We start from the raw sequence: 44,393 nt of genomic DNA, 5'->3' as shown, positions 1-44,393 counted from the left end.
GAATAGTCCCTTATAGGGACAGAGCAAGCCACCCGCTAAGCGGGTGGTCTTGACTGGAGATTTTTTTCAATTAGAGAGTTTTTTCGCTCATTTCTTCCAGCAGAGCTTTTTTCATGTCATAAAGCGGCTGGGAAAGATCTACATATACTTTCTGCGGATTTACAAAACGTCTGGACTCATCCCACAGTGTGTTCTGCTCCTGTTTGCAATAGTCGCGGAGTTCCATGACAGACGGAGACTTGTAAACGCTCTTGCCACCTTTGATTACCGGAACAAGAAGCTCGCGGAGTTCGTAGGTTCCGCCCAGAACTTTTGTCTTTTTCCAGGTGTCAACCGGATCGAAGATCACCATGGTCTCTTCCGGATCAAATTTCTCATCTGCAAGGCAGATCAGGTCTGCTTTGATCTTGCCGGTCTTCTTACTGTAGATACGGTATACAGTCTTGTTGCCAGGGTTGGTAACTTTTTCTGTGTTTTCGGAAAGTTTGATCTTCGGCTGGAAGGTGTCGCTGTCAGCGTCTTTTACAGCGGCAAGTTTGTATACGCCGCCGAATGCCGGGTTGTCATCGGCTGTGATCAGCTTAGTTCCAACACCCCAGGAATTGATCTTGGCATCTTGGGCTTTCAGGCTCTCGATAAGATATTCATCAAGGTCGCTGGATGCGGAGATGGTAGCATCATCAAAACCGGCAGCAGCCAGCATCTTGTAGGCTTTTTTGGAAAGGTATGCAAGGTCACCGCTGTCGATACGGATTCCGTAGTTTTTCAGCTGGATACCCTCTTCACGCATTTCTTCGAATACACGGATTGCATTGGGAACACCGGATTTCAGGACATCGTAGGTGTCAACCAGAAGAGTGCAGGAATTCGGGTAAAGTTTCGCATAAGTCTTAAATGCGGTGTACTCGTCCGGGAAGCTCATGATCCAGGAATGTGCATGAGTTCCAAGAACCGGAACGTCAAACATCTGGCCGGTCAGCACGTTGGAAGTACCTGCACATCCGCCGATCACTGCAGCTCTGGCTCCGAAGATTCCGGCATCCGGACCCTGGGCACGGCGAAGACCGAATTCCATGATCGGATCACCCTTGGCTGCGTGGCATACGCGGGCTGCCTTGGTAGCGATGAGGCTCTGATGGTTCATGATGTTCAGGATTGCGGTTTCTACAAGCTGAGCCTCCATGATCGGTGCTATAACTTTGACCATTGGTTCTCTCGGGAAGATTACGGTTCCTTCCGGGATCGCGTAGATATCACCGGTGAATTTGAAGTTGCTTAAGTACTCAAGGAAATCTTCCTCAAAGATGCCAAGACTTCTCAGATAGGTAATGTCTTCTTCGGCGAAACGGAGATTTTCGATGTATTCGATCATCTGCTCCAGTCCGGCACAGATAGCAAAACCGCCGCCACATGGATTGTTGCGGTAGAACATATCAAAGATAACAGTCTGGTTGGTCGGGTTTTTAAAATAGCCCTGCATCATGGTAAGCTCATAGAGGTCCGTGAGCAGAGTAAGGTTATTTGCTCGCATAAAGTTCTCCTTTAAGTGCCTCCGGATATTGTGACCGGAGGGAAATACACGGTAGTTTCCGTTCTTTTTATTATAAGGTTTATTATAACACAAAGGAGTGGATTGTAAAATTTTTTTTACAGAAGGGTCAGATTTTTAATATGCATAAAATGGATAATTTTTATACTTTTTTATTAGAAAAAGGTTACATAAAATTGACACTGGAAAATGAATGGATTATTATAAATGTATAGAAAATTTAAACAGGAGACGGGTATGGGTGAGAATATTTTTCTGAAAGAAATGAAAGAGCTCCAGTTTGAGGATTATTTTAAATATGATGCCAAATGCAGAGGCAATCTGGGAGATGAGCTTCCGGTAATGGTATATCGGATGCTGGAGTATTCCCTGAAAGACGAACTGAAAAACCGGTTTGGAAAAGAGGTTCAGATTGAGGTATTCCGGAGTGCAGGACGTAAAGCCAGAGAATATTTTGCAAAAAACATGCTGGATCTGGATGTGCCGCTGGATCAGTTTGTCAATGAACTTCAGAAAAAAATGCAAGAGCTGAAAATCGGAGTTCTCCGCATTGAGGATGTAAATGAAGAAACCGGAAAAATTATCCTGACCGTTGCGGAAGATGCAGACTGTTCAGGGCTTCCTGTTCTCGGGGAAACAGTATGTAATTATGATGAAGGCTTTATAGCGGGAATTCTTTCTCTGTATTCCGGAAAGCCGTATACAGCAATAGAAGTTGACTGCTGGGCAACAGGAGACAGAGTTTGCCGTTTCCATGCAGATGTAGAGGAACGATCAGAATAGAGGTTTGATGAATGGAAAACAGAAACTGCGAACTGTTATTTGAATATCTGAGATCAATTTTATACGACTCTGAGGTAAAGCCTTTGGAGATAGACAGTCTGGATGAGCCTTTTCAGAAACTCGGAATGGGTTTGCAGTATCTGGAAACTGCAGTAAAAGAAATGAAACAGTGTTCCGCTGCTCTATCCAAAGGAGATCTTTCCAGCTTTAAGCCAGCCAGAGAAAATTTTCTCTGCGAAAATCTGAAAAATATCCATGCGAACCTGAATCATCTGACCTGGCAGGCCAAGCAGGTAGCCAAGGGGGATTATTCCCAGACAGTTTCTTATCTGGGGGAATTTTCGGAAGCTTTTAATACCATGACAGAGCAGCTCCGGGAAAGAGAAAAGTCCCTGAAGCTTATTGCCGAGCAGGAGAAGAAACATGCAGAGATGGCGGAGAGCTACAGCCAGCTTCTGATGGAACTGATCGCGAGAAGTGAAAAGGAGATCCTGGTGATTAGTCTGGACGGAAAGAGCCTTCTGTACAGCAACCGGAGAACGGAAGAAGAAGTACAGAACTGGGATGTTTATAAACAGTGGATCAGTCAGATCGGGCAGAAGAAGCAGCAGGAGGACAGACGGAAAGAACGTTACGAATGGAAGTGGGAGGCAGAAGATTCCACCCACAGATTCTATGCCATTACTACCGGTAAGATGAAATGGCAGGGTGAATGGGCGTATGTGAATATTGTTCAGGAAGTTACGGAAGCAAGAGTCAAGGAAGAACAGCTGAGAGCGGAAGCGTATCAGGATATGCTCACCAGGATTGGAAATCGTTTTTATCTGAAAGAAAAAGCAGAAGAGATTTTGAAGACAGGGGAGCCGGTTTCGGTCTGCTACTGTGACCTGGATCACCTGAAATATATTAATGATACGTTTGGCCATCAGGAAGGCGATGCATATATCCGGTTTTTTGTCAGGATCGTAAATGAAAATATCCGTGAAGAGGATATTTTTGCCCGGATTGGTGGAGATGAATTTTGCATTCTGATGCGGGACTGTGCAGGAGAGGATGCAAAGAAGCGACTGGCAGATATCCAGAAACAGTTTGTCCTGAGAGAAAAAACCAATTATGCCCGCAGCTTCAGCTGTGGAATTGTAGGAGTTCCCCGGAATCATGATAAGGTAGACCTGGATACATTGCTTCATGAGGCTGATGAAGTGATGTATGATCAGAAGAGGGAACATAAAAAAGAATATCAGAGTGAACTTGGAATATAAATATTTGTTTTACTGTATAACTGAAAAATGCCGGGAAGCCGCATAAAATAAGGCTTCCCGGCACTTTGGAAAAGTTTTTTAGAAAAAAATAAAAAAATTTAAAAAAAGGGGTTGCAATTTTAAAAAAGCTGTTATATAATATCATTCGTCGCAAGCGATAAGGCAAGCGAAACAAAAACACATAGGGCTATCGCCAAACGGTAAGGCAACGGACTCTGACTCCGTCAGTTCAAGGTTCGAATCCTTGTAGCCCTGCTTCTTGAGCACCTCGATGAGAGGTGCTTTTTTGTTCTATGAAATAAGAGAAAAAACAAGTGTGTTTCTTTAGAACAAGTGATACAATAAATTTGCAGACAGTATAACAGGAGGCACATTATGAGCTACAGTTTTGAAAGTCGCGTAAGATTCAGCGAGATCGGAGAGAAGGGCTGCCTGACGCTGCCGGGAGTTCTGGATTATTTTCAGGACTGCTGTACCTTTGAATCTGAACAGACAGGTCTCGGAATGGAAGTATTAAAGGCACAGAAAAGAGCCTGGGTACTTTCCGCATGGCAGGTAATTGTGAAGAGATATCCGAAGCTTGGTGAAAATATAAAAGTAACGACCATTCCTTATGGATTCCGTGGTTTCATCGGAATGCGTAATTTTATTCTTGAGACAGCGGATGGCGAGAGACTGGCCTGGGCGAATTCTTACTGGTCTTTTATTAATACAGAGACAGGGCTTCCGGAGAAACTGACACCGGCAGATACCGATCCTTATGACCTGGGCGAGAAGATGGAAATGGATTATGCACCGAGAAAGATCGCACTTCCGAAAGAACGGAAGCCGCAGGAATCTTTTGCCGTACAGAAACATCATCTGGATACGAACCACCACGTAAACAACTGCCAGTATATCCGAATGGCAGCTGATTTTCTGCCGGAGGATTTTGCGGTCCATCAGCTTCGTGTGGAGTACAAGAGACAGGCTGTCCTTGGAAATGTAATGATTCCGGAAGTATATATGGAAGCAAATAAGGCAACGGTAGTTCTCAATGCGGAAGATCAGGAACCCTACGCTGTGGTGGAATTTACAAAGTAATCAGAGCTGTTTTAAACAGCATGGATATATTACGAAGTGGATTGTAAAGACACTTTATAAAAGGGAGGAAACGCAATGCTGGAAAAATTAAAAGAAGAAGTTTACAGAGCAAACATGGATCTGCCGAAATATGGCCTGGTTACGTTTACCTGGGGAAACGTCAGCGGTATCGACAGAGAGAAGGGACTTTTTGTCATCAAACCAAGTGGTGTGGATTATGATAAACTGACGCCGGAAGATATGGTTGTAGTCGATCTTGAAGGAAATAAAGTCGAGGGCAAATACAATCCGTCTTCTGATACTGCCACACATGTGGTGCTTTACAATGCGTTTCCGAAGATTGGAGGTATTGTGCATACCCATTCATCCTGGGCTACAAGCTGGGCACAGGCAGGAAGATCCATTCCATGTTATGGAACAACACATGCGGATTATATTTACGGAGAGGTTCCATGCGTGCGTAACCTGACAAAAGATGAGATCGAGGAAGCCTATGAGAAAAATACCGGTATTCTCATTGCCGACTATTTCAAAGATAAAGATTACGAAGCAGTTCCGGCAGTCCTCTGCAAAAACCACGGACCGTTTACCTGGGGAAAAGATGCACATGAGGCTGTTCACAACGCAGTTGTCCTGGAAGAAGTTGCCAAGATGGCTTCCCGCTGCGAGCTGATCAATCCGGATGTAAAACCGGCGCCGCAGGAGCTTCAGGATAAACATTACTACAGAAAACATGGCGCAAATGCCTACTATGGACAGGGAAATAAATAAGAAAAAAAAGAAGCAGAAGAATGTCACATGGAAAAGTGTGGCATTCTTTTTTTGTGGAATATAAATTGTGGAGAGGTGCCGTTTACGGGCGGGCAGTAATTCAGAATGGAATAACTGTTTTACTGATACAATAGTGTCCTGTAAAAGATACTATCCAGGGTAAAACAATGAAGAAATGTTCATTTTTTGTCGAAAAAAACCAGATTTGCTGACCTTTAACACAGGTGCCACCAAAATATGTGCTAATGTCAAGAAAAATGCAGAACATTAACACATTTTGGAAAACAGGTGGCAGGATGAAAATTTACACTTATCAGGGAAGAAAGAACGTTTCCGGAGAAAAAATACGTCAGATGAGAAATATAAAACGGATGTCACAGTCAGATCTGGCGGCAAAAATGCAGGTGGAAGGTGTGATGCTGGAACGTGACAGTATCAGCAGGATCGAAGGCGGAGAACGTTTTGTGGCAGATTATGAACTGAGAGTGTTTGCAAAAGTGCTGGGTGTGGATGTGAAGTGGTTGCTGAACGAAGAGTGCTCCTGAGATCAGCAGCATGATAATTGGTATGACTGATATTTATACAGCAAACTACTTGATATTTATGTCGGAAACTGCTACAGTATAAAGAAAAAAGGCGACCGGGAAACCTTGCGGGGGTAAACGGTCACGGATAAAGAGATAGAGGCGCGGATTTTATCAGTATTTATGGACGAGAGGCCCTGGCAGGCTGTCCATAAAGAAAGGAAAATCTGCCGAAGTGCTCTGAAAGGCCAGATGACAGGGTACTGGGATAACGCAGAATATGCGTTGTACTGTCACGGATGTGGAGCGCTATCGTAAGTTGAATAAAGAAGATTATTTAACCGGAGGTGTTCTTAAGAAGGGACAGCCTCCGTTTTTTTGTCCCCGAAAAGGGAGGAGAAAAATGAGTAAAAAAGCAGGAACAGCATTGTCTGTTATGGCAATGGTATTCATGGGCGCACTGGCAAGTCCCCTGACTGTGCTGGCTGCGGATGCGGAGGAGACTTATCAGCCTGCTCTGTATGCAACAATCTGGGCACTGCTTCCACCTCTTGTAGCGATCATCCTTGCGCTGATCACAAAAGAAGTATACAGTTCTCTGTTTGTGGGAATTGTAGTAGGAGCACTGCTTTATTCCGGATTCAAATTCGAAGGAACCGTAACACAGATTTTTGAGGGAGGAATCATCAAGGTTCTTTCTGACAGCTATAACGTAGGAATCCTGATCTTCCTGGTTATCCTGGGATCTGTGGTATGTATGATGAACAAGGCCGGCGGCTCCGCCGCATTCGGACGATGGGCCAGCAAAAAGATCCACACACGTGTAGGTGCGGAACTTGCCGCAATTGTGCTTGGTATTCTGATCTTTATTGATGATTATTTCAACTGTCTGACAGTAGGAAGCGTTATGCGTCCGGTAACAGACAGACATCATGTATCCAGAGCAAAATTTGCATACCTGATCGATGCGACAGCTGCTCCGGTATGTATCATCGCACCGATCTCATCCTGGGCAGCAGCAGTCAGCGGATTCGTAGAAGGACAGGATGGACTTGCAATCTTTGTAAGAACCATTCCGTATAACTTTTATGCGATCCTTACGATTGTGATGATGGTTGGCATGGTACTGATGAAAACCGAGTTTGGTGCCATGAGAACACATGAGATCAATGCTCTGAACGGAGATCTTTATACAACATCTGCAAGACCGTATGAGAATGCAACGGATGATGAGACACCGAATCCGAGAGGAAGGGTGATCGATCTTGTGATCCCCATCGTTGTGCTTGTTATCTGCTGTGTCATCAGTATGATCTATACAGGCGGATTTTTCAGCGGAACAGATTTTGTTACTGCATTTTCACAGAGTGATGCCTCTACAGGCCTTGCAATGGGAAGTGCCTTTGGTCTGGTATTTGCCATTATCTTCTATATGATCCGACGTGTGATCAATTTCAGAGATTGTATGGGATGCATCCCGGAAGGCTTCAAGGCCATGGTACCGGCGATCATGATCCTGACCTTTGCATGGACACTGAAGGCTATGACAGACTCACTTGGTGCTGCGGTATTCGTAGAAGAAGCAATGCGCTCCGTTGCCGGTGGTATTGAAGTTATCCTTCCGGCCATTATTTTCCTGGTTGGATGCGGACTTGCATTTGCTACCGGTACTTCCTGGGGAACCTTTGGTATCCTGATCCCGATCGTTGTTGCGGTATTTGAGAAATCCAGTCCTGAGATGATGATCATTTCCATGTCTGCCTGCATGGCAGGTGCGGTTTGCGGAGATCACTGTTCACCGATCTCTGATACAACGATCATGGCTTCCGCAGGAGCACAGTGTGATCATGTGACTCACGTTTCCACACAGCTCCCGTATGCGATCCTGGCTGCGGCAGTATCCTTTGTAACTTATATTGTTGCAGGCTTTGTAAAAACAGCATGGATCGCTCTTCCGGTGGGAATCGTGCTGATGCTGATTGTACTTTTTGTCATCAAGATGAAAAACCCGATGCCGATTGAGAAACCGACAGAATAAATTAATAAAAAAACAGATGGACCGGATGCGGATCACAGATATCCGCATAACCGACCGATAAAAGGCAGTGACGGAAAGAAATTTCCAAAGCTGCCTTTTTTGTGCTTTCTATAATAATTCTCTTATGTTATAATGCAGGACAGACAGCAAACAGTAAATGAACATATATATTTTTTAGGAACAGGAGTAAGAATGATAGAATTAGGTAAAAAACAGAAATTACTGGTTGTAAAAACCGTAGATTTCGGAATATATCTTGGAGAGGACCGAAATGCACCGCAGAACGAGCGTGTGCTTCTTCCATCCAAACAGGTACCGGAAGGAACCAAAGTAGGTGATGAGATCGAGGTATTCATCTACAAAGATTCTCAGGACAGACTGATCGCGACTACCCGTGAGCCGATGCTCCAGGTGGGACAGACAGCAGTCCTCAAGGTTAAACAGGTCACCAGAATAGGAGCTTTTCTTGACTGGGGACTGGAGAAAGATCTTCTTCTTCCGTATCATGAGCAGACCAACAGAGTCCGTGAGGGGGAAGAATGTCTGGTAGCTCTTTATGTAGATAAGAGCAGCAGACTCTGTGCAACCATGAAAGTATATCATTATCTTTCAACCAGAACTCCTTATGTACCGGGAGATATGGTGAAGGGCCGTGTCTATGAGATCAGCGGAAACTTCGGTGTATTTGTTGCAGTAGATGATAAATATTCCGCACTGATCCCTGCAAGAGAGGCAACCGGCAAATACAGACCGGGAGCTATTCTTGATCTTCGTGTCACTGAGGTAAAAGAGGATGGAAAGATGAATGTCAGCGACCGTCAGAAAGCTTACATCCAGATCAATGAAGATGCAGAGAGCGTACTCAGCGTGATCGAGGAATTTGCAGGCGTGCTGCCATTTGATGATCATGCTTCACCGGAAGTCATCAAGAGAGAGTTTGGTCTCAGCAAGAACGCATTCAAGCGTGCGGTCGGCCATCTGATGAAAGAAGGAAAAGTAGAGATCCGTGACAGAAGGATCTACATTAAAAAATAACAAGGTGTTGACCGGCTCCGGATCAGACACGCTCCGGCACGTTCAGAGAAAAGTGCAGAGCGGGGAGGATCCGGAGCCCTGTTTTTACAATAAGGAGAGAAAAATTTGGAGTTTACACATTTACATGTCCATACAGAATACAGTCTTCTGGATGGCTCCAATAAGATCAAAGAATATGTGGCCAGAGTAAAAGAACTGGGTATGGACAGCGCGGCGATCACCGATCATGGTGTTATGTACGGTGTGATCGATTTTTACAGGGCTGCCAGAGAAGCCGGGATCAATCCCATCCTGGGATGCGAGGTTTATGTGGCTCCGGGTTCCCGTTTTGACCGGGAAGTGGGAAGTGGCGATGACCGTTATTACCATCTGGTTCTGCTGGCCGAGAATAATCAGGGATACAGCAATCTGATGAAGATCGTATCCAAGGCATTTGTGGAAGGCTTTTATTACAAGCCACGTGTGGATCTGGAACTTCTGGAAAAATATCACGAGGGGGTTATTGCCTTAAGTGCCTGCCTGGCAGGAGAGGTCGCAAGGTATCTTGCCCGTGGAATGTATGAGGATGCAAAAATCGCAGCCTTGCGTTATCAGGATATTTTTGGAAAAGGAAATTTCTTCCTGGAGCTTCAGGATCATGGAATTCCGGAGCAGCAGACGGTAAACCAGCAGCTTCTCCGCATGCACAGAGAGACAGGAATCGACCTGGTTGCTACCAATGATGTGCATTATACCATGGCTGAGGATGCGGAGCCCCATGACGTGCTCCTCTGTCTGCAGACCCAGAAAAAACTCAGCGATGAGAACAGAATGCGCTATGAGGGCGGCCAGTATTATGTGAAATCTCCAGAAGAGATGGCGAGACTTTTTCCATATGCTCTGGAAGCTCTGGAAAATACCCACAAGATCGCGCAGCGCTGCCACGTGGAGATCGAATTCGGCGTGACCAAGCTGCCGAAATATGATGTGCCCGACGGACTGACCTCCTGGGAGTATCTGAACAAGCTTTGCCATGAAGGGCTGGAACAGCGTTATCATCCGGTAACCGATGCGCTGAAAAAACGCCTGGATTATGAGCTGTCCACCATCAAAAACATGGGATATGTAGATTACTTCCTCATTGTGTGGGACTTCATCAAATATGCCAGAGACAATGATATCATGGTCGGCCCGGGACGAGGTTCCGCCGCAGGAAGCCTGGTTGCCTATACACTTGGGATCACCCAGCTGGATCCGATCCGGTATGATCTTCTCTTTGAGCGTTTCCTGAATCCGGAACGAGTATCCATGCCGGATATTGATGTGGACTTCTGCTTTGAACGAAGACAGGAGGTTATCGATTATGTACGGCGGAAATATGGCGATGACTGCGTGGTTCAGATCGTTACCTTCGGTACTTTGGCAGCCCGCGGTGTGATCCGTGATGTAGGCCGTGTTCTGGACATGCCTTATGCCCAGGTAGACACCATCGCCAAGATGGTTCCACAGGAGCCAAATATCACCATTGATAAGGCACTGGGAATGAATCCGGAGTTCCGGAAAGCCTATGAGGAACAGGAAGATATCCACCGCCTGATCGACCTTGCCAAGCGTCTGGAGGGTCTGCCAAGACATACTTCCATGCATGCAGCAGGTGTTGTGATCAGCCAGAAAGACGTATCGGAATACGTACCTCTTTCCAGAGCCCAGGACGGTTCCATTGTCACGCAGTTTACCATGACAACACTGGAAGAGCTGGGACTTCTGAAAATGGATTTCCTGGGGTTACGTACCCTGACCGTTATCCAGAATGCAGTAAAAATGATAGAACAGAGTACAGGCGTTCTCCTGGATATGCAGAAAATTGATTACAACGACAAAAAAGTACTGGATTCTCTCGGAACAGGACGTACTGACGGCGTGTTCCAGCTCGAGAGTGCCGGAATGAAAAACTTCATGAAGGAACTGAAGCCTCAGAGCCTTGAGGATGTCATCGCGGGAATTTCCCTTTACCGTCCGGGTCCCATGGATTTCATTCCGCAGTACATCCGCGGAAAAAACCGTCCGGATACCATCCGTTATGACTGCCCGCAGATGGAGCCCATCCTGAAGCCGACCTATGGCTGTATCGTATACCAGGAGCAGGTTATGCAGATCGTCCGTGATCTTGCAGGCTATACTCTTGGACGAAGCGACCTGGTGCGCCGTGCCATGTCCAAGAAGAAAGCTTCTGTTATGGCAAAAGAGCGCCAGAATTTCGTTTACGGAAATGTGGAAGAGGGGGTTCCGGGCTGTATCGCCAACGGCATTTCCGAGGAGATCGCAAACAAGATCTACGATGAGATGACAGACTTTGCGAAGTATGCTTTCAATAAGTCTCACGCTGCCGCTTATGCGGTGGTTTCCTATCAGACCGCATATCTGAAATACTACTATCCGGTAGAATTCATGGCTGCGCTGATGACGTCCGTTGTGGAAATGCCAAACAAGGTAGCGGAGTATATTTCCGTATGCCGTCAGATGGGAATCCAGATCCTTCCGCCGGATATCAATCATGGCATGTATGGTTTTTCTGTTGACAACGGTGCCATCCGCTATGCACTTTCTGCTATCAAGAGTATCGGCCGCCCGGTTATTGAGGGGATTGTGCGGGAACGAGAGGAGCACGGGGAATATACTTCCCTGAAAACTTTTGTGGAGCGAAATATTGATCAGATCAACAAACGTGTTGTGGAAAATCTGATCAAGGCCGGAGCACTGGACTGTCTGGAAGGAAACCGGAAACAGAAGATGACCATATATACGCAGATCATCGACAGTATCAACCAGGACAAAAAGCACACCATGGCCGGACAGTTGAGCCTTTTTGATATTGCTTCTGAGGAAGATAAAAAGGAATTTGAGATCCGTATGCCGCAGGTTGAGGAATATCCGAAAGAGATCATCCTGACCTTCGAAAAAGAAGTTCTTGGCATTTATCTCAGCGGCCATCCACTGGAGCGCTACCGGAATATGATGGAAAAAATGATCTCTGCAAAAACGTCGGATTTCCAGCCGGATGATGAAACCGGAATTCCGGAAGTCTACGATAACCAGAAAGTGATCGTAGGCGGAATGATTACGGATAAAACCATAAAATATACAAAGAATAATAAGGTAATGGCGTTCCTTACCGTAGAAGATCTGGTAGGCACCGTGGAAGTTGTGGTATTTCCGCGTGATTACGAAAAATGCCAGATGTTCCTGAACGAAGATGCCAGACTTTTCATCCAGGGAAGAGTATCTGCGGAAGACGACAAAGCCAGCAAACTGATCCTGGAAAAAGTCCGTACCTTCGATGATATGCCAAAAGAACTGTGGATCCAGTTCGAAAGCCGGGAAGACTACGCAAAAGCCGAGACCGGTCTGGTAGATGATCTGATGTCATCCAGAGGAAACAGCAGTGTGGTTATTTATCTCAAAGATGTCAAGGCAATGAAGAAACTTCCGCCTGCCTATCAGGTCCATATCGAGGATTCCTGGCTGGAACACATGTGTGAAAAATATGGAAGTTCCAATGTTAAAATTGTGGACAGAGTATTGAAAAACTTATAAAAATGCTATAAACTATATCCGAATATGTGTATTACAATAGGTTGTTTCATAAGATGGAGGATAACAATATGGCAGAGAACAAAATCAAAACGATCGGCGTTTTGACCAGTGGCGGTGACGCACCTGGAATGAATGCTGCAATCCGTGCTGTTGTCAGAAGAGGATTAAGCAGCGGACTGAACGTAAAGGGAATCTATAAAGGATACAGCGGTCTCTTAAATGAAGAGATCAGAGACATGACAGCAAGAGATGTTTCCGATACGATTGAGCGAGGCGGAACAATTCTTTATACTGCCAGATGTGCAGAGATGAGAACAGAGGAAGGACAGCAGCAGGCTGCAGAGATCTGCAGAAAGCATGGAATCGACGGCCTTGTTGTTATCGGTGGAGACGGTTCCTTCGCAGGTGCTCAGAAACTTGCGAACCTTGGAATCAATACCATTGGCCTGCCGGGAACCATTGACCTTGATATCGCATGTACCGAGTACACCATCGGTTTCGATACAGCTGTAAACACAGCGATGGAAGCCATCGATAAGGTACGTGATACATCCACATCCCATGAGAGATGCAGTATCATCGAGGTTATGGGACGTAACGCCGGATACCTTGCAGTATGGTGCGGTATCGCAAACGGTGCTGAGGATATCCTGATCCCGGAGAAATATGATTACGACGAGCAGAAGCTTATTGACAATATCGTAGAGAGCCGTAAGAAAGGCAAGAAACACCATATCATCGTAAATGCTGAGGGTATCGGCCATTCAGAGGCTATGGCAAAACGTATCGAGGCTGCAACAGGCATCGAGACACGTGCAACTATCCTTGGTCACATGCAGCGTGGTGGAAGCCCTACATGTAAGGACCGTGTATATGCGTCCATGATGGGTGCTCTTGCAGTAGACCTTCTTGTTGCCGGTAAACGCAGCCGTGTTGTTGGATATCGCCACGGTGAGTTCGTTGATTTTGACATCAATGAGGCTCTTGCAATGCAGAAGAATGTAGATTCCTACATGTGGGAGGTTTGCAATTCTCTTTCTCACAACTACAATAAATAAAAAATATGAACTTGAAAAAAGTTTCAGACGGATTGCATAAACTGAATACGTCACAAATAATTGCCCTCGGCTTTGCGGGGGTGATTTTTGTAGGCGGATTTATTTTGTGGCTGCCGTTCTGCAGTGCACCCGGGCAGGCTGTTACCTTCCCGGATGCTGTTTTTACAGCGGCAACCAGCGTATGTGTGACGGGACTTTCCACAGTCGTTATGGCAGTCCAGTGGAGCCCCATTGGAAAAGTGGTTATCCTGTGCCTGATACAGATCGGCGGGATCGGACTGATCGCACTGGCGAATATGATATTCATCAGCCTCCGGCGGAAAATTTCCCTGAAAAACCGGCGGATCATCAAGGAATCCTATAACCTGGATGAAATGGGTGGAGTCGTGGCTGTAGTCCGCAGTGTGGTGAAATGCGTGTTTCTTGCAGAAGGAATCGGTGCGGTCCTGTATGCGTTTTGCTTTGTACCGGAATTTGGAATAAAAAAAGGTCTGGTGCATGCCATATTTCTGGCGGTATCTGCATTCTGCAACGCAGGGATCGATCTTTTCGGGGAAACAAGCCTTTCGGTATATGTGAGCAATCCGCTGGTCAATATCACTACGATTGGCCTGATCATTGTGTCAGGTCTTGGATTTATCGTCTGGTGGGATCTGTGGGATAAATTCCGCAAGGTTCTGAGAAAAGAGCTCTCCCCATCCAGAATTTTTCGTGTACTGCGGCTTCAGAGCAAGCTGGTCCTTACGATGACCGGGATCCTGGTATTTTCAGGAGCATTTCTGGTATTTATCTTTGAATCCGGAAACCCTTCCACGCTAAAGGGGGCACCACTGGGAACAAAGCTCATGGCATCCTTTTTCCAGTCAGTGACAACACGTACGGCGGGATTTTATACCATGGATCAGTCGCTTTTGTCCACACCTACCGTGATCATTTCCCTACTGTGGATGTTTATCGGAGGATCACCCATGGGCACTGCCGGTGGTGTGAAGACTACTACCATTGCGGTTCTGATCCTTTCTATTGCAGCATATCTTCAGGGAAAAAAGGATGTAGAGGTATACGGCCGCAGGATCCGTGAGAGCTATCTCCGTTCTGCCATGGTTGTTGCAGGAACCAGTGTGTTGATCCTTTTTACCATGACGGTGCTTTTGTCCGCAGTAATGCCGGGAGTGGATCTGGCAGATGTTTTATATGAGATCACTTCTGCGGGGGCTACAGTAGGACTTTCCAGAGGACTGACACCTCAGCTGAATGTGGCAGGCAAGTGGATCGTGATCCTTACCATGTATCTGGGACGTATCGGACCACTGACACTGGGAACTGCAGTTGTGGTGCGTGTGCGTAACAGGCCGGGAAGCACGACTCATCTCGGGGAAGAAGATATCATGATCGGTTAAACAGGAGAATAAAATGAAAAATAAATCTTTTGCTGTGATCGGGCTTGGACAGTTTGGAATGACTCTGGCGGTGACGCTGGCAGAGTCCGACTGTGATGTCCTTGCCATTGACGACAAAGAAGAAAATATCGAAGAGATTTCCGAAAAAGTAACCTACGCGGTGAAAGCAGATGTCCGTGAACCTGGAATCCTGAAAGCACTGGGAGTTCAGAATGTGGATGTGGCCATTATCGCAGTTGCCGAAAATCTGGAAGCCAGCATTTCCGCAACCATGCAGGCCAAGGATCTGGGAGTTCCCTTTGTAGTTGCAAAAAGCATGAATTCTCTTCATGGACGTATTCTTGACAAAATCGGTGCAGATAAAATCATTTATCCGGAACAGGCCATGGGACTCCGTGTTGCCAGAAATCTCCTGTCCGGCGGATATCTGGATGTATTTGAACTTTCGGCGGAATTCAGTATGGCGGAGTTTTCCATTCCGGAGTCATGGGTTGGAAAAAGCCTGATAGATCTGAATGTACGTGAGCGTTTTCACATCAATATCATTGGTATTAAACAGGGCGAAAATGTCACAGTAGATCTGAAACCGTCCGAGCCGCTTCCGGACCGCTGTTCCATAATCGCCATTGGAAAAAATAAGGATCTTAATGCGGAACCGGCGTTTATGAAGTGATTTTTCGAAGATTCCGTAAACAGGATAAGTGCAAGGAGTAAGAGAAAAAGTATGATAACCAGCGTATCAAATGCAAAAATAAAAAATGTCATGCAACTGAACCAGAAGGCAAAAGCCAGAAGAGAACAGGGACTTTTTGTGGCAGAAGGCCGGAAGATGTTCCTGGAAGCACCGGAAAACTGGGTTTTTCAGGTGTTTGTCTCTGAGACTTTTTCCCAGGATGGGGAACTGATGGCTCAGGTAGAGAAATATCCTTATGAGATCGTGAAAGATTCCGTATTCCGTCAGATGTGTGATACCAAGACTCCCCAGGGAATCCTTACCGTTCTGAAACTGCCTTCCTGGAGCGAGGAAGAAGTACTGGCAGGAGAAAATCCTCTGGTCATGGTCCTTGAAGATCTTCAGGATCCGGGAAATGCGGGAACCATTCTTAGGACCGGTGAGGGTGCCGGCGTGAGCGGCGTTTTTCTTACAAAAACCTGTGTGGATATCACAAATCCCAAGGTGATCCGTTCTACCATGGGCTCCATTTACAGAATGCCTTTTCTATATGTGGAAGATGTGGTATCATTAGAAAAGAAGCTGAAAGAAAAAGGAATCCGCAGTTTTGCAGCTCATCTGAAAGGTGAGAATTCCTACGATCATGAATCCTATAAAGGTGGTACCGCATTTTTTATCGGAAACGAGGGAAAAGGTCTTACAGACCAGGCTGCGGACGCAGCAGACTGCCTGATACGCATCCCGATGTGCGGAAAAGTAGAATCGCTGAATGCTGCTATGGCATCGGGGATTTTGATGTATGAAGCTGCAAGACAGAGAAGAGAATAAGAGAGGAGGGGTTTTATGACACCTTTGGCCTGGCTTGGAATACTGGCAATTTTACTGGTAATTGAAGCGATCACGGTAGGACTTACCACTGTCTGGTTTGCAGGCGGTGCTCTTGTGGCGTGCATTGTCTCGTGGCTCGGCGGGGGAATTGTTGTACAGCTCCTTTTATTTTTCGGAGTTTCCGTGGTGCTTCTGATCTTTACCAGACCTCTGGCGGTTCGCTACATGAACAAGGGCGTGGAGAAGACCAATGCAGAGAGCCTTCTGGGAAAAAGGGCCGTAGTGATACAGCCAATCAACAACCTGGCTCAGACCGGGCAGGTGCGGATCAATGATATCGAATGGACGGCACGTTCAGCCGACGAATCGGTTGAAATACCGGCCGGTGCAGTAGTTGAGATCAAAGAGATCCGCGGAGTGAAGCTGATCGTAAAAGAAGATAATAAGGAGGGCTAAAATTATGGGTGGAGTTATTGTTTTGCTTGTAGTCATCGTTCTTGTATTGTGGGTACTTGCATCCTGCATCCGCATTGTGCCGCAGGCTTATGCTGTGGTACTGGAACGTCTTGGCGCTTACAAAGCTACCTGGAGCACAGGTATTCATTTCAAGGTTCCGTTCATTGAGCGTGTTGCAAGAAGAGTAAACTTAAAAGAGCAGGTTGTGGATTTTCCACCGCAGCCGGTGATCACGAAAGATAACGTAACCATGCAGATCGATACCGTTGTATTTTTCCAGATCACAGATCCGAAGCTTTATGCATATGGCGTTGAGAATCCGATCATGGCTATCGAGAATCTTTCTGCTACAACACTTCGTAATATCATCGGTGATATGGAACTGGATGAGACACTGACATCCCGTGAAGTCATCAACACCAGGATGAGAGCTTCCCTTGATGAAGCTACAGATCCATGGGGAATCAAGGTGAACCGTGTAGAGCTTAAGAACATCATTCCTCCGGCAGCCATCCAGGATGCCATGGAGAAACAGATGAAAGCCGAGCGTGAGAGACGAGAAGCCATCCTGAAAGCAGAAGGAGAGAAACGTTCTACCATCCTTGTCGCAGAAGGTAAAAAACAGTCCGCGATCCTTGACGCGGAGGCTGAGAAACAGGCAGCGATCCTTCATGCGGAAGCACAGAAAGAGCGTATGATCAAAGAAGCAGAAGGACAGGCACAGGCAGTCCTTAAAGTACAGCAGGCAACTGCAGAAGGACTTCGTATGATCAAGGAAGCAGGAGCAGATGAATCTGTTCTTACTCTGAAGAGCCTGGAGGCTCTTACAAAGGTTGCTGACGGCAAGGCAACGAAGATCATCATTCCGTCCGAGATACAGGGCATTGCAGGGCTGGCAACATCCCTGAAGGAAATCATGACAGATAAACCGGCAGAGCAGAAATAAATCTGCAGCCGTGAGGAGGATATATTATGAATCTTAAAGGAAGAAATTTCCTGACACTGAAAGACTTTACACCGGAAGAGATCACTTACATGATCGATCTTGCAGCGGACCTGAAAGCAAAGAAAAAAGCCGGAGAGCTTCATGAGTATTACAGAGGCAAGAACATTGCCCTGATCTTTGAAAAAACAAGTACAAGAACACGCTGTTCCTTCGAAGTAGCTGCTCATGATCTGGGAATGGGTTCCACTTATCTTGATCCGACAGGTTCCCAGATCGGAAAGAAAGAGAGCATCGCAGATACAGCAAGAGTTCTTGGAAGAATGTATGAAGGAATTGAGTACCGCGGATTTGGCCAGGATATTGTTGAGGAGCTTGCAAAACATGCAGGTGTTCCGGTATGGAATGGTCTGACAAACGAGTATCATCCGACACAGATGCTTGCAGATATGCTGACAGTACGTGAGCATTTCGGCAAACTGAAAGGCCTGAAACTTGTATACATGGGTGATGCCCGTTACAACATGGGTAACTCCCTCATGGTTGTATGCTCCAAACTTGGTCTCGATTTCGTAGCCTGCACCAATAAAAAATATTTCCCGAATGATGAACTGGTAGCACAGTGCCAGCAGTGGGCAAAAGAGGCAGGTTCCACCATCACTCTCACAGAGGATGTAGAGGCAGGAACCAAAGATGCAGACATTATCTACACAGATGTATGGGTATCCATGGGCGAGCCTGACGAAGTATGGACAGAGCGTATCCATGACCTGACACCATACAAAGTTACGAAACATGTAATGGAGAACGCCGGTGAGAAGGCAATCTTCCTTCACTGCCTGCCTGCATTCCATGATCTTAAGACAAAGATTGGAAAAGAGATGGGCGAGCGTTTCAACCTTACAGACATGGAGGTTACAGACGAGGTATTCGAGTCTCCGCAGTCCAAGGTATTTGACGAAGCAGAGAACCGTATGCATACCATCAAGGCTGTGATCGTTGCTACATTAGGAGAGCCGGAGAAATAATGGCAGAGTTATTTAATGAAGAAATAATTTCACAGGCAACACATACAAAATGGGCGGGCAAAACCGTCCATTTTGCAAGAGAAATTGATTCCACCAACCTCTGGGGCAAACGCGCCTGGAGGGAAGAGGGGGCGCAGCACGGAGAGCTTTTTGTGGCGGAGTATCAGTCTGCAGGCCGCGGACGTTTCACAAGACGGTGGAGTGCACCGCCGGAAAGCGCCATCACCATGAGCCTTCTGATCTGCCCGGAATTTGCACCTCAGAAGGCCCCGATGATGACACTGGTCATGGGCCTTTCTGTTGCTCAGGCAGTTGAGGATCTTGGTCTTGATGTGGGAATCAAATGGCCCAACGATGTAGTAGTTTCCCGCAAAAAAATCTGCGGCATCCTTACTGAGATGACCATGAAACAGGATAAGATTGGCTGTGCGGTTATTGGAGTCGGAATCAATGTAAATATGGACAGCTTCCCGGAAGAAATGGCGGACAAAGCCACTTCTCTGTATCTGGAAAGCGGACATCCTTTTGACCGGGCAGAAGTAACCGGGCTTGTGATGAAACACTTTGAGGAAAATTATGAGAAGTTTGTAGAGACGGAAGACTTAAGCGGCCTGAAACCGGATTACGAGAAACTTCTGGCTAATCTGAACCAGCCGGTACGTGTGCTGGATCAGAACAATCCGTACGAAGGAATTGCAAGGGGAATCAACCCCGGCGGGGAACTTCTGGTGGAACGTGCAGATGGAACTGTTGAGGAAGTAAATTCCGGAGAGGTTTCTGTGCGCGGTCTGTACAGCTATGTGTAAATAAAGGAGAGTTTATGTATCAGGATAACATTGTGCTCTGCGGAGCGAGCTCATATGAGCAGAAATATTATTTTAACCAGGATTTTGCGTCCCTTCCGGAAGCAGTAAAGCAGGAACTGCAGATCATGTGCGTGCTTTTCACAGAGGATGTAGGCGGAATCCTGACACTGGAATTTGACGAGGACGGAAGCCTGCAGTTCAAGACAGAAGCACTGGAGGCAGATGCCCGTTTTGATGAGATTGGAAGTGCACTGAAGATCAAAGAGCTCCAGCGGGACAAAAGAGAGCTTCTGGAATCTCTGGAAATGTACTACAAAGTATTTTTCCTGGGAGATATCCCGGATGAGGAACTTAAGAAAAAAGCAGATGCAGTTGAGGACTGATCCATGAAGATGCAGTGGAAGATCGGAAATGTGGAGATCCCGAATCCTTTTGTGCTTGCACCTATGGCAGGAGTTACGGATCTTGCATTTCGAAGACTTTGCAAGGAGCAGGGAGCAGGACTGATCTGTATGGAGATGGTCAGCGCCAAGGCAATTTCTTTTCATAATAAGAATACAGAGGCACTGATGGAGATCGACCCCGGGGAGCATCCGGTATCCATGCAGCTTTTTGGCAGTGAGCCGGATCTGATGGCAGAGGTGGCAAAAAGTATCGAGGAGAGGCCTTTCGATATTCTCGATATCAATATGGGATGTCCGGTCCCCAAGGTGGTAAATAACGGGGAAGGATCTGCACTTCTGAAAAATCCGAAACTGATCGAAGAGATTGTACGCAGCGTTTCCGGTGCCATTTCCAAACCGGTGACTGTGAAAGTGCGTATTGGTTTTGATGACAATACACCGGTGGATGTGGTTGAGATTGCAAAACGTGTGGAAGATGCCGGGGCAGCAGCTGTTGCTGTACATGGAAGAACCAGACAGCAGTATTATTCCGGCCAGGCAGACTGGGATGCCATCCGCAGGGTGAAGGAAGCCGTGACGATTCCCGTGATCGGAAATGGAGATATCGTTTCTCCGGAAACTGCGGAAGCCATGTTTAAAGAGACGGACTGTGATGCCGTGATGATCGGCCGGGCAGTACGTGGAAACCCGTGGATCTTCCGGGAGCTGAACAACTATTTCCTCACCGGAGAAAAACTGCCGAAACCATCCGTGGAGGAAGTCTGCGAAATGATTTTGCGCCATGCCAGAAACCAGATCGAGATTAAGGGTGAATATATCGGAATCCGTGAAATGCGGAAACATGTAGCCTGGTATACGGCCGGCATGAGGCACAGTGCCGGAATCCGGAGAGAATCCAACAATATCGCAAGTTATGAGGAACTGAAAAAGCTTACAGATATGCTTCTTCAGCGATAAAAGGGAAGAAACAGCCAGGGCTATTGACAAGGAACAGAACGCGTGCTACAGTCAGTGGGTCGGTCAAAAAACATAAGAGTTTTACAGGAGAAAAAAAGTACAGATGCCAGATAAAATAGCAGTTTTGATACCTTGCTATAACGAAAGCAAGACTGTAGCCAAGGTTATCCGTGACATGCGAAAAGCACTTCCGGAGGCTGTGATCTACGTATATGATAACAATTCCACAGATGGTACAGATGAAATCGCGAGGAAAGAGGGAGCCATTGTCCGTTACGAGCTTCAGCAGGGCAAAGGCAATGTAATCCGCAGTATGTTCCGTGATATTGACGCACAGTGTTATCTGATGGTTGACGGGGACGATACATATCCGGCGGAATTTGCGGCACAGATGTGTGAGAAAGTTCTGAAGAACGGAACAGACATGGTAGTCGGAGATCGCCTTTCCTCTACATATTTTACCGAGAATAAACGTCCTTTCCACAATTTTGGAAACAGCATTGTCCGTGGTTCCATCAACCGCCTTTTCAAAAGTGATATCAAGGACATTATGACCGGATACCGTGCCATGAGTTACCGCTTTGTAAAAACATTTCCGGTTCTTTCCAGAAATTTTGAGATTGAGACAGAGATGACCATTCATGCCATAGATAAGAACATGCAGGTTGAGAATGTAATTATTGAGTACCGTGACCGCCCGGAGGGAAGCGAATCCAAACTGAACACTTACGCAGATGGATTTAAAGTACTGAAGACGATCATGAGAATGTTTAAAAATTACAAACCTCTGGAATTCTTTTCTATTATAGCAGCGGTGTTGTTTGTAATCGGGATGATATTTTTTATTCCGGTACTGATTCACTTTCTGGAAGTGGGAACTGTCAACAAGCTGCCTACACTGATCGTAAGCGGATTTGTGATTATGACAGCGATTGTCTGTTGGTTTTCCGGAATTATTTTGTCCACGCTGGTCAATCAGCACAAGCAGGATTTTGAGTTCCAGACACAGATGGTAATCAACCGGTATAAAGATCTTTTCCCGGAAGAAAAACAGGAAACAGAATAAGAGAAAATACTACAGAAAAACCGTGTGGAAATTTGAATTTTCCTGCGGTTTTTTCTGCGTTTTCGGAGCTCTTTTTTCGACGTGGAATGCTTGACAATACAGGGGCTTTTCGGTATAATACAGGAATTGTGAATATCCTGAGATTTTTACGCCCTTTTTTGGAAAAAGAACTCTTGGGAATGGTAGCAACAGAAATATCCGAAGCTGTATTTTTACAGAAAAAACAGCACGGTTTTGAAAGGAAGTAAGGCAAAATGGAAGAAGCAAAGAAGAACTTACTCACATACGCAGGACTTAGAAAACTGGAAGACGAGCTGCACGATCTGAAAGTTGTTAAAAGAAAAGAAGTTGCAGGAAAGATCAAAGAGGCCAGAGAGCAGGGAGACCTTTCTGAGAACGCTGAGTACGATGCAGCAAAAGATGAGCAGAGAGATATCGAGGCACGTATCGAGGAGATCGAAAAGATCCTCAAAAATGCCGAGGTTGTAGTAGAGGACGAAGTAGATCTTGACAGAATCAGCGTAGGCTGCAAGGTTAAGGTTCATGATTTTGAGTTTGAGGAAGACATGGAGCTGAAGATCGTAGGTTCCACAGAGGCTAACAGCCTTGAGGGCAAAATCTCCAACGAGTCTCCGGTAGGTAAGGCACTGATCGGTGCACATACCAACGATATCGTTGAGGTTGAGATGCCGTCCGGAATCATGAAATATAAGGTTCTTGAGATCCAGAGAAACGTATAAAGCAGACAACGGAGCGGATCGCACAGATCCGCTTGAACGACAGATAGATTAAGGAGGCCAACAAGTGGCAGAGCAGAAGAAGCAGGATGTAAACCAGTTGCTTAAGGTACGTCGTGATAAACTGGCAGACCTTCAGGCAAATGGCAGGGACCCGTTTCAGATCACAAAATTTGATCAGACACATCATTCCCTTGAGGTAAAGAATCTCTATGAAGCACATGAGGCAGAGCTTCTCAAAGATCGCAAGGAACTTGATGTAACAGGTCTTGATGAAGAGCAGGCAAAAGAGGCTCAGAAGAAGGATTATGAAGAAAGAAGAAGCATCATGGACGCAAGCCCGATCCACGTATCGATCGCAGGACGTATGATGTTCAAGCGTGTAATGGGAAAAGCTTCTTTCTGCAATATCCAGGATTTACAGGGTAACATTCAGGTTTATGTGGCAAGAGACGCCATTGGAACCGATTCCTATGCAGATTTTAAGAAATCTGATATCGGTGATATTTTTGGTCTGGAGGGATTTGCTTTCAGAACAAGAACAGGTGAGATTTCCATTCATGCAGAGAAGATGACTCTTCTTTCCAAGAGCTTACAGATCCTTCCTGAGAAATTCCACGGACTGACAGATACAGATACCCGTTATCGTCAGAGATATGTGGATCTTATCATGAACCAGGACAGCAAGAAGGTATTCATCAAACGTTCCCAGATCCTGAAGGAGATCCGTAACTTTCTTGCAGGACGTGACTTCATGGAAGTTGAGACACCAATGCTGGTTTCCAACGCAGGCGGTGCAGCTGCAAGACCATTTGAGACACATTACAACGCACTGAACGAAGACGTTAAGCTTCGTATTTCCCTGGAGCTTTATCTTAAGAGACTGATCGTAGGCGGACTTGAGAGAGTTTACGAGATCGGCCGTGTATTCCGTAACGAGGGTGTTGACACCCGTCACAATCCGGAGTTCACTCTGATGGAGCTTTATCAGGCATATACTGATTATGAGGGAATGATGGAGCTGACAGAGTCCATGTTCCGTTATCTTGCAGAGAAGGTCTGCGGTTCCACAAAGATCTCCTACAATGGTATTGAGATCGATCTTGGAAAGCCGTTCGCACGTCTGACCATGAACGATGCTATCAAGAAATATGCAGGAATTGATTTTGACGAAGTAGCAGATGATGAAGCAGCTAAGAAACTTGCTGACGAGCATCATATTGAGTATGAGGACCGTCATAAGAAAGGTGATATCATCAACCTCTTCTTCGAGGAGTACTGTGAGAAAGAGCTGATCCAGCCGACATTTATCATGGATCATCCGATCGAGATCTCTCCTCTTACCAAGAAGAAACCTTCTGATCCGAACAAGGTAGAGCGTTTCGAGCTCTTTATCAATACATGGGAAATGTGTAACGCATATTCCGAGCTCAATGACCCGATCGACCAGAGAGAGCGTTTCAAAGCACAGGATGCCCTTGCAGACGCAGGTGATGAGGAAGCCAACCATACAGACGAAGACTTCCTGAACGCATTGGAGATCGGTATGCCGCCAACAGGTGGTATTGGATACGGAATCGACCGTCTCGTTATGCTCCTGACAGACAGCCAGGCTATTCGTGACGTACTTCTGTTCCCGACAATGAAATCACAAGGTTCTGCAAAAAATGAAGCAAATAATGTAGCTCAGACAGCTGCAGCTGCTCCAGCAGAGACAGCAAAAGTTGACTTCTCCAACGTAAAGGTTGAGCCTTTATTTGAAGAAGAGGTTGATTTCGATACATTCAGCAAATCTGATTTCCGTGCCGTAAAGGTTAAAGAGTGTGTAGCAGTTCCGAAGAGTAAGAAGCTCCTTCAGTTCACACTGGATGACGGAACAGGTACAGACCGCACGATCTTAAGCGGAATCCACTCTTACTATGAGCCGGAAGAATTAGTTGGTAAGACACTGATCGCAATCACCAACCTTCCGCCAAGAAAGATGATGGGAATCGAGTCTTGCGGTATGCTGCTTTCAGCAGTGAATAACCTGAAGGATTCAGAGGATGAAGAACTGCATCTTCTGATGGTTGATAACCATATTCCGGCAGGTGCTAAGCTGTACTAATCCAGAAAAAAGAGTTCGGTTTGGTAGTCATAGACGTCCAATCAGGAAAAGTGGTTCCACGGATTGACATGGAGCTACATGAAACGGCTTGGAGCTGTATAGATTGAAATAATGATGTATGGATTATAAGGAAACAGAATAAGGAGCTCTATGGATTCTTAACTGTTTGACTTATTTGTTTACAAGTAAAATATTGATTATTTTTGAGGAGCATTTTTCAAAAATAAGGTGTATAAAGGGACACTTCTCTTTTGGTAGAAATACCAATGGAAGGTGTCCTTTTTTTGTTGTCAGGCATAGCAATTGTTCATTTTGATGATATGCAGAAAACATATCCTTTCACGTACCTGCCAAATAAATTTCTGGAAACAAGGAGGAAGCCATGAAAAAACGAAAAACACCTGACTTGGAAAAATATCTGGAAGGAAAGAAACGCAGATTTGTAAATTACACACAAGGAGCAAAGATTTATAAGATGTCCTACTGGCCTTTTGTCAGACTGGCGAAAAAAGCAGAAGCCAATTATCCGATTCGAAAGACAGCCATTGTGGATCTGAATATTCTGGATGATTTTTTAGAAGGCAATCCTGAGGTTGTATCAGAATTAAAGAAGAGAAGGAGGAAGCGTTATGGGAAATAACCGAAGCAAGGTTCCGGATTTGGAAAAGCTTGTCAAAGGAGGACGCAAGAAATTTGTCCGTTATGAGGAAGGGGCAATGCTTTATTCCATGGGAGTCCATACATTTCAACAGTTAGCAAAAGATGCCAGAGCAGTATACCATGTCAAAAGAATCGTGTTAGTTAATTTGGATCTTATTGATGAATATCTGGAAGCATTCCGTGATGAAGAATTTTGATGAAAGAATACAGGAGGAACAACATATGTGTAAAGTGATATCCATTACAAACCAGAAAGGCGGAGTCGGAAAGACCACCACAACCGTAAATTTAGGAATTGGCCTGGCAAGAGAAGGAAAAAAAGTATTATTGATCGATGCAGATCCACAGGGAAGCCTGACAGCAAGTCTTGGATATGTAGAGCCGGATGAACTGGGAGTTACTTTGGCAACCATCATGACGAAAGTGATTAATGAAGATGAAATATCAGAGGAAGACGGTATTCTGCATCATCAGGAAAATGTAGATCTGCTTCCGGCAAATATTGAATTGTCAACTTTGGAAGTGACGATGGGAAATGTAATGAGTCGGGAAATGATCATGAAGGAATACATCGATACGATACGATCCCGATACGATTATATCTTGATCGATTGCTTACCTAGCCTTGGAATGATGACGATCAATGCCTTGGTGTCTTCGGATTCTGTTTTAATTCCGGTCCAGGCAGCCTATCTTCCGGTGAAGGGATTACAGCAGCTGATCAAAACAATCTCTATGGTAAAGAAAAGACTGAACCGGAAATTGACGGTAGAAGGAATCCTTTTGACTATGGTAGATTTCAGAACCAATTATGCGAAGGATATTGTGGCACTTGTACAGAAAACTTATGGAAGCCAGATTGCAATCTTTAAAAATGTAATTCCAATGTCAGTAAAAGCGGCAGAGACAAGTGCAGAAGGAATTAGTATCTACACGCATTGTCCGAAAGGTAAAGTATCTATGGCATATATGAATCTGACACAGGAGGTTATGAGTGATGAAAAATAGACCGGGTGAAAAAATTAAACTGGCAAGTCTTGATGAATTATTAGGTGTTGTTAATGAAGAATCAGCAATGGAAATCGAGATCAACAAGATTCATGCATTCAAGAATCATCCATTTAAGGTTCTTGATGATGAGAAGATGCAGGATCTGATTGAAAGCGTAAAGCTTAGTGGTGTGCTGACACCGGTATTGCTTCGAGTGGACAACAATGATGAATATGAAATGATCTCCGGTCACCGAAGATTACATGCAGCAAAGATGGCAGGACTTACTACCATCCCAGCTATCGTAAGAGAATTATCGGATGATGACGCGGTAATAGCGATGGTAGATGCCAACATTCAAAGGGAGGAGTTATTGCCGAGTGAGAAGGCATTTGCGTATCGGATGAAGTTGGAGGCAATGAAAAGGCAGGCAGGAAGACCTAAAAATAATTCTGGTCAAAATGACCAGAATTTAATGGGAACAGTTTCCAGAGATGTATTGGCAAAACAAGTAGGAGAAAGTTCCAAACAGGTTCAACGATATATCCGTCTGACAGAGTTAATTCCAGAACTTCTTGATATGGTAGATAACAAAAAGCTGACTTTCACAGTTGGTGTAGATATTTCCTACATCGATAAAGAAATTCAGGAATGGATCTACGAGTATATTAAAGACACTGGCTTCATTAAACCACAGCAGATCACGGCTCTCAGAAATCAGTTGAATGAAGGAGCGGTTAATCAGGTGGGAATGCTGACAATCTTTAATAAATGTATGATGGTGAAGACACCATCAAGATCTATTACGTTTTCAGAAAAGAAGTTGACGAAGTATTTTCCAGAGAGCTACAGTGCTGATGATATGGAACGGGTGATAGAATCCTTGCTGGAAAAATGGTCTCAAGAACAAAATGATAAGTAAGAAACAGAAGAAGAAAAGAGACACAGAAGTTTAGAAAGAGGACTTCTGTATAGAAAACGAAAGGAGGAAGTTATGGATAAAAAGATGAAATTCAAATATTTTTACGGAGCGGAAGCTGATCAGTTCAGCTTCTACCGTATACCAAAAGCATTATTTACAGATAGTTACTTTAAAGATTTATCAAGCGATGCTAAAATTTTATATGGATTGATGCTGGATCGTATGTCCCTGTCCATTAAAAATCAATGGTTTGATGAAAATAACAGAGCATATATTTACTTTTCGATAGAAGATATCATGGAATTACTGAATTGCGGTCGAAATAAAGCAATAAAATCTATGCAGGAATTGGATGATGAAACAGGAATTGGTTTGATTGAGAAACGCAGACAGGGATTTGGAAAGGTGAACATTATCTACGTGAAAACTTTTATGCCGGAAAAAATGGAAGAAAAATCATCGGAGGATGAATTGAAGAAGTTTAAAAAACAAACTTCTGAGGAAAATGAGGAATCTACAGAAGTTTACAATTCAAACTTCATGAAGTCCCAAAATCAAACTTCTAGAAGTCCCGAAAATAAACTTCAAGAAGTTTACATTTCAAACCCTAATTATACTAATCTTAGTGATACTGAAATGAATTATAATAAATCTAATCAAATCGTATCTGCAGATGAGAATCGATCCGATGGCGATAATCCTACTGAGGAATATCAGGCTTATGAAAATCTGGTTAAAGAGACCGTTGATTATGAGTCACTGGAAGTAACCCATCATGACGATATGCGACAGGTTGATGAAATCGTGAACCTGATCGTAGAGACAGTGATGTGTAAAAACGACAAGATTTTGATTGCTAGCAACTGGTATCCGACAGCACTGGTGAAGAAAAAGTTTTTGATGCTGACTTATTCACACATAGAGTATGTCTTGCACTGTATGAGCGGGAATACAAGCAAAGTGAAGAACATCAAGAAATATTTACTGGCAGCTCTGTTTAATGCACCGTCCACGATGAACGGGTATTATCAGGCAGAGGTGAACCATGATATGCAGGACTGGTAAGATAGGAGGTACACATGTTTATTTTAAAACTTGCTGGGAAGATATTATTACTGCCGGTATGGCTGATCCTTTTTGTGATCGGCCTGGCAGTGAAGATGACAGTACAGACTTATGCGGTTGTCAGAGGAATCCTTGGGTTTATATTCACTTTGTTGATTATAGCGACTGCATACTGTTACCATGACTGGGTACAGGTTGCATTCCTGTTTATGCTGAGTGCAATTCTGTATCTGATCCTGTTTGCTGGAGTGTTTGTGGATACTGTCCTGGACATGACAAGAGAATGTATTATTGACTTTATTTTATCTTGAGGAGGATATGAAAATGATCGAAAACAATGATTTTATTCAGTTACCACCAATCAAAAAAGACACACCATCCGAAGTGGTGTCAATGATTTGGCAATATTTGAAATTACCTGAGGAATCCAGAAAGAGAGTTAAGGCAGATTTAATTGATGTACATGAGAATTGTGGGAAAGAAGATTTCCAGATTCCCGACCTTTATGACATTGTTCCTAAAGAGGAAATCGCAGAATTTGAGGACATCATGCGTAAGATCATAACGGGAATTATCTCTGAGGCCAGTGGTATAGCCACCTGGGTGTACGTGCAGAAATATGAGAAACACAAAACTCTGGATGAAATGCTGCAAGAGTGGAAAGGGGCAAGCCAGTTTATTATTGTCATGGATACCTGGTTCGAAAGATTGATGGCAGAATAATAGATGCTGTGATAGAATGAAGAAAACGATTTGAAGTGCAAATCGTAATTTATATATAAAGGAGAATATTGATGAAACTGTTTTTATGTTCGCACTTTTCAAGTGTAGGAAGTCTGATAAAGGAAGAAATTGAAAATAAAAAAGTCGCATTTATTCCAACAGCTTCGCTGCGTGAAGGCTACACCGGTTATGTCGGCTCGGCTCGAAAATTATTCAAAAAGTTGGGAGCAATCGTAACTGAAATTGATATTTCAACGGAGGCTTATTCAACGATACAGTCTGTTTTTGAAGATGCGGATGTGATATATTTTACCGGCGGAAATTCTTTTTTCCTTATAGACCAGCTCCGTAAAACGGGAACGGATGAGCTGTTGAAGAAAGAATTGGCAAAGGGAAAACTGATGATTGGCGAATCGGCAGGTGCGATTATATGCGCTCCAAGCATCCAATATATCGAGCAAATGGATGAAAAGCCGGAGGACTACTCACAAGAAGATGATGCAGGGCTTGATTTGATTGATTTCTATGTTCTTCCGCATTATCTTACAGCACCATTTAAGAAAGTTACCGAGAAAATAATGACTGAGTTTTCGGATTTGAATCTATGCCCAATTAACAACCGTCAGGGAATTGTAATTGATGGTGAAGGTTCAAAGGTTATTTGCAAAGACTAATTTGAAAATTCTAGTTTGCAGAACTGACAGTTTATGATTATATCAAAGTAAGATTATTACAATCAATAACACCGGTGCGGGATTTTGATATCCAGTACCGGTGTTGTTGATTCCACAGGGGCTTGGGGGTGTAGCCACCAAATATATTATTAATTTTCTTCTTCAGAAAGTTTGTTAAGGATCCATTCCCTGTTGATAACAATATCCTCATCATCGCGGAGATCTTTGAAATCACTGCAGTGTGAAGAAGCAAATTCATACATATTGTCGATATTAACTGCAGCAGTGATTTCACCCTTATTAATGATTACAAGAATATTTGTTCCGTCGTCGTCGACAGCAAAGCGCAGTTCATCAAATTCTATATCAGGATCATTTTTGAGAATAGAATCTGTCGCAAGTAATTTAACAAGTTCCATTACCCTGTCATCTTTACCTGCATCAAAGATCTGGATCTTTTCAACGAGCTGATTTGCTGATGTCACAATCCGGTTTAAGTACTTTTCAGTACGATAATCAGCCAAAGCATTTTTTTCATAAAATATTTCATATGTCTTCTTTACTTCTGATTCAGGAACCAGATAAATCATGACAAGATCTTCCATCTGGTGATAGAGTATAGGATAGTTTAAACGAAAGGTCTCTCCACAGTTCGGGCAGGTATAAAGGAAAATAGACTGATTAAGTACCTTCTCTTTCATTTCAGGATCCAGTACAGTATTAATGCTGTCCCAGACTTCAAAATCTCCCTCATGATGGCAGGAAGGGCAGGTGACCTTTTCGATATGATGTTTTGACATAAATAATCCCCCTTTCAGTGAGATAAGTCTATAGTTTTCTTATTGTAGAATACGCTTATCCTTTATTATTTTGCCAGGAAATTACTCTGAATCTCCATCGGCATATGATAAGCCTGGCCTCGTTTTGTCAGGCTGTATAATTTAAAGCTCATTAGTTCCGGGGTCGCATTCAATGAACTGCAGAGTACGAAATAATCCAGGTCTTCGTTCTGAACCATCTCTTCAATGTCTTCATCTTCAATCAGTAGATCTGCAGCAAACAGATTGGCCTGGTATTCTGTATTATCCGTCATATTGTAGAGTGTATCATCTTGCATCGGAGCCATTTTCAGCTGGGAACGATGCAGGATGATATGCCCTAATTCATGGGCGGCGACGATCATCTTTTCTTCTTCTGAAAGGAAACTGCTGATCATGACATAGATCGTCTTGCAGCTCATAAAACAATATCCTTTCAGTGCCTTATATCTGGAAGTTTCCCCGACAACAATGTTCATCTGATCCATGATCTCAAATGGATCTCGGGTTCCATATTTCTTGATTAATTTCTTTGTTTCTGTATATATGTAAGTGTTTCTCAAATAAATCACCTCAAAAGTAAAAAATAAAAGGGCAGAAATATCCTTGTAACTATAAGGTAACAGATTAGGTGTACAATAATCCCGCCTTCTATTATTTTTCCTCTTGGTTTTTCAGATATTTTTTCGGTGTAAATTTCTTTGCACGTCTTTTGGAATCCAGATAAAGGCTCTGGATCTCATCCATAAAAGCTATTTTATCTTCGTCTGTCAGTGATCCACCGGCAAACATAGCTGCAGCCTGTTCCAGAATCTGCTGAGCCTGTCTGGCACCACGGTTACCAAACTGTTCGGATGCTTCTGTGATAAAAGCTTCATTCTCACTCATGAGATAAGAAACGTCACACTGTAATGCATCTGCCAGTTTCTGATACAGAACATTTTGTTTTGGAAAACGTCCTTCTACTTCCCAGGATCGAATGGTCCTATATGAAACACCAACCATACTGGCCAGTTCCTGCTGACTCATCTTTTTTTCTTTTCTTAATGATCTTACTTTTTCACCGAATGTCATAAACATACCTCTTTCTAAGCCTTGTCTTATAAATCTCATTACCGCCTCAAGGCAAAATGGGAAATGTGTCTCCTAAAAATCAAAAATTAATCTTGACAAAGGGAAATATCTCTCCTATAATGTGAATCACAGATAAGGGAAATATCTTTCCTATAAGATACACAATATTTCCTCTTTTGTCAATGAATATGTGGAATGAATTTCCTATATTTTAAAGAAAACAGGAAGGATGCACAGTCAAAATGGGATACATGTTACAAAAAGAGGAAAGACGTATGGGAGGTGACAATGTGAGTCAGGATCAGACTTCTATTATCTGTATTGATCTAAAGTCCTTTTATGCTTCTGTGGAATGCGTAGAACGTGGGCTGGATCCATTTAAAGCAAACCTGGTGGTTGCAGATCCGACCAGATCAAAGTCTACAATCTGTTTGGCAATCACTCCGGCTATGAAGGCTCTTGGAATCAAGAACCGGTGCCGGATCCATGAGATACCGGATTGTGTGAAGTACATTACAGCTATGCCGAGGATGCAGCTGTACATGGATTATTCCGCAAAGATTTATGGAATCTATCTGCGGTATGTATCAAAAGAAGATATCCATGTGTACAGTGTCGATGAATGTTTTATTGACATAACCAATTATCTACAGCTTTATCATCTCACTGCAAAAGAAATGGCGGTAAAGCTTATGCAGGCGGTCATGGAGGAAACTGGCATCACTGCAACTGCAGGTGTGGGAACCAATCTGTATCTTGCTAAGATCGCAATGGATATCGTAGCAAAGCATGTGGATGACCATATCGGAATCCTGGATGAATTCTCTTACAGAGAGCAGCTATGGGATCATAAACCATTAAGTGATTTCTGGAGGATTGGATCCCGGACAGAAAAGAAACTGACTGGTTACGGGATTCATACAATGGGAGATATCGCAATGGTTTCTTTAAGATCCGAGGACTGGCTGTATAAGATGTTTGGGATTGATGCAGAGCTGTTGATCGATCATGCATGGGGTTATGAAACATGCCGGATGAGTGATATCAAGAACTATCATTCTGAGGAACACAGCCTATCGAATGGCCAGGTGCTGATGCGAAATTATTCTTTTGACGAAGCACTTGTGATCGTAAGGGAAATGACAGACAACCTGGTCCTGGATCTGTTTGAAAAAGGACTGGTAACAAACTCTCTCGCTTTATGGATCGCCTATGACCACAGGTATGAGCATGAGGCATCCAAAGGAACTGTAAAACTCGAAAGAGAAAGTAACAGTTCCAAAAAGATCATAGATGCAGTGGAAGATTTATATCTCAGGATTGCGGACAGATATACCGGAATCCGAAGAATCGAGGTGTGTGCGAACAGGGTTGCTCCTGAAAGTTATGTGCAGTACAGCCTGTTTGATGATCCCAAACAGACCGATAAAGAACGGCATTTACAGGAAGCAGTATTGAATGTAAAGCAACGTTATGGAAAGAATGCAATCATGCGTGGATCTAACCTGCTAGAGTGTTCTACGTATCGAGAACGCAATGAACAGATTGGCGGTCACCGTGCTTAGAGGAGGTGCAAAAAGTGCTGGCAAGTGCATATCAACCGTATTTATATTTACCAAGACCGGTTTCCAGGAGACATCCCATGGATGTAGGACGCAGGGCAAAACAGTTTGCTCCATTTGCGGCACTTCGTGGACTGGATGAAACGATCCGGCAACAGGAAATCATTTACGAACCGAAAAGAGATTTATCTGAGGAAAAGAAAAATGAGCTGGATATGAAATTAAGGATACTGACATATGGAATGAAGATACAGGCAACTTATTTTCAAAAGTCATGGAAGAATCCATCCGTTGGTCAGTACCATACATTATCTGGAACCGTAGAATTTTTTGATCCATCAGTCTTCTTACGGATTGATGATACCGAGATTCAGATCCAGGACATCTGTGATCTGACTGGTGATGTATTTGAAACTATTGAAATATCATGTTAATGAATCACAGCGGAATTTTTTATACCGGAAAGAGTGTGTGGTAGCTGGCGGAAGGATAAAAAAGGATGCACAGATCGACAAAGCAGATCTGATCAGAATAAAAATCGTGCTGTTCGTGCAGCTTTGGCACTTACGGAATGGATGGCATGATGCTCATAAGGCGGATTTGATTTCCCTTTGGTCCGTTGAGTAATAAATGGAGAAATAACTTATTGCTTAAAGGAGGAAGCCTATATGGGATCAGGTGCTATTAAATGGCATGTACACTGCTCTGTATGTGGAGCATTTATTGAAAAGAGCGCACAAAGCGATTCAGAAGTGGAGTGCAAAAAATGTCGCAGTACATTGGAGATATTTGTAAAGGATGATATGGTGTCGGTTCGTCCGATCCACATTCGTGATGAACAATTAAAGTCCAGGATGCGGACGTATTCCCGAAAGATGATGAATCAGGGATCATAACAGAATAGAATGAGCTGTCTGTAGTAAGCGTTGGATTTGGCAGGAACCATCAAGAACGCACCAGACAGCAAGAGTTTGTCAAGGAGCTGAACCTGACTGGAATCACTAAGAGCCCGGCAAAACATTTACGGATACACTGCAAGATCAGAAGTATTTTCTGGTTTTGGAGATCGTTGAAGTATTTGTTTTGTCGGGTTTTTTTATGTTTTTAAATTTTTTATGTTTTAGACACTGTATTTTAGCCTCCCATCTTTTGTATATGTGAGGAGGAAAAAATAAATGATCTTGGAGTCACGGACTCCCGTTCAAAAAAAAACGGGTGAGTTCGTGGCTCATTGGAATGCTCATTTTTAATGCTTTGTTCATGGACTGCCCGTAGCCGAAAGGCAGAAAGGCGGTCCATATGTTGACATTAAAAGAATTAAAGAAAGTAGTAAAAGTAGCAGATATGAAGGCAGATACTCCATCAGCAAAAGCGTTAAAAGAATCTGGAGCAGAGATTGTTGTAAAAGAAGTACTTGAGACAGATGCATCCATTGCTGTCTATGAAAATGGCTATGTACTTTATCAGGAAGGAACAAAGACCACAGTATTTCCATTGCACAAATGTAGTGGCTATGAATATGAAAATGCCGATGGAACAAGAAAAAGAGTGAAACGAGAGTTCTTTGATAATGAAAACTGGTATGTGCTTCCATTATTAGTTGCATCTGATCGAATGATAACCAATCAAATCAAGATCGGCGATTATCACGGAATTATATCTTATTCTGTAGTCGTGGAAGACCGGAAATATCTGATCGATCCAAGAAGGAACTGTCTGGACGATATGATTGAAAAAGAGTTGATCAAAGAACTGTTGCAAACATTAACAGAAAGACAAAAAGAGATTATTTACCTGTATTTTTGGGAGCAGATGAATCAGATGGATATTGCGAAAAGTCTTGGAATCAGTCAGCAGACAGTAGCCGGAACTATAAAACGATCGATTGAAATCATGAAAAAACATGCCAATCAATAAAAAATTAAAAAAATTTCATTTTGGAACCTGTAAAAAGGCCGTTCATCTTTTGTATATGTGAGGGAGTTAAAAATGCTTCCTCCTGAACCTTGAAAAATGAATAGCCTGCCCGGAGTGATATTCGGTTTGAACATGCATAGAGCGAAAAGCAGCGTGTCTGTCAGAAGAAAACGTATCAGAGATGGAAACTGATATAGGAACGGATCCGGGAAAGAAAACAGGAAAACGCTTAAATCTTAAATCAAAATAAAATGTCTGAATCTGAAAAGAGGATGACAGTAGAAATCATGTGGCGGTATTTGTGACAAACAGGTACCGCCACATATTTGTGCTGTTATCTCAGCTTGTGCTGACTGTCCCAAATAGCGCAAATTTCAGGAAAGGAGGCGATCATTTTCGTATAAAAGATAATATGCAGAAACTAACAGATAACCATACACAAAAGAATCAGAAAGGAAGGATTTAAGAGAATGAACGTGAAAAAGAACGCACGCAGGGTGATGTCTGGTTTACTGACAGCAGTAACGGTTCTATCGACGGTACTCTCTCCCGCTGTTGCCTATGCTTCTGAGGATGCAGGATCTGTAAAAAAGATTCCGTATTATGAGGAGATCAAGGATCAGCTGGATGAAGATGAAGTGGTAACTGCAAAGGATTATGAGATCAAGGTTGGAGACAATTTCGATGTAAAGAGTGATTATACCGGTCTTACGATCCAGGATGACAGCAAAGTAAAAGTTACATTTCAGGAAGCAAAAGATACGGATGGGAATGACTTTTCTACCGATTATGCCAATTCCTATAAGGCAGTCTATTATGTAGAACCACAGACAACGGATCACCCAACCTACCAGATCAATCGAAAGATCGTGGTAAAAGAAGCGGATCAGCAGAAAGATTCGCAGTCAGAAAGTTCTTCTGATCAGGATGCTGGTTCTTCCGATAAGACAGAAACAGAGGATTCTGAGGCTGACTCGTCTACAGAGGAAACTGGTGCTGCTGAAACGGAGAGCAAAACAGAACTGACAGAAAAAGAATTTGATGCAGAAATCGAAGCAACGGAGGATCAGGAGACCGTTGATCCGGAAACAGGGATCACACTCTCAGAGGTTATGCAGGAAGCTGTTGACCAGGAAGTTGCTCTTGCAGATCTTGAAGCAGGCGAAAGTATTACTTTTGATATGCCAATGATGCTTGCTTCCGGTGAAACAGGAACAAAATCAGTCACAGTTACAGCCGGCTCCTGGTACTATTACGCAGACTATGGATTAGGTTCTTATCTGACTTGTCCATATTATGTGAAATGGGGAAGCATCAATGCGACAGCATACTGTGTTGAACCATCGAAAAAAGGACCGGGAAATGGAACTTATACGATCCAGAAGCTTGCCGATGGAAAGACACTTGCAAAGGTTTGCTATTACGGAACAAAAGCAAGTGATGAGAATGGTTTTTTCGATGAGAAACATCCGGATTTTCCGGCAGGAAAGAGATTCATCATTACGCATCTTGCAGCGGCTTATGCAAATGGATCCAGTGACTGGGCATCCGGAACCAATGCGACAGGAAAGAACCTGGCAATGGAACTTTATAACTATTGTGTAAATATGCCGGACATTCCGTCTGTAGATATGAGCTTTTCCGAATCTAATGTAAAGGCTTATGTGGAAGGAAACAGCCAGCGAACAAGTGTGATCACATTCAAAGCGGATAAACTGCAGACGATCACTTTCAAGTTGCCGAAAGGTGTAAAACTTGTAAATGTGACAACCGGAAAAACAAGTGCTGCAGGGGCTAATGTGGAGATTTCCGGTGGTACAAAGTTCTATCTGACAGCACCACTTAATCAGGCTGAAAATGTCAGTGCTACTTTTTCTTCTAAGATGAAAGGAAGTATTGATAAGGAATATTCAGCTTATAAGATCACAACAGGATCCGGAACACAGGACCTGGCTCTTGTTTTCGGTGAAGGTGTGGGAAATGAGAAATATGTGGATTTTAAAGTAACCTGGACAAAAGAATGCAAAGTATCCATTGTAAAGAAAGATCAGGATACAGGAAATGCACTGGCTGGTGCAGTGTACGGAATCTATTCCGATGCTGCATATACAAAGCTGATCGCAGAGATGCCTGCAACTGATCAGAATGGTGCTTCACAGCTCACAATGGAGAAAACACAGGAAGTTGTTTATCTGAAAGAAATCTCTGTTCCAACAGGGTATCAGATCGATACAAAGTCTTATAATGTGACTCTTGCTATCGGAAAGACAACGACCAAAAATGTAACAGACAAACGTGTAAATGCAAAGATCAACATTGCAAAACAGGATGCTGAGACAGGGAATGCAGCACAGGGTGATGCAACGCTGGAAGGTGCAGTATATGGCCTTTATGCAAGGGAGGATATTGTTCATCCGGATGGAAGAACCGGAACAATCTATAAGAAAGACACCCTGATCACATCCCTGACAACGGATAAGAATGGCGAAGCTTCTGTATCGGATCTCTATCTTGGAAAGTATTATCTGAAAGAGATTAGTGCTCCGGTGGGATACGTACTGGATCCGACAGAACATGATGTGGACTGTACTTACGAAGGTGCTACTGTTCCGACAGTAGAAAGAACTTCTGTATGTAAGGAAACAGTCATTAAGCAGCCGTTCCAGATCATTAAAGCCGCAAACAATGGAAAGACCGATGCAGATCTTCTACAGGGAGTTGGTTTTTCAGCATGGCTTGTCAGTGATCTGAAAGTAAAAGCAGATGGAAGTTATGATTTTGACTCAGCCAGACCAGTTGTACTGACTGCAGATGGCCAGGCAGAAATGTTTACCGATGAAAAAGGATATGCAAGATCGATTCCGCTTCCATATGGAACTTATGTGGTAAGAGAGACCACAAGCAAACACAACTATGCACCGGTCGATGATTTTGTAGTGAAGATCACAGAGAATCATCCGGATACACCGCAGACATGGCGGGTGCTTCTGGATAAAGAATTCAAAGCAAAATTAAAGATCATCAAAAAGGATGCAGAAACACAGAAATCTGTACTCCTGGCAAATACTGAGTTCAAGGTATACGACCTGGATAACCAGAAATATGTGGAACAGACAACATCCTATCCGAAGCCAACAGTACACAAATCTTATTTCACAAACGAGGAAGGATACCTGATACTGCCGAGAAATCTGAAACCTGGTAACTACCGGATTGAGGAAGTGACGGCACCCGATGGGTACACAATATCCAAAAACTATGTGACAGTTGCAGTTGATACAGATACTGCTTATCTGACCGATCCTGTCACAGGAGATGCAGTCATTGATGTGGAATATACCAATGCCCCGGTCAAAGGTCAGTTAAAGATCTATAAACAGGGTGAAGTGTTAAAGGGATTTGATAAGGACTTCCAGTATGAAATGGCTGGACTTGCAGGTGCTGAATTTGAAGTCTATGCGGCAGAGGATATTTATACTGCCGATCATCAGGTAGATGCAGATGGACAGAGAACTCTGTATTTTGCAAAGGATGCACTGGTAGCAACCGTCACAACGGATGCAGATGGTTATGCAACCGTAAAGAATCTTCCACTTGGCAGGTACTATGTTAAAGAGAAGAATGCACCGGACACTTATGTGTTAAATACCGTGCCGGAAAATGTCGAATTTGCTTATGCGGATCAGGATACTGCAGTGATCGAGAAAGAAATCTCTGTCACAGATGAACGACAGAAAGTGTCGATTACTGTCGAAAAACAGGATGCTGAGACAGGCAATACAGTAGCCGGAGCAGTGTTCGGTATTTACAATGCAAAAGACATTCAGACGAAAGATGGAAAAGTGATCGTCAAAGCAGATACTCTTTTACAGGAAATGACTTCTGATGAAAAAGGTCAGGCAGCATGTACACTGGATCTTCCACTTGGAAGCTATTATGTAAAAGAACTGAAAGCACCGGACGGATTCGTATCTTCGGATGAAGTACTGAGATTTGATGCTTCTTATCAGGGTCAGGATGTACAGACAGTAACATTAAAATCCGTAAAGAAGAACCAGCCGACAACTGTTGAGATCACAAAATCAGATGCAACAACCGGTGTGGAACTGGATGGAGCTTATCTGAAAGTAACGGATAAAGATGGAAATGTAGTAGATAGCTGGACATCTTCCAAAGATGCACCGCATGTGATCAAATATCTGAAAGTGGGTGAGACTTATACCCTACATGAAGAGTTTGCACCGCATGGTTATCTGGTAGCCAATGATGTGACATTCACAGTCAAAGATACCGGAGAGGTTCAGAAAGTGGAAATGAAGGACGAGGTACCGGTTGGTGAACTCATCATCAACAAAAAGGGAGAATTTCTGGATTCTGTTACACTGGCCGATAAGGTCAAAGGTGTGGTGGAACACATTTTCAACTATGTAACCGGAAAACTGACAGATGTTACGTTTGAAGTCTATGCTGAGGAAGACATTAAGGCTGCCGATGGCGTCAGTGACGATTACTATAAAAAGGATGAACTGATTGCAACGATCAAGACAGATGAAACCGGTATTGCAAAACTGGAAAATCTTCCACTTGGTAAATACTATGTGAAAGAAACAGGAACTGCTTACGGTCATGTACTAGATGGTGAGATCCGTCATGTAGATCTGACTTACGTGGATCAGAATACACCAGTTGTAGTCTATGACAAAGACTGGCAGAACAACCGCCAGAGAGTAGAAGTCAGTGTACTTAAGAAAGAAAAAGATTCTGACCGTACATTGGAAGGCGCTATCTTTGGATTATTTGCCAAAGAAGACATTAAGTCTGAGACAACTGGTAAAGTCCTGATCGAAGCCAATGAGATCATTGAACTGAAATCTACGGATGAAGAAGGAAAGATCACATTTGTTGCAGATCTTCCAATAGGAGCCACTTACTATGTAAAAGAACTCTATGCACCGGATGGATTCGTAACCAACGATGAAGGAAAGGAATTTACCATTGAGTATGCAGGTGAGAATCAGCCGACTGTAACCTATGATTTTACCTTTGAGAATCAGCCAACCGTTGTAGAATTTACCAAATCCAGTCTGACAACCGGAAAAGAACTTCCAGGATGTAAGCTGAAAGTGGTAGATGCCGATGGAAATATCGTGGATGAATGGACTTCCGGTAAAGAAGCACATGTGATCCGTGAGCTGACTGTCGGAAAAGAATACGCACTGGTTGAAACAAAACCGGCCGATGGTTATGTGACAGCTGAAAGCGTGAAGTTCACCATCAAAGATACTGCCGATGTGCAGAAAGTTGAGATGAAGGATGATGTGACGAAGGTGAAAATCTCCAAACAGGATATCGCCGGAAAAGAACTTCCGGGAGCAAAACTCACGATCCTTGATCAGGATGGAAAAGTTGTCGAAAGCTGGACCAGTACAGAGAAAGCACATTACATCGAAATACTTCCAATCGGAAAATACACTCTCCGTGAAGAAACAGCACCGGATGGCTATCTGGTTGCAAAAGATGTGGAATTCGAAGTAAAGGATACTAGTGAAGTACAGCATGTAACCATGGTAGATGAGGAAAAACCGGCAGAAAAGACACCGGAAGAAAAGACACCGGAAGGTGGAAAACCTGTCAGTGATTCACCAAAGACTGGGGATAACACCAATCTGTGGCTGTGGTTTATGCTTCTCGGCATTGGTGCGACTGGTACAGGAGCCCTTGCATTTATGAGAAAAAAGAAACACTAATCAAATAAGAATGAGCGTTCATGGAAACCGAAAGGAATCTGTGGACGCTTTTTTAGATGGGAGAAACCATGAGAAATATCATTATTTTTGTTGCTCTTCTGGGAGCAGCGGCAATATTTACAGTTTTGTATTGTCTCATTGCTGCCGGAAGTCAGGCAGAGAAAAAACTGACAGAAATCATGAGAAAAGAGGAAGAACAGAATGAAGACAAATAAAGATCTGATCATAGAACCAAATGCAGCTATAGAAGGAAGAAAGTACAGCGAAGAAAAGCCATGGTCCTGTAAGTACTGTTACTGGTGGGGAGGCAAAAAGAAAGGCTGTAACTTGAAGCAGTGCCATTATCTGCTTCCTGAAAAGAAAAAAGCGGTAAAAACAACACCATGTGGTGGCTGTCCGTATGGAAAACATGTTCCATGCATCGGATATTGTATTGCCCGTCTTCATTCTGAAATGAAAGGAAAGAAAGGACGTGGGTAATTGCAGGAAGAAGTAAATCAGAAAGTGATTAGCCTGAGCATCCAGGGAGTCAAGATCACTGCCAGTGTGCTAAAAGCAGCCCTTCGGAAGTTCCTGGAAATGGACAACCGGAGGAAACAGAAAGCAACGCAGGTGAAAATGGCTGAAAAGACCGGACGGGCTCAGGAGAAAGGAAGGGAAAAAGCCCGAAAAAAGATTGAAAAGAAAAAGCCACATGGAAAGCAGACCATCAAGCAGCTGAATGCACAGGGAGTACAGCTTTCCAACATAAAGATCACAGATGAAAATATCAAATCCTTTGACCGTGTGGCAAGAAAGTACGGGATGGATTACAGCCTGAAAAAAGAAGTCGGTGCTGATCCACCAAAATATCTGGTCTTCTTTAAGGCTAAAGATGTGGATGTGATGACAGCGGCTTTCCGGGAATATGCTGGAGTAGAACTGAAAAAGAAACAGGTGAAGAAACCATCTGTCAGAAAGAAACTGCAGAAATCTGTAGAAAGAAAAGCAAAGCACCGCCAGCGTGTGAAGCAGAGACAAAAATCCAGAGGTCAGGAACGATGATGCGGGAGAAATTACAGAAGGTCCAGATCAAACGGCTGGTAATCTTAAATCTGCCATATTTCTTTATCTTCTATGTAGCAGATAAAGGATCCTGGCTGTACCGGCATTGTCTGGGAGAAAGCATGGTCCAGAGACTTGGCGTGATGTTAGTCAATTTCCGACTGGCATTTTTAAGCTGGCTGCCAAGTATCGCTTTGCAGGATCTTGCAGTAGGTGTTCTGGTTGCAAGTGTATTAAAGTTGGTGGTCTACTATCGTTCTAAAAATGCAAAGAAGTTCCGGCAGGGTGTGGAGTATGGCTCTGCAAGATGGGGAAACAGAAAAGATATCGAACCCTTCATGGATCCGGTTTTTGAAAACAATGTCATCCTCACAGAAACAGAACGTCTGACCATGAACAGCCGACCAAAAGCACCAAAGTATGCCAGAAATAAGAATGTGATTGTTATCGGTGGTTCCGGATCCGGTAAGACAAGATTCTATGTGAAACCCAATCTTATGCAGATGACGGACCACGTATCCTATGTGGTCACTGATCCAAAGGGTACGATCATCGTTGAATGCGGGAAGATGCTGGTAAATGGAGGATACCGGATCAAGGTATTAAATACGATCAACTTTAAAAAGTCCATGCATTACAATCCGTTCCATTATATCCGGAGTGAAAAAGACATCTTAAAGCTGGTCAATACCATTATCGCAAATACCAAGGGTGAGGGCGAAAAATCAACTGAAGATTTCTGGGTCAAGGCCGAGCGTCTTTTGTATTCTGCACTGATCGGATACATCTGGTATGAGGCACCAGAGGAAGAACAGAACTTTTCTACTTTGCTGGAATTTATCAATGCCAGTGAGACCAGGGAGGATGATGAAGAATTTAAAAATGCAGTGGATGAATTGTTTGAAGAACTGGAAGCAGAAAATCCGGAACACTTTGCAGTAAGGCAATATCGCAAGTACAAGCTTGCTGCCGGCAAAACTGCAAAATCGATTTTGATTTCCTGTGGTGCCAGACTCGCACCATTTGATATTCAGGAACTAAGAGAAATCATGTCGTATGACGAAATGGAACTGGATATGATCGGTGATCAGAGAACAGCTATGTTTGTCATCATCAGTGATACCGATGACACATTCAACTTTGTGGTAGCGATTATGTACACCCAGCTCTTTAACCTGCTTTGTGATAAAGCGGATGATGAGCATGGAGGCAGACTTCCCTATCATGTACGGCTGCTTCTTGATGAGTTCAGCAATATCGGACAGATTCCAAAATTCGACAAATTGATTGCTACGATCCGAAGCAGGGAAATCTCCGCTTCTATCATTCTGCAGTCACAATCTCAGCTGAAAACCATCTATAAGGATGCTGCAGAGACGATCACAGGTAACTGTGACACTGTTCTTTTCCTTGGTGGAAAGGAAAGTTCCACACTGAAAGAAATATCAGAAACCCTGGGAAAGGAAACCATTGATCTTTACAACACATCAGACACCAGAGGCAGCAACCGGTCCTATGGGCTGAACTATCAAAAGACAGGAAAAGAACTGATGAGTAGAGATGAGCTGGCGGTCATGGATGGAGAAAAATGTATCTTACAGCTTCGAGGAGTCCGGCCGTTTTTAAGCAACAAATATGACATCACAAAGCACAAACGGTACAAAGAGCTTGCCGATTTCAATAAGAATAATGCGTTTGATGTCAAAAAATATCTGGAACACCGACTGGTGATGTCGGAAGATACAGAATTTGAAATGTATGAAGTAACCGTATCACAAGAAGATATATCAGCGATTGAAGCTGAGGAAGGTGAGGATTGATATGAAAGAAAAAATTCGAGCACCCTGCTATTTCAGGTAAGGATACAAAAAAGGTCTGAATAAAAGGGAAAGGAGTAGAGCCAAACGCTTACAGACCATAAGAAAAAGCGTTTGTTCACATATGATTATGGCTTTTTTTAGCAGTGCAATCAATATCCTTCAGACACTGGTCGTTGCAATCGGTGCCGGTCTTGGTGTCTGGGGCGTAATCAACCTGATGGAAGGTTATGGAAACGACAACCGTGCGACACGTTCGTAAGTGAAAAGCTTACGCACAAAGTCGAAGGGCAATTGTA

General features: G+C 43.8%; 42 protein-coding genes, 1 tRNA gene, 1 pseudogene and 1 riboswitch. Of the genes and pseudogenes, 40 read left to right on the top strand and 4 right to left on the bottom strand.

Going from position 1 to position 44,393, the window contains the following annotated elements; genetic code table 11:
- Window positions 1-70 precede the first annotated feature (70 nt).
- Window positions 71-1,531: a nicotinate phosphoribosyltransferase gene (locus tag G5B06_RS13545; RefSeq protein ID WP_173762859.1), complete on the bottom strand. Its 1,461-nt coding sequence runs from the start codon at window positions 1,529-1,531 to the stop codon at window positions 71-73.
- A 255-nt stretch (window positions 1,532-1,786) separates the two neighbouring features.
- On the opposite strand from G5B06_RS13545, the gene G5B06_RS13540 reads away from it, so the two are divergent.
- The 30 genes from G5B06_RS13540 to G5B06_RS13395 all read left to right on the top strand — a co-directional run bounded on the left by G5B06_RS13540 (window position 1,787) and on the right by G5B06_RS13395 (window position 30,115).
- A complete protein-coding gene (locus tag G5B06_RS13540; RefSeq protein ID WP_173762858.1) occupies window positions 1,787-2,332 on the top strand; it encodes a V4R domain-containing protein in 546 nt (181 codons plus the stop codon).
- Between the two features lie 11 nt (window positions 2,333-2,343).
- Window positions 2,344-3,594, top strand: a complete 1,251-nt coding sequence (locus G5B06_RS13535) for a GGDEF domain-containing protein (protein WP_173762857.1) — start codon at window positions 2,344-2,346, stop codon at window positions 3,592-3,594.
- Between the two features lie 183 nt (window positions 3,595-3,777).
- A tRNA-Gln gene (locus G5B06_RS13530) sits at window positions 3,778-3,849 on the top strand.
- Window positions 3,850-3,969: 120 nt separating this feature from the next.
- Window positions 3,970-4,677 (top strand): acyl-[acyl-carrier-protein] thioesterase, encoded by a 708-nt coding sequence (locus G5B06_RS13525; RefSeq protein ID WP_173762856.1) that lies wholly within the window; start codon window positions 3,970-3,972, stop codon window positions 4,675-4,677.
- A 75-nt stretch (window positions 4,678-4,752) separates the two neighbouring features.
- Window positions 4,753-5,448, top strand: coding sequence for an L-ribulose-5-phosphate 4-epimerase (locus G5B06_RS13520; protein ID WP_021975958.1), 696 nt, complete (start codon window positions 4,753-4,755; stop codon window positions 5,446-5,448).
- 296 nt (window positions 5,449-5,744) lie between these two features.
- Window positions 5,745-5,993: a helix-turn-helix domain-containing protein gene (locus G5B06_RS13515; protein WP_021975957.1), complete on the top strand. Its 249-nt coding sequence runs from the start codon at window positions 5,745-5,747 to the stop codon at window positions 5,991-5,993.
- A gap of 128 nt (window positions 5,994-6,121) precedes the next feature.
- Window positions 6,122-6,292: riboswitch (Lysine riboswitch) on the top strand.
- Window positions 6,293-6,423: 131 nt separating this feature from the next.
- Window positions 6,424-8,010, top strand: a complete 1,587-nt coding sequence (locus G5B06_RS13510) for a Na+/H+ antiporter NhaC family protein (protein WP_420314386.1) — start codon at window positions 6,424-6,426, stop codon at window positions 8,008-8,010.
- A gap of 192 nt (window positions 8,011-8,202) precedes the next feature.
- On the top strand, window positions 8,203-9,045 hold the full coding sequence (locus G5B06_RS13505) for a S1 RNA-binding domain-containing protein (RefSeq protein ID WP_148448280.1): 843 nt from the start codon (window positions 8,203-8,205) through the stop codon (window positions 9,043-9,045).
- A 105-nt stretch (window positions 9,046-9,150) separates the two neighbouring features.
- On the top strand, window positions 9,151-12,618 hold the full coding sequence (locus G5B06_RS13500) for a DNA polymerase III subunit alpha (RefSeq protein WP_173762854.1): 3,468 nt from the start codon (window positions 9,151-9,153) through the stop codon (window positions 12,616-12,618).
- Between the two features lie 68 nt (window positions 12,619-12,686).
- Window positions 12,687-13,676: a 6-phosphofructokinase gene (gene pfkA / locus G5B06_RS13495; protein ID WP_021975953.1), complete on the top strand. Its 990-nt coding sequence runs from the start codon at window positions 12,687-12,689 to the stop codon at window positions 13,674-13,676.
- A gap of 11 nt (window positions 13,677-13,687) precedes the next feature.
- A complete protein-coding gene (locus tag G5B06_RS13490; protein ID WP_330606537.1) occupies window positions 13,688-15,076 on the top strand; it encodes a potassium transporter TrkG in 1,389 nt (462 codons plus the stop codon).
- Window positions 15,077-15,089: 13 nt separating this feature from the next.
- Window positions 15,090-15,749 (top strand): potassium channel family protein, encoded by a 660-nt coding sequence (locus tag G5B06_RS13485; protein WP_021975951.1) that lies wholly within the window; start codon window positions 15,090-15,092, stop codon window positions 15,747-15,749.
- Window positions 15,750-15,800: 51 nt separating this feature from the next.
- On the top strand, window positions 15,801-16,577 hold the full coding sequence (locus tag G5B06_RS13480; RefSeq protein ID WP_021975950.1) for a TrmH family RNA methyltransferase: 777 nt from the start codon (window positions 15,801-15,803) through the stop codon (window positions 16,575-16,577).
- Between the two features lie 15 nt (window positions 16,578-16,592).
- On the top strand, window positions 16,593-17,033 hold the full coding sequence (locus tag G5B06_RS13475; RefSeq protein ID WP_021975949.1) for an NfeD family protein: 441 nt from the start codon (window positions 16,593-16,595) through the stop codon (window positions 17,031-17,033).
- 4 nt (window positions 17,034-17,037) lie between these two features.
- Window positions 17,038-17,979 carry an SPFH domain-containing protein gene (locus tag G5B06_RS13470; RefSeq protein ID WP_173762853.1) on the top strand — a complete coding sequence of 314 codons (942 nt, stop codon included), beginning with the start codon at window positions 17,038-17,040 and terminating at the stop codon, window positions 17,977-17,979.
- A 26-nt stretch (window positions 17,980-18,005) separates the two neighbouring features.
- Window positions 18,006-19,004: an ornithine carbamoyltransferase gene (gene argF / locus G5B06_RS13465; protein WP_021975947.1), complete on the top strand. Its 999-nt coding sequence runs from the start codon at window positions 18,006-18,008 to the stop codon at window positions 19,002-19,004.
- Window positions 19,004-19,810 (top strand): biotin--[acetyl-CoA-carboxylase] ligase, encoded by an 807-nt coding sequence (locus tag G5B06_RS13460; protein WP_173762852.1) that lies wholly within the window; start codon window positions 19,004-19,006, stop codon window positions 19,808-19,810. Before argF ends, G5B06_RS13460 begins: the two co-directional genes overlap by 1 nt.
- A 14-nt stretch (window positions 19,811-19,824) precedes the next feature.
- Complete coding sequence (locus G5B06_RS13455) at window positions 19,825-20,193, top strand: DUF6145 family protein (RefSeq protein WP_148448286.1); 369 nt, start codon at window positions 19,825-19,827, stop codon at window positions 20,191-20,193.
- A 9-nt stretch (window positions 20,194-20,202) separates the two neighbouring features.
- The gene (gene dusB, locus G5B06_RS13450) at window positions 20,203-21,171 is read left to right on the top strand and encodes a tRNA dihydrouridine synthase DusB (protein WP_334297589.1); all 969 of its coding nucleotides are present in this window, start codon (window positions 20,203-20,205) and stop codon (window positions 21,169-21,171) included.
- Window positions 21,172-21,274: 103 nt separating this feature from the next.
- A complete protein-coding gene (locus G5B06_RS13445; RefSeq protein ID WP_148448288.1) occupies window positions 21,275-22,237 on the top strand; it encodes a glycosyltransferase family 2 protein in 963 nt (320 codons plus the stop codon).
- Window positions 22,238-22,491: 254 nt separating this feature from the next.
- Entirely contained in the window at window positions 22,492-22,977 is a 486-nt protein-coding gene (gene greA / locus G5B06_RS13440; protein ID WP_148448290.1) for a transcription elongation factor GreA, read from the top strand.
- Between the two features lie 325 nt (window positions 22,978-23,302).
- Entirely contained in the window at window positions 23,303-25,081 is a 1,779-nt protein-coding gene (gene lysS / locus G5B06_RS13435; RefSeq protein WP_244094574.1) for a lysine--tRNA ligase, read from the top strand.
- 382 nt (window positions 25,082-25,463) lie between these two features.
- On the top strand, window positions 25,464-25,721 hold the full coding sequence (locus G5B06_RS13430; RefSeq protein ID WP_009245610.1) for a DUF6462 family protein: 258 nt from the start codon (window positions 25,464-25,466) through the stop codon (window positions 25,719-25,721).
- Window positions 25,711-25,938 carry a DUF6462 family protein gene (locus tag G5B06_RS13425; protein WP_004843802.1) on the top strand — a complete coding sequence of 76 codons (228 nt, stop codon included), beginning with the start codon at window positions 25,711-25,713 and terminating at the stop codon, window positions 25,936-25,938. The genes G5B06_RS13430 and G5B06_RS13425 overlap by 11 nt, the downstream gene beginning before the upstream one ends.
- A 25-nt stretch (window positions 25,939-25,963) precedes the next feature.
- Window positions 25,964-26,749 (top strand): ParA family protein, encoded by a 786-nt coding sequence (locus G5B06_RS13420; protein ID WP_173690238.1) that lies wholly within the window; start codon window positions 25,964-25,966, stop codon window positions 26,747-26,749.
- The gene (locus G5B06_RS13415; RefSeq protein ID WP_173690237.1) at window positions 26,739-27,653 is read left to right on the top strand and encodes a ParB/RepB/Spo0J family partition protein; all 915 of its coding nucleotides are present in this window, start codon (window positions 26,739-26,741) and stop codon (window positions 27,651-27,653) included. The genes G5B06_RS13420 and G5B06_RS13415 overlap by 11 nt, the downstream gene beginning before the upstream one ends.
- A gap of 72 nt (window positions 27,654-27,725) precedes the next feature.
- The gene (locus tag G5B06_RS13410; RefSeq protein ID WP_173690236.1) at window positions 27,726-28,718 is read left to right on the top strand and encodes a DUF6017 domain-containing protein; all 993 of its coding nucleotides are present in this window, start codon (window positions 27,726-27,728) and stop codon (window positions 28,716-28,718) included.
- A 14-nt stretch (window positions 28,719-28,732) separates the two neighbouring features.
- Window positions 28,733-29,029 carry a hypothetical protein gene (locus G5B06_RS13405; RefSeq protein WP_173690235.1) on the top strand — a complete coding sequence of 99 codons (297 nt, stop codon included), beginning with the start codon at window positions 28,733-28,735 and terminating at the stop codon, window positions 29,027-29,029.
- Between the two features lie 7 nt (window positions 29,030-29,036).
- Complete coding sequence (locus G5B06_RS13400; RefSeq protein ID WP_055169807.1) at window positions 29,037-29,441, top strand: hypothetical protein; 405 nt, start codon at window positions 29,037-29,039, stop codon at window positions 29,439-29,441.
- A gap of 71 nt (window positions 29,442-29,512) precedes the next feature.
- Window positions 29,513-30,115, top strand: a complete 603-nt coding sequence (locus G5B06_RS13395) for a Type 1 glutamine amidotransferase-like domain-containing protein (RefSeq protein ID WP_015563755.1) — start codon at window positions 29,513-29,515, stop codon at window positions 30,113-30,115.
- 149 nt (window positions 30,116-30,264) lie between these two features.
- Here the strand turns inward: G5B06_RS13395 and G5B06_RS13390 are convergent, their stop codons facing one another.
- The 3 genes from G5B06_RS13390 to G5B06_RS13380 all read right to left on the bottom strand — a co-directional run bounded on the left by G5B06_RS13390 (window position 30,265) and on the right by G5B06_RS13380 (window position 32,046).
- Entirely contained in the window at window positions 30,265-30,915 is a 651-nt protein-coding gene (locus G5B06_RS13390) for a CpXC domain-containing protein (protein WP_173690234.1), read from the bottom strand.
- Window positions 30,916-30,980: 65 nt separating this feature from the next.
- On the bottom strand, window positions 30,981-31,505 hold the full coding sequence (locus G5B06_RS13385; protein ID WP_330583614.1) for an ImmA/IrrE family metallo-endopeptidase: 525 nt from the start codon (window positions 31,503-31,505) through the stop codon (window positions 30,981-30,983).
- A gap of 82 nt (window positions 31,506-31,587) precedes the next feature.
- Window positions 31,588-32,046: a helix-turn-helix domain-containing protein gene (locus G5B06_RS13380; RefSeq protein WP_173690233.1), complete on the bottom strand. Its 459-nt coding sequence runs from the start codon at window positions 32,044-32,046 to the stop codon at window positions 31,588-31,590.
- Between the two features lie 203 nt (window positions 32,047-32,249).
- Here G5B06_RS13380 and G5B06_RS13375 point away from each other — a divergent pair, with 203 nt between their 5' ends.
- The 10 genes and pseudogenes from G5B06_RS13375 to G5B06_RS13330 form a co-directional block, all read left to right on the top strand.
- The gene (locus G5B06_RS13375; protein WP_173690232.1) at window positions 32,250-33,572 is read left to right on the top strand and encodes a DNA repair protein; all 1,323 of its coding nucleotides are present in this window, start codon (window positions 32,250-32,252) and stop codon (window positions 33,570-33,572) included.
- 14 nt (window positions 33,573-33,586) lie between these two features.
- A complete protein-coding gene (locus tag G5B06_RS13370) occupies window positions 33,587-34,003 on the top strand; it encodes a hypothetical protein (protein WP_330606727.1) in 417 nt (138 codons plus the stop codon).
- 234 nt (window positions 34,004-34,237) lie between these two features.
- The gene (locus G5B06_RS13365) at window positions 34,238-34,465 is read left to right on the top strand and encodes a hypothetical protein (protein WP_005334838.1); all 228 of its coding nucleotides are present in this window, start codon (window positions 34,238-34,240) and stop codon (window positions 34,463-34,465) included.
- Window positions 34,466-34,868: 403 nt separating this feature from the next.
- Entirely contained in the window at window positions 34,869-35,486 is a 618-nt protein-coding gene (locus tag G5B06_RS13360; protein ID WP_173690230.1) for a sigma-70 family RNA polymerase sigma factor, read from the top strand.
- 470 nt (window positions 35,487-35,956) lie between these two features.
- Window positions 35,957-41,233, top strand: a complete 5,277-nt coding sequence (locus G5B06_RS13355; protein WP_173690229.1) for a SpaA isopeptide-forming pilin-related protein — start codon at window positions 35,957-35,959, stop codon at window positions 41,231-41,233.
- Window positions 41,234-41,301: 68 nt separating this feature from the next.
- Complete coding sequence (locus tag G5B06_RS13350) at window positions 41,302-41,448, top strand: hypothetical protein (RefSeq protein ID WP_162290843.1); 147 nt, start codon at window positions 41,302-41,304, stop codon at window positions 41,446-41,448.
- Window positions 41,435-41,713 (top strand): hypothetical protein, encoded by a 279-nt coding sequence (locus tag G5B06_RS13345; RefSeq protein ID WP_055297478.1) that lies wholly within the window; start codon window positions 41,435-41,437, stop codon window positions 41,711-41,713. The genes G5B06_RS13350 and G5B06_RS13345 overlap by 14 nt, the downstream gene beginning before the upstream one ends.
- On the top strand, window positions 41,714-42,277 hold the full coding sequence (locus tag G5B06_RS13340) for a PcfB family protein (protein WP_029471602.1): 564 nt from the start codon (window positions 41,714-41,716) through the stop codon (window positions 42,275-42,277). It abuts the gene before it with no gap.
- Window positions 42,274-44,097, top strand: a complete 1,824-nt coding sequence (locus G5B06_RS13335) for a VirD4-like conjugal transfer protein, CD1115 family (RefSeq protein ID WP_173690228.1) — start codon at window positions 42,274-42,276, stop codon at window positions 44,095-44,097. The genes G5B06_RS13340 and G5B06_RS13335 overlap by 4 nt, the downstream gene beginning before the upstream one ends.
- 127 nt (window positions 44,098-44,224) lie before the next feature.
- A pseudogene (locus G5B06_RS13330) lies at window positions 44,225-44,353 on the top strand (Maff2 family mobile element protein); the annotation flags it as partial.
- Window positions 44,354-44,393: the final 40 nt, after the last annotated feature.

Source organism: Blautia luti (assembly GCF_013304735.1).
GTDB lineage: Bacteria > Bacillota > Clostridia > Lachnospirales > Lachnospiraceae > Blautia_A.
The sequence above is the reverse complement of the archived record's forward strand: the minus strand, read 5'-3'. Positions and strand labels throughout refer to the sequence as shown.

What these genes read in the sequence shown, in the direction of transcription:
- G5B06_RS13405 (WP_173690235.1), top strand. Translation starts at nt 28,733, where the DNA reads ATGTTTATTTTAAAACTTGCTGGGAAGATATTATTACTGCCGGTATGG.
- G5B06_RS13470 (WP_173762853.1), top strand. Translation starts at nt 17,038, where the DNA reads ATGGGTGGAGTTATTGTTTTGCTTGTAGTCATCGTTCTTGTATTGTGG.
- G5B06_RS13485 (WP_021975951.1), top strand. Translation starts at nt 15,090, where the DNA reads ATGAAAAATAAATCTTTTGCTGTGATCGGGCTTGGACAGTTTGGAATG.
- G5B06_RS13520 (WP_021975958.1), top strand. Translation starts at nt 4,753, where the DNA reads ATGCTGGAAAAATTAAAAGAAGAAGTTTACAGAGCAAACATGGATCTG.
- G5B06_RS13535 (WP_173762857.1), top strand. Translation starts at nt 2,344, where the DNA reads ATGGAAAACAGAAACTGCGAACTGTTATTTGAATATCTGAGATCAATT.
- G5B06_RS13445 (WP_148448288.1), top strand. Translation starts at nt 21,275, where the DNA reads ATGCCAGATAAAATAGCAGTTTTGATACCTTGCTATAACGAAAGCAAG.
- G5B06_RS13365 (WP_005334838.1), top strand. Translation starts at nt 34,238, where the DNA reads ATGGGATCAGGTGCTATTAAATGGCATGTACACTGCTCTGTATGTGGA.
- G5B06_RS13380 (WP_173690233.1), bottom strand. Translation starts at nt 32,046, where the DNA reads ATGAGATTTATAAGACAAGGCTTAGAAAGAGGTATGTTTATGACATTC.
- G5B06_RS13335 (WP_173690228.1), top strand. Translation starts at nt 42,274, where the DNA reads ATGATGCGGGAGAAATTACAGAAGGTCCAGATCAAACGGCTGGTAATC.
- dusB (WP_334297589.1), top strand. Translation starts at nt 20,203, where the DNA reads ATGCAGTGGAAGATCGGAAATGTGGAGATCCCGAATCCTTTTGTGCTT.
- G5B06_RS13515 (WP_021975957.1), top strand. Translation starts at nt 5,745, where the DNA reads ATGAAAATTTACACTTATCAGGGAAGAAAGAACGTTTCCGGAGAAAAA.
- G5B06_RS13415 (WP_173690237.1), top strand. Translation starts at nt 26,739, where the DNA reads ATGAAAAATAGACCGGGTGAAAAAATTAAACTGGCAAGTCTTGATGAA.
- G5B06_RS13460 (WP_173762852.1), top strand. Translation starts at nt 19,004, where the DNA reads ATGGCAGAGTTATTTAATGAAGAAATAATTTCACAGGCAACACATACA.
- G5B06_RS13375 (WP_173690232.1), top strand. Translation starts at nt 32,250, where the DNA reads ATGGGATACATGTTACAAAAAGAGGAAAGACGTATGGGAGGTGACAAT.
- G5B06_RS13510 (WP_420314386.1), top strand. Translation starts at nt 6,424, where the DNA reads ATGGGCGCACTGGCAAGTCCCCTGACTGTGCTGGCTGCGGATGCGGAG.
- G5B06_RS13345 (WP_055297478.1), top strand. Translation starts at nt 41,435, where the DNA reads ATGAAGACAAATAAAGATCTGATCATAGAACCAAATGCAGCTATAGAA.
- G5B06_RS13525 (WP_173762856.1), top strand. Translation starts at nt 3,970, where the DNA reads ATGAGCTACAGTTTTGAAAGTCGCGTAAGATTCAGCGAGATCGGAGAG.
- G5B06_RS13395 (WP_015563755.1), top strand. Translation starts at nt 29,513, where the DNA reads ATGAAACTGTTTTTATGTTCGCACTTTTCAAGTGTAGGAAGTCTGATA.
- G5B06_RS13475 (WP_021975949.1), top strand. Translation starts at nt 16,593, where the DNA reads ATGACACCTTTGGCCTGGCTTGGAATACTGGCAATTTTACTGGTAATT.
- G5B06_RS13540 (WP_173762858.1), top strand. Translation starts at nt 1,787, where the DNA reads ATGGGTGAGAATATTTTTCTGAAAGAAATGAAAGAGCTCCAGTTTGAG.
- G5B06_RS13360 (WP_173690230.1), top strand. Translation starts at nt 34,869, where the DNA reads ATGTTGACATTAAAAGAATTAAAGAAAGTAGTAAAAGTAGCAGATATG.
- G5B06_RS13430 (WP_009245610.1), top strand. Translation starts at nt 25,464, where the DNA reads ATGAAAAAACGAAAAACACCTGACTTGGAAAAATATCTGGAAGGAAAG.
- argF (WP_021975947.1), top strand. Translation starts at nt 18,006, where the DNA reads ATGAATCTTAAAGGAAGAAATTTCCTGACACTGAAAGACTTTACACCG.
- G5B06_RS13425 (WP_004843802.1), top strand. Translation starts at nt 25,711, where the DNA reads ATGGGAAATAACCGAAGCAAGGTTCCGGATTTGGAAAAGCTTGTCAAA.
- G5B06_RS13350 (WP_162290843.1), top strand. Translation starts at nt 41,302, where the DNA reads ATGAGAAATATCATTATTTTTGTTGCTCTTCTGGGAGCAGCGGCAATA.
- greA (WP_148448290.1), top strand. Translation starts at nt 22,492, where the DNA reads ATGGAAGAAGCAAAGAAGAACTTACTCACATACGCAGGACTTAGAAAA.
- G5B06_RS13480 (WP_021975950.1), top strand. Translation starts at nt 15,801, where the DNA reads ATGATAACCAGCGTATCAAATGCAAAAATAAAAAATGTCATGCAACTG.
- G5B06_RS13545 (WP_173762859.1), bottom strand. Translation starts at nt 1,531, where the DNA reads ATGCGAGCAAATAACCTTACTCTGCTCACGGACCTCTATGAGCTTACC.
- lysS (WP_244094574.1), top strand. Translation starts at nt 23,303, where the DNA reads ATGGACGCAAGCCCGATCCACGTATCGATCGCAGGACGTATGATGTTC.
- G5B06_RS13420 (WP_173690238.1), top strand. Translation starts at nt 25,964, where the DNA reads ATGTGTAAAGTGATATCCATTACAAACCAGAAAGGCGGAGTCGGAAAG.
- G5B06_RS13355 (WP_173690229.1), top strand. Translation starts at nt 35,957, where the DNA reads ATGAACGTGAAAAAGAACGCACGCAGGGTGATGTCTGGTTTACTGACA.
- G5B06_RS13505 (WP_148448280.1), top strand. Translation starts at nt 8,203, where the DNA reads ATGATAGAATTAGGTAAAAAACAGAAATTACTGGTTGTAAAAACCGTA.
- G5B06_RS13390 (WP_173690234.1), bottom strand. Translation starts at nt 30,915, where the DNA reads ATGTCAAAACATCATATCGAAAAGGTCACCTGCCCTTCCTGCCATCAT.
- G5B06_RS13400 (WP_055169807.1), top strand. Translation starts at nt 29,037, where the DNA reads ATGAAAATGATCGAAAACAATGATTTTATTCAGTTACCACCAATCAAA.
- pfkA (WP_021975953.1), top strand. Translation starts at nt 12,687, where the DNA reads ATGGCAGAGAACAAAATCAAAACGATCGGCGTTTTGACCAGTGGCGGT.
- G5B06_RS13410 (WP_173690236.1), top strand. Translation starts at nt 27,726, where the DNA reads ATGGATAAAAAGATGAAATTCAAATATTTTTACGGAGCGGAAGCTGAT.
- G5B06_RS13455 (WP_148448286.1), top strand. Translation starts at nt 19,825, where the DNA reads ATGTATCAGGATAACATTGTGCTCTGCGGAGCGAGCTCATATGAGCAG.